Annotated in this window: 61 protein-coding genes and 2 pseudogenes (1 of these 63 running past the window's edge); 14 read left to right on the forward strand and 49 right to left on the reverse strand. The window is 33.6% G+C overall.

The window, feature by feature from the left end:
• Positions 1-55: 55 nt before the first annotated feature.
• The 3 genes and pseudogenes from AC1Q51_RS18120 to AC1Q51_RS18130 form a co-directional block, all read right to left on the reverse strand.
• Complete coding sequence (locus tag AC1Q51_RS18120) at positions 56-232, reverse strand: hypothetical protein (RefSeq protein WP_492331625.1); 177 nt, start codon at positions 230-232, stop codon at positions 56-58.
• A gap of 188 nt (positions 233-420) precedes the next feature.
• Positions 421-495: pseudogene (locus AC1Q51_RS18125) on the reverse strand (N-acetylmuramoyl-L-alanine amidase C-terminal domain-containing protein); the annotation flags it as partial.
• A gap of 209 nt (positions 496-704) precedes the next feature.
• A complete protein-coding gene (locus AC1Q51_RS18130; protein ID WP_000824876.1) occupies positions 705-1,154 on the reverse strand; it encodes a DUF6884 domain-containing protein in 450 nt (149 codons plus the stop codon).
• A 240-nt stretch (positions 1,155-1,394) separates the two neighbouring features.
• On the opposite strand from AC1Q51_RS18130, the gene AC1Q51_RS18135 reads away from it, so the two are divergent.
• Complete coding sequence (locus tag AC1Q51_RS18135; RefSeq protein ID WP_000789485.1) at positions 1,395-1,583, forward strand: DUF4017 family protein; 189 nt, start codon at positions 1,395-1,397, stop codon at positions 1,581-1,583.
• 28 nt (positions 1,584-1,611) lie between these two features.
• On the opposite strand, the gene AC1Q51_RS18140 is transcribed toward AC1Q51_RS18135, so the two are convergent.
• The 4 genes from AC1Q51_RS18140 to AC1Q51_RS18155 form a co-directional block, all read right to left on the reverse strand.
• Entirely contained in the window at positions 1,612-3,258 is a 1,647-nt protein-coding gene (locus tag AC1Q51_RS18140) for a M3 family oligoendopeptidase (RefSeq protein ID WP_000930874.1), read from the reverse strand.
• A 101-nt stretch (positions 3,259-3,359) separates the two neighbouring features.
• Positions 3,360-4,289 (reverse strand): manganese-dependent inorganic pyrophosphatase, encoded by a 930-nt coding sequence (gene ppaC / locus AC1Q51_RS18145; protein WP_000416871.1) that lies wholly within the window; start codon positions 4,287-4,289, stop codon positions 3,360-3,362.
• Positions 4,290-4,448: 159 nt separating this feature from the next.
• Positions 4,449-5,114: a lytic polysaccharide monooxygenase gene (locus tag AC1Q51_RS18150; RefSeq protein WP_086421820.1), complete on the reverse strand. Its 666-nt coding sequence runs from the start codon at positions 5,112-5,114 to the stop codon at positions 4,449-4,451.
• Positions 5,115-5,360: 246 nt separating this feature from the next.
• Entirely contained in the window at positions 5,361-5,864 is a 504-nt protein-coding gene (locus AC1Q51_RS18155; RefSeq protein WP_001245255.1) for a GNAT family N-acetyltransferase, read from the reverse strand.
• A gap of 105 nt (positions 5,865-5,969) precedes the next feature.
• Between AC1Q51_RS18155 and AC1Q51_RS18160 the strand changes: the two genes are divergently transcribed.
• Positions 5,970-6,611: an HD domain-containing protein gene (locus AC1Q51_RS18160; RefSeq protein WP_492331626.1), complete on the forward strand. Its 642-nt coding sequence runs from the start codon at positions 5,970-5,972 to the stop codon at positions 6,609-6,611.
• A gap of 113 nt (positions 6,612-6,724) precedes the next feature.
• Here AC1Q51_RS18160 and AC1Q51_RS18165 read toward each other — a convergent pair whose 3' ends face one another.
• The 7 genes from AC1Q51_RS18165 to AC1Q51_RS18195 form a co-directional block, all read right to left on the reverse strand.
• Positions 6,725-7,117 carry a carboxymuconolactone decarboxylase family protein gene (locus tag AC1Q51_RS18165; protein WP_001999958.1) on the reverse strand — a complete coding sequence of 131 codons (393 nt, stop codon included), beginning with the start codon at positions 7,115-7,117 and terminating at the stop codon, positions 6,725-6,727.
• Between the two features lie 72 nt (positions 7,118-7,189).
• Positions 7,190-8,680, reverse strand: coding sequence for an alanine/glycine:cation symporter family protein (locus AC1Q51_RS18170; protein ID WP_000429514.1), 1,491 nt, complete (start codon positions 8,678-8,680; stop codon positions 7,190-7,192).
• Positions 8,681-8,810: 130 nt separating this feature from the next.
• On the reverse strand, positions 8,811-10,295 hold the full coding sequence (locus AC1Q51_RS18175) for an aldehyde dehydrogenase family protein (RefSeq protein WP_492331627.1): 1,485 nt from the start codon (positions 10,293-10,295) through the stop codon (positions 8,811-8,813).
• A 17-nt stretch (positions 10,296-10,312) separates the two neighbouring features.
• Positions 10,313-11,209 carry a 4-hydroxy-tetrahydrodipicolinate synthase gene (dapA, locus tag AC1Q51_RS18180; protein WP_492331628.1) on the reverse strand — a complete coding sequence of 299 codons (897 nt, stop codon included), beginning with the start codon at positions 11,207-11,209 and terminating at the stop codon, positions 10,313-10,315.
• 22 nt (positions 11,210-11,231) lie between these two features.
• Entirely contained in the window at positions 11,232-12,173 is a 942-nt protein-coding gene (locus AC1Q51_RS18185) for a proline racemase family protein (protein ID WP_492331629.1), read from the reverse strand.
• Positions 12,170-13,207 (reverse strand): proline racemase family protein, encoded by a 1,038-nt coding sequence (locus tag AC1Q51_RS18190; RefSeq protein WP_492331630.1) that lies wholly within the window; start codon positions 13,205-13,207, stop codon positions 12,170-12,172. The genes AC1Q51_RS18185 and AC1Q51_RS18190 overlap by 4 nt, the downstream gene beginning before the upstream one ends.
• Complete coding sequence (locus tag AC1Q51_RS18195) at positions 13,204-14,379, reverse strand: NAD(P)/FAD-dependent oxidoreductase (protein WP_001215272.1); 1,176 nt, start codon at positions 14,377-14,379, stop codon at positions 13,204-13,206. The genes AC1Q51_RS18190 and AC1Q51_RS18195 overlap by 4 nt, the downstream gene beginning before the upstream one ends.
• 180 nt (positions 14,380-14,559) lie before the next feature.
• Between AC1Q51_RS18195 and AC1Q51_RS18200 the strand changes: the two genes are divergently transcribed.
• The 4 genes from AC1Q51_RS18200 to AC1Q51_RS18215 all read left to right on the forward strand — a co-directional run bounded on the left by AC1Q51_RS18200 (position 14,560) and on the right by AC1Q51_RS18215 (position 18,179).
• Positions 14,560-16,221, forward strand: coding sequence for a sigma-54 interaction domain-containing protein (locus tag AC1Q51_RS18200; protein ID WP_492331631.1), 1,662 nt, complete (start codon positions 14,560-14,562; stop codon positions 16,219-16,221).
• A 112-nt stretch (positions 16,222-16,333) separates the two neighbouring features.
• On the forward strand, positions 16,334-16,606 hold the full coding sequence (locus tag AC1Q51_RS18205; protein ID WP_000182619.1) for a (2Fe-2S)-binding protein: 273 nt from the start codon (positions 16,334-16,336) through the stop codon (positions 16,604-16,606).
• Positions 16,603-16,935 (forward strand): (2Fe-2S)-binding protein, encoded by a 333-nt coding sequence (locus AC1Q51_RS18210; RefSeq protein ID WP_492331632.1) that lies wholly within the window; start codon positions 16,603-16,605, stop codon positions 16,933-16,935. The genes AC1Q51_RS18205 and AC1Q51_RS18210 overlap by 4 nt, the downstream gene beginning before the upstream one ends.
• A complete protein-coding gene (locus tag AC1Q51_RS18215) occupies positions 16,932-18,179 on the forward strand; it encodes an NAD(P)/FAD-dependent oxidoreductase (RefSeq protein WP_097923885.1) in 1,248 nt (415 codons plus the stop codon). The genes AC1Q51_RS18210 and AC1Q51_RS18215 overlap by 4 nt, the downstream gene beginning before the upstream one ends.
• A gap of 54 nt (positions 18,180-18,233) precedes the next feature.
• Here the strand turns inward: AC1Q51_RS18215 and AC1Q51_RS18220 are convergent.
• From AC1Q51_RS18220 to AC1Q51_RS18230, 3 genes and pseudogenes are all read right to left on the reverse strand, one after another.
• Positions 18,234-18,955, reverse strand: a pseudogene (locus AC1Q51_RS18220) (hypothetical protein).
• A 156-nt stretch (positions 18,956-19,111) separates the two neighbouring features.
• The gene (locus tag AC1Q51_RS18225) at positions 19,112-19,420 is read right to left on the reverse strand and encodes a YxcD family protein (protein ID WP_492331633.1); all 309 of its coding nucleotides are present in this window, start codon (positions 19,418-19,420) and stop codon (positions 19,112-19,114) included.
• Entirely contained in the window at positions 19,408-19,857 is a 450-nt protein-coding gene (locus AC1Q51_RS18230; RefSeq protein ID WP_000914478.1) for a hypothetical protein, read from the reverse strand. The genes AC1Q51_RS18225 and AC1Q51_RS18230 overlap by 13 nt, the downstream gene beginning before the upstream one ends.
• 258 nt (positions 19,858-20,115) lie before the next feature.
• On the opposite strand from AC1Q51_RS18230, the gene AC1Q51_RS18235 reads away from it, so the two are divergent.
• The 3 genes from AC1Q51_RS18235 (at position 20,116) to AC1Q51_RS18245 (ending at position 22,114) form a co-directional block, all read left to right on the forward strand.
• Complete coding sequence (locus AC1Q51_RS18235; protein WP_000447231.1) at positions 20,116-20,880, forward strand: DUF1836 domain-containing protein; 765 nt, start codon at positions 20,116-20,118, stop codon at positions 20,878-20,880.
• A gap of 235 nt (positions 20,881-21,115) precedes the next feature.
• Positions 21,116-21,721, forward strand: coding sequence for an undecaprenyl phosphate transporter UptA (gene uptA / locus AC1Q51_RS18240; RefSeq protein WP_000952913.1), 606 nt, complete (start codon positions 21,116-21,118; stop codon positions 21,719-21,721).
• A gap of 168 nt (positions 21,722-21,889) precedes the next feature.
• Positions 21,890-22,114 carry a hypothetical protein gene (locus AC1Q51_RS18245; RefSeq protein WP_000558692.1) on the forward strand — a complete coding sequence of 75 codons (225 nt, stop codon included), beginning with the start codon at positions 21,890-21,892 and terminating at the stop codon, positions 22,112-22,114.
• A gap of 40 nt (positions 22,115-22,154) precedes the next feature.
• On the opposite strand, the gene dltD is transcribed toward AC1Q51_RS18245, so the two are convergent.
• From dltD to AC1Q51_RS18275, 6 genes are all read right to left on the reverse strand, one after another.
• On the reverse strand, positions 22,155-23,336 hold the full coding sequence (gene dltD / locus AC1Q51_RS18250) for a D-alanyl-lipoteichoic acid biosynthesis protein DltD (protein ID WP_098127586.1): 1,182 nt from the start codon (positions 23,334-23,336) through the stop codon (positions 22,155-22,157).
• Between the two features lie 335 nt (positions 23,337-23,671).
• Positions 23,672-25,294 (reverse strand): peptide ABC transporter substrate-binding protein, encoded by a 1,623-nt coding sequence (locus AC1Q51_RS18255; protein ID WP_000725187.1) that lies wholly within the window; start codon positions 25,292-25,294, stop codon positions 23,672-23,674.
• A gap of 19 nt (positions 25,295-25,313) precedes the next feature.
• A complete protein-coding gene (locus tag AC1Q51_RS18260; RefSeq protein ID WP_327641735.1) occupies positions 25,314-26,315 on the reverse strand; it encodes a C40 family peptidase in 1,002 nt (333 codons plus the stop codon).
• Between the two features lie 40 nt (positions 26,316-26,355).
• Positions 26,356-27,417 carry a dipeptide epimerase gene (locus tag AC1Q51_RS18265; RefSeq protein WP_001038451.1) on the reverse strand — a complete coding sequence of 354 codons (1,062 nt, stop codon included), beginning with the start codon at positions 27,415-27,417 and terminating at the stop codon, positions 26,356-26,358.
• Between the two features lie 174 nt (positions 27,418-27,591).
• The gene (locus AC1Q51_RS18270) at positions 27,592-27,918 is read right to left on the reverse strand and encodes a DUF3870 domain-containing protein (protein ID WP_000271322.1); all 327 of its coding nucleotides are present in this window, start codon (positions 27,916-27,918) and stop codon (positions 27,592-27,594) included.
• A gap of 258 nt (positions 27,919-28,176) precedes the next feature.
• Complete coding sequence (locus AC1Q51_RS18275; RefSeq protein ID WP_001228736.1) at positions 28,177-28,533, reverse strand: FtsB family cell division protein; 357 nt, start codon at positions 28,531-28,533, stop codon at positions 28,177-28,179.
• A gap of 284 nt (positions 28,534-28,817) precedes the next feature.
• Here AC1Q51_RS18275 and AC1Q51_RS18280 point away from each other — a divergent pair, with 284 nt between their 5' ends.
• Positions 28,818-29,744: an aldo/keto reductase gene (locus AC1Q51_RS18280; RefSeq protein WP_000559354.1), complete on the forward strand. Its 927-nt coding sequence runs from the start codon at positions 28,818-28,820 to the stop codon at positions 29,742-29,744.
• Between the two features lie 19 nt (positions 29,745-29,763).
• Here the strand turns inward: AC1Q51_RS18280 and AC1Q51_RS18285 are convergent, their stop codons facing one another.
• The 9 genes from AC1Q51_RS18285 to AC1Q51_RS18325 form a co-directional block, all read right to left on the reverse strand.
• Positions 29,764-30,360 (reverse strand): DJ-1/PfpI family protein, encoded by a 597-nt coding sequence (locus tag AC1Q51_RS18285; protein WP_090977814.1) that lies wholly within the window; start codon positions 30,358-30,360, stop codon positions 29,764-29,766.
• On the reverse strand, positions 30,357-30,848 hold the full coding sequence (locus tag AC1Q51_RS18290; protein ID WP_000400688.1) for an ankyrin repeat domain-containing protein: 492 nt from the start codon (positions 30,846-30,848) through the stop codon (positions 30,357-30,359). The genes AC1Q51_RS18285 and AC1Q51_RS18290 overlap by 4 nt, the downstream gene beginning before the upstream one ends.
• Positions 30,849-31,384: 536 nt before the next feature.
• Positions 31,385-31,615 carry a hypothetical protein gene (locus AC1Q51_RS18295; RefSeq protein WP_000789030.1) on the reverse strand — a complete coding sequence of 77 codons (231 nt, stop codon included), beginning with the start codon at positions 31,613-31,615 and terminating at the stop codon, positions 31,385-31,387.
• A gap of 268 nt (positions 31,616-31,883) precedes the next feature.
• Positions 31,884-32,147, reverse strand: coding sequence for a hypothetical protein (locus tag AC1Q51_RS18300; protein WP_016081250.1), 264 nt, complete (start codon positions 32,145-32,147; stop codon positions 31,884-31,886).
• 204 nt (positions 32,148-32,351) lie between these two features.
• Positions 32,352-33,116 (reverse strand): class I SAM-dependent methyltransferase, encoded by a 765-nt coding sequence (locus AC1Q51_RS18305; protein WP_327641739.1) that lies wholly within the window; start codon positions 33,114-33,116, stop codon positions 32,352-32,354.
• Between the two features lie 226 nt (positions 33,117-33,342).
• On the reverse strand, positions 33,343-35,082 hold the full coding sequence (locus AC1Q51_RS18310) for a Xaa-Pro dipeptidyl-peptidase (protein WP_090977808.1): 1,740 nt from the start codon (positions 35,080-35,082) through the stop codon (positions 33,343-33,345).
• A 320-nt stretch (positions 35,083-35,402) separates the two neighbouring features.
• Complete coding sequence (locus AC1Q51_RS18315; RefSeq protein WP_090977806.1) at positions 35,403-36,245, reverse strand: peptidylprolyl isomerase PrsA; 843 nt, start codon at positions 36,243-36,245, stop codon at positions 35,403-35,405.
• A 188-nt stretch (positions 36,246-36,433) separates the two neighbouring features.
• Positions 36,434-37,810: a sensor histidine kinase gene (locus tag AC1Q51_RS18320; RefSeq protein WP_090977804.1), complete on the reverse strand. Its 1,377-nt coding sequence runs from the start codon at positions 37,808-37,810 to the stop codon at positions 36,434-36,436.
• On the reverse strand, positions 37,803-38,450 hold the full coding sequence (locus tag AC1Q51_RS18325; protein ID WP_000865979.1) for a response regulator transcription factor: 648 nt from the start codon (positions 38,448-38,450) through the stop codon (positions 37,803-37,805). Before AC1Q51_RS18325 ends, AC1Q51_RS18320 begins: the two co-directional genes overlap by 8 nt.
• A gap of 121 nt (positions 38,451-38,571) precedes the next feature.
• Here AC1Q51_RS18325 and AC1Q51_RS18330 point away from each other — a divergent pair, with 121 nt between their 5' ends.
• Complete coding sequence (locus AC1Q51_RS18330) at positions 38,572-38,988, forward strand: hypothetical protein (protein WP_000591776.1); 417 nt, start codon at positions 38,572-38,574, stop codon at positions 38,986-38,988.
• 174 nt (positions 38,989-39,162) lie between these two features.
• Here the strand turns inward: AC1Q51_RS18330 and AC1Q51_RS18335 are convergent, their stop codons facing one another.
• The 10 genes from AC1Q51_RS18335 to AC1Q51_RS18380 form a co-directional block, all read right to left on the reverse strand.
• The gene (locus AC1Q51_RS18335; protein ID WP_139213297.1) at positions 39,163-39,678 is read right to left on the reverse strand and encodes a GNAT family N-acetyltransferase; all 516 of its coding nucleotides are present in this window, start codon (positions 39,676-39,678) and stop codon (positions 39,163-39,165) included.
• A 33-nt stretch (positions 39,679-39,711) separates the two neighbouring features.
• Positions 39,712-40,386 (reverse strand): HAD family hydrolase, encoded by a 675-nt coding sequence (locus AC1Q51_RS18340; RefSeq protein ID WP_090977798.1) that lies wholly within the window; start codon positions 40,384-40,386, stop codon positions 39,712-39,714.
• A 19-nt stretch (positions 40,387-40,405) separates the two neighbouring features.
• Positions 40,406-41,107, reverse strand: coding sequence for a 5'-methylthioadenosine/adenosylhomocysteine nucleosidase (locus AC1Q51_RS18345; protein WP_090977796.1), 702 nt, complete (start codon positions 41,105-41,107; stop codon positions 40,406-40,408).
• Positions 41,108-41,127: 20 nt separating this feature from the next.
• Positions 41,128-42,126, reverse strand: coding sequence for a phosphotransferase (locus AC1Q51_RS18350; RefSeq protein ID WP_090977794.1), 999 nt, complete (start codon positions 42,124-42,126; stop codon positions 41,128-41,130).
• A 15-nt stretch (positions 42,127-42,141) separates the two neighbouring features.
• Entirely contained in the window at positions 42,142-42,894 is a 753-nt protein-coding gene (locus tag AC1Q51_RS18355; protein ID WP_000372649.1) for a WecB/TagA/CpsF family glycosyltransferase, read from the reverse strand.
• A 12-nt stretch (positions 42,895-42,906) separates the two neighbouring features.
• Positions 42,907-44,490 carry a M3 family metallopeptidase gene (locus AC1Q51_RS18360; protein ID WP_492331634.1) on the reverse strand — a complete coding sequence of 528 codons (1,584 nt, stop codon included), beginning with the start codon at positions 44,488-44,490 and terminating at the stop codon, positions 42,907-42,909.
• Positions 44,491-44,780: 290 nt separating this feature from the next.
• Positions 44,781-45,641, reverse strand: coding sequence for a DegV family protein (locus AC1Q51_RS18365; RefSeq protein WP_000538280.1), 861 nt, complete (start codon positions 45,639-45,641; stop codon positions 44,781-44,783).
• A 474-nt stretch (positions 45,642-46,115) separates the two neighbouring features.
• On the reverse strand, positions 46,116-46,568 hold the full coding sequence (locus AC1Q51_RS18370) for a spore coat protein (RefSeq protein ID WP_000361677.1): 453 nt from the start codon (positions 46,566-46,568) through the stop codon (positions 46,116-46,118).
• A gap of 14 nt (positions 46,569-46,582) precedes the next feature.
• The gene (locus AC1Q51_RS18375; RefSeq protein ID WP_000342253.1) at positions 46,583-46,783 is read right to left on the reverse strand and encodes a spore coat protein W; all 201 of its coding nucleotides are present in this window, start codon (positions 46,781-46,783) and stop codon (positions 46,583-46,585) included.
• 367 nt (positions 46,784-47,150) lie between these two features.
• On the reverse strand, positions 47,151-47,699 hold the full coding sequence (locus AC1Q51_RS18380; protein ID WP_072938750.1) for a spore coat protein: 549 nt from the start codon (positions 47,697-47,699) through the stop codon (positions 47,151-47,153).
• An 849-nt stretch (positions 47,700-48,548) separates the two neighbouring features.
• Here AC1Q51_RS18380 and AC1Q51_RS18385 point away from each other — a divergent pair.
• Positions 48,549-48,980: a GNAT family N-acetyltransferase gene (locus AC1Q51_RS18385; protein ID WP_097821858.1), complete on the forward strand. Its 432-nt coding sequence runs from the start codon at positions 48,549-48,551 to the stop codon at positions 48,978-48,980.
• Between the two features lie 286 nt (positions 48,981-49,266).
• On the opposite strand, the gene AC1Q51_RS18390 is transcribed toward AC1Q51_RS18385, so the two are convergent.
• The gene (locus tag AC1Q51_RS18390; protein ID WP_492331635.1) at positions 49,267-50,037 is read right to left on the reverse strand and encodes a GNAT family N-acetyltransferase; all 771 of its coding nucleotides are present in this window, start codon (positions 50,035-50,037) and stop codon (positions 49,267-49,269) included.
• Positions 50,038-50,293: 256 nt separating this feature from the next.
• Positions 50,294-51,073, reverse strand: coding sequence for a BC_2878 family exosporium-associated protein (locus AC1Q51_RS18395; protein ID WP_071714224.1), 780 nt, complete (start codon positions 51,071-51,073; stop codon positions 50,294-50,296).
• 252 nt (positions 51,074-51,325) lie between these two features.
• On the opposite strand from AC1Q51_RS18395, the gene AC1Q51_RS18400 reads away from it, so the two are divergent.
• Positions 51,326-51,646: a hypothetical protein gene (locus AC1Q51_RS18400; RefSeq protein WP_001062742.1), complete on the forward strand. Its 321-nt coding sequence runs from the start codon at positions 51,326-51,328 to the stop codon at positions 51,644-51,646.
• 54 nt (positions 51,647-51,700) lie between these two features.
• On the opposite strand, the gene AC1Q51_RS18405 is transcribed toward AC1Q51_RS18400, so the two are convergent.
• The 5 genes from AC1Q51_RS18405 to AC1Q51_RS18425 form a co-directional block, all read right to left on the reverse strand.
• The gene (locus tag AC1Q51_RS18405) at positions 51,701-53,236 is read right to left on the reverse strand and encodes an MDR family MFS transporter (protein ID WP_097923896.1); all 1,536 of its coding nucleotides are present in this window, start codon (positions 53,234-53,236) and stop codon (positions 51,701-51,703) included.
• 23 nt (positions 53,237-53,259) lie between these two features.
• A complete protein-coding gene (locus tag AC1Q51_RS18410; RefSeq protein WP_000401031.1) occupies positions 53,260-53,967 on the reverse strand; it encodes a polymer-forming cytoskeletal protein in 708 nt (235 codons plus the stop codon).
• Positions 53,968-53,985: 18 nt separating this feature from the next.
• A complete protein-coding gene (locus AC1Q51_RS18415) occupies positions 53,986-54,696 on the reverse strand; it encodes a bactofilin family protein (RefSeq protein ID WP_001258371.1) in 711 nt (236 codons plus the stop codon).
• 13 nt (positions 54,697-54,709) lie between these two features.
• Positions 54,710-55,333 carry a YhbD family protein gene (locus AC1Q51_RS18420; protein ID WP_000102246.1) on the reverse strand — a complete coding sequence of 208 codons (624 nt, stop codon included), beginning with the start codon at positions 55,331-55,333 and terminating at the stop codon, positions 54,710-54,712.
• Between the two features lie 159 nt (positions 55,334-55,492).
• Positions 55,493-57,229, reverse strand: coding sequence for an ABC transporter substrate-binding protein (locus AC1Q51_RS18425; RefSeq protein ID WP_071732081.1), 1,737 nt, complete (start codon positions 57,227-57,229; stop codon positions 55,493-55,495).
• A 101-nt stretch (positions 57,230-57,330) separates the two neighbouring features.
• Here AC1Q51_RS18425 and AC1Q51_RS18430 point away from each other — a divergent pair, with 101 nt between their 5' ends.
• Positions 57,331-57,671, forward strand: the start of a protein-coding gene (locus tag AC1Q51_RS18430; protein ID WP_090977774.1) for an MDR family MFS transporter. The gene runs 874 nt beyond the window's last position; 341 of the gene's 1,215 nt are visible here — the first part of the coding sequence; its start codon is at positions 57,331-57,333; its stop codon lies off the right edge, out of view.

The following is a 57,671-nucleotide window of genomic DNA, read 5'->3' on the forward strand; positions in this document are numbered from 1 at the left end:
GCCCGGTACAATACCGGACTCACTTTTATCAAGCTGCCTAATGAAATAACCGTGTCTAACTTTTAGGGGTCACTTCAGTATCGTACTCTTTTTTATTATTAATCCCCTTCCTCTTCATCCCTATAATGGCATTTCGGTTTTGTTTTACAATGACATTTTTCACACTCACATTTCGGTTTCTCTTTGCAACAACATTCGTGAAAATCTCTGCATTTACATCTACATCTCCCAAACATTAAATCATCCCAAAATTTATTACAATTTCGGGAATGCCCACAATGACAAGTATTCCTCATGAATATACTTCCTCCTAAATAGAATTCATCATATTCTATTTAGGAGGAAGTATACAAAGGCTTGTATATTAGTCTATTTTCTCCATATCATAAGTAGAGTTAGAAGATTATATAATAATTAGTCTTATCTCACATACTCATAGTACCACTTACGTGAATCTAACCAAGCTGTAAATTTATCGATATTTCCAGACCAATACGTCATACATTTTCTAAAAGTGAAGGCAATTCGTTTTCGATTAAAAAAAGAGATGTCACTTCACAAATCGGATTCTTTATTCTCTAAATTGTATTAACTTGAATGGTAACACGAACAAAAAAGCATCACCTTTTTGGCGATGCTTAAAAACTCTATTTTACTTTTAGTTCCCTAAATAAAGTTTAAGATCATGGTGACCGAAACTATACCTATATTTCCGCCTCCTCCTTCACTGCCTCTTTTAACCTCTGCAACATATACCCAATTCCTTTACACCCCTCTAGCGGATATGTAATCATTTCTTCTGGATATAACTTTGTCACTACTTTTTTATGCTTCTTCCCTGCTAGTAAGACGATTTCGTCAAACTGTAGTAAACTTTTATCTACCATCTGTTTTTGTAATTTCTCTATACTTATTACCTCATCGCTTTTTGAATCAAATGCAAGATCATAGTTTTTTAATACAATATCATTTGGCCTTAAAAATCCATGTTTCGCTGATAATATAACCCAGTTTTCGAAAAACATGGATGCGTACGCCTGACATGCTTTTCCGAACGGACTAATATATACGTCTTTTGCTTCCATCGGTCCGTAGTTTGAATGCTTATCCCAAATTTTCTTTTTTCCACATGGAATTATACATAGCCTTTTCATATATATTTCTACTCCCTTAACTTCAATAAATAAAATCCATTATTTTGTACATTTTTCTCTCGAAATACTATATAATAATTCTGAAAGTTTTAATTACACATTTTACCATATAAGTACTAAGGATCACTCTCAATGCAAATATTATAATACCATAAAAATTTTTCTTTTTTTCTTCAAAATAATAAAAATAAATTGTAATATTATGATGTACGAATGAATTTAAAAAGGAGGTTCGTAAAAATGAAAAATATTATCCCTGCACTATTAGTCTATTTTATCGTTTGCGTTATTTCCGTTATCATCCCAGCATCTGAAGGCTACAATTATGTCGGCTGGAAGTTATTTGTTGGGCAAGTGTATGCGATACCTATTTTCTTCATTACTGCGATAATCACATTTTATATAAACAAGAAAAAATCTTACGAATAAACAATTGTAAGGATAGCTAACGCTATCCTTATTTTAATTCGTTAATCAAATCTAAAATAGCCCTTGCAGTACTTTGTATCCTTTCTTCCGAAAAGTCAAACGCAACACCTGTATTTATATATATTTCCTGTATAGATAAATTCCAATCTGAACTCGCTCCCTCTTTAAAGAAAGTAATCGCTTGTTCCGGATTCTCTCGATAAATTTGAAACAATTGAATCGCTCCTATTTGTGCAATTGCATATTCAATTTTATAAAAAGGAAACTGAACAAAGTGAAATGACTCGAACCAACTAGAACCAATTTCATTCTCTACTCCTGCAATATCAACTGATGAATATTGATACCTTTTACATAGTTCAATATATTTCTCATCTCGCTCTTCTGGTGAATGATTTGGATTTGTATAAAGCCAGTGCTGGAATACATCTCCTGAAACTGACGATATTAATAACGATAAAGTACGATATAATTGAACTCGCTGTACTTCTTTATAATCATCCTCTTGCGTATAAAAAATAGTAAGCTTATCCATTAATAATAACTCCAGGCTAAGGGAATAAAGTTCCGCCACCTCTTCACGAAGGTATCTTTCCTGCATACTACTTTCATTGTTAAATTGTTTATGAAAATGTAATGCATGCCCCAATTCATGTATTAATGCATGAATTGCATAAAATGAAGGACTAAAATTAGAATAAATAAAAACGTCTTTACTATGAGGTAAGGTAAAGCAAGCAGCTCCTGATGCTTTATTTTTCCGTTCTTGTACGTCAATTAATCCCGCTTCCCTTATATGAGTAAATTCCTCATGAAAACATGAATCTGTCTTCCGAAACATTTCTTCAACCCCATCCAATAAATCAATGTAATTTTCAAATGAAGATTTTTGCAAATTACAAGGAGCAAGATCCCAAGGACGATACGTTTTTACATCAAGATTCTTTTTAAAAAGACTTCCTAACTGTTTCCAAATTGGTACAACACACTTTTCTATCGACTCATGAAACTTATAACAATCTTCAATACTGTAATCTCTATTTTTTTGTTTAAAGGCATACTCACTATAATTATTAAACCCTGCATTTAAAGCCATCTGATTCCGCAATTGTACGAGTTCCTTCATAATACAATCTATTTCTATTTTTACTATACTTCTTGCTTCGCATAAAGCGTACCAAGCTTTTTCACGAATAGCTCTATTTGGGTTATCTATCCTTGCTTTTACGTATGCATACGTCTTTTGCTCGCCTTCCCAATTAATAGATATGTTAGACATTATTTCTCTATATTTCGTAATAAGTTCTTGCTCTTTAACGGAAAGCGCTATGTTCTTTTCATTAAACATTTCACTCTTCACAAATCTTGCTTTTTTCATAAATCCATATTTCTGCTCATCTAATAAATCAGAAAACGGACAATCTCTAAATTTCTGGTCAAATTTTGCATTGTATCTTTTTAAAAGTGGCTGAATTTCATTTTGGTTATACATATGTATATCACGTATATTACTATCTTTTGTATCTCTATACATAGCGATTAAATTAATCGTTAACTCTTCTTCTATTTCTGCGTTTAAACGCAGCTCCTCCGAAAGCCAGCTCTCTAATTCTGAAACCGACGTAATATTTCGCTCTAAAAGTGACTGTAATTTACTCTCCAAATCATTCAACATACACAATCCTCCCGTTTTTAATTTTCTGTTTTTTAGAGATAAAAAAGGACAAGTAGCCAATCTGACTACTTGTCCTTGCTGTTTATGTGTACTCAATAAAATTAAGCTTGGAATGCTTCTGTTAATACTGGTACGATTTGTTTTTTACGAGATACAACACCTTTTAAAGTAGCTGTGTTGTTTTCTAGTGATACGTTGTATGCTTTCTCAACAACGTTTGCTGCTTTACCGATCGCAAGACCGACAGAATCGTTAGTTAAGATATCAGTTACAACGAATAAGAATAGGTCTAAACCTTTCTCTTCTACTACTGCAGAGATTACTTTTTCAAGTTCCGCTTGGTGTACAAGAACGTCGTTTGTATCAACAGCGTTTACTTGTGCGATTTCAACTTTCGCATTACCCATTTGGAATTCTTTAGCGTCAAGAGAGATTAATTGCTCCATTGTTTTTCCGCTTAAGTCAGCACCAGCTTTTAACATTTCTAAGCCGTAGCTATCAGCATCTACACCAGCGATTTCCGCTAATTCACGAGCAGCTGCTACGTCTTGTTCTGTGCAAGTTGGAGATTTGAATAGTAAAGAATCTGAAATAATTGCAGATAACATTAAACCTGCAACTTCTTTACGAATTGTAACGCCATTTTCTTTGTACATTTTGTTTAAGATTGTAGCTGTACATCCAACTGGCTCACAACGATAGTATATAGGATCGCTTGTTTCAAAGTTAGCAATACGGTGATGGTCAATAACTTCTAACACACGAACTGATTCGATATCGTTAGCACTTTGTTGACGCTCGTTATGGTCAACTAAAATAACGTTGTCCACTTCGCTTGCTACTGTCTCAACAAAACGCGGTCCTTCTACTTTAAAATAATCTAACGCAAATTGAGTTTCACCGCTGATTTCGCCTAAACGTACAGGCTCAGCATTCATTCCTAATTCTTTTTTCAATTCTGCATAAGCAATTGCAGAACAAATTGCATCTGTATCTGGGTTTTTATGCCCGAAAACTAGTACTTTTTCCATGTTTTCCACCTCTTCATGAAAAGGATATCTTAAAGAAGCAAATATGACAATATTTAAAGCATATTTTTTTATAAATAATTGCACTTTCTTCTATATTTTTCATCATTTTCATAAAAAAATCATCTAAAATGAATTAGATGATCGAAATATATGTTTCAATTAAAATAGTGTAGGAGTTTGCACTACGTTGTTAAAAGCGAAATTTGAAGCTAAGCCATTATTCAAAAGGTTTACATCTATAACTTGATAAAACGCATTTCCAGTGTCTGCAATTTCCCAAACAGCTAAAATAAGATGGTATCCACTACGGTCAGTTGGTACATTTGCTTCGTGCGTTACTGTTGTCCCTGGTCTAGCTCCACCGTCATTTTTCACATAGAATGGCACTAAATCTAAATCTGATCGCGTTAAAGGTTTATTTGGATTCCAACCTTTTTTCGTAATATAATATTTCCACTCTTTTGTACTATGAGGAGCCGTAAGTTTCCACTTGAATGTATTCGTTCCGCCATTTAACGTAACTTTCTTCCACCTATCTACAGTTTGAACATCTAACGCAGGAAAATGACCAGCCCCTGCAATTTGTCCATCAGAAGGTCCTAGTTGCGGAAATCCACCTATCCCTTCTACACTTTGTGGTTCATATTGAATCGGTCCACAATTTACATTTACCCCTTGCTTACATAAATAAGATCGGCTCGCTGGTGATTCTACATATCCATGAGCTGAAGCCTTTTCTGAAAATCCAAATGTTAATAATCCCGTAAGTAATACGCCACCACTTAAAATAACTTTCTTCATCTTTTGTAAACTATTCGTTTTCATTCTTTCATCCCCTTCCAATAATAAAGCGAAAATAACTATAGTTGCCTAGTCATCTTCTCTACATTTATTATAAGACGAGAATCATTACTAAAAGAACCCTCTAAAAACTTTCTCAAATTCATTTAGTGCGTTAATTAGATTATAATTAACTATTTTAACACCGCCAGAAAAATATAGACTGTGTTAAAAATAGTCGTTTATTATTCACTTACTAATAATTAAGCACTCTCCCCGTTTGATTATACCTTAAATGTTTTTATAATAAATAACCGTAGCATCTAACTTTCCATTCGGAGAAATTGCATACCCTGGTATTGTTCCAACTTCTTGGTAGTCTAGTGATTTGTACAATTTATTGGAAGGATCTCCTTCTCTAGTATCTAATACTAAAAGAGACCTGTTTTCTTGCTTTGCTCGTTCCTCTGCTTTTTGCATAAGCGATCGTCCAATACCGTTACGTCTAAAGTTTGGATGAGTCATTAATTTACAAATCTCGGCTCTATGAATTCCGTTAGGCTTTGTAACTAATTGTAATTGAATACTCCCTGCTACTTCGTTGTTTATTTTAGCCACATACAATATCACTTCTGGCGCTAATACTGTTTGCCAATACTTTGTTGCGTCTTTTTGTTCCAGTGGAGGCAAAAAACCAATTGATGCCCCATCATTTACAACCATTTTCAAAAGTTTCGAAAGTTCTTCCATATCATTTTCTAGTTTCTTAATTTCTTCAATTACTAAATTTCGCATTACTTTTCCCCCTTTTGTTTCATTGTAACAATTTTTAAAGAAGGAATAATGAAATAATAAGATGAATTTATATTAAGATATGATTTTTTTTGAAAGGATAACGATATGAAATATATATTAGATAGAACGTACGCAAAAGAATTACTCGAATGGGCATATGAACAAAACCCGGGCCCTTGGTTTGAACATTCACTACATGTTGCTCATGCAACTGAAAACATAATTATAGAACTTATAAAAAAAGGGTACAAGCTAGATGCTGACATAGCATATAACGCTGCCCTTTTGCATGATATCGGAAGATACAAAGGTTTTACCAAATCGGTCATTCATTCCTATGATGGTTATATGTATATGAATGATTTAGGATATACAGGAAACGCCATTATTTGTGTGACACACTCATTTCCCTGTAAAAATGAACATATAGATATCGCAGCGGAATGGAGTCTCGTTCCTGACCATATGAAAAGCCAATTAGTTGCAATATTGAATGAACATAGTAACTACGACTTATATAATAAAGTAATTACTCTTTGTGACGCTCTTGCTGATGCGGATGGCTTTACTACGCTGGAAAGAAGATTAATTTCTGTTGGTTTGCGTCATGGTACAACATCTCATACATCTTTACATTGGAAAGGGTTTTATGCGATTAAGAAAGAATTAGAAGCTTTAATCGGTAAGAGTATATACACAGTTCTTCCTGATGTAGAAAAATCTATTTATGAAGATATAGAATATTAAATTGAATACAAATTGAAAACGATAAAAATTGAACCCATCCTAGATAATTTTTATACTCAAATTTAATTTCACATAAAAAACGTTTTAAACATAAAGTTTAAAACGTTTTTTATTCAATGCTTTTGATTTTTCAGTTCTGTTAAACACTCTTGCACTAAAGTTACCGCTTGACTCATCGCAGCTCCGCCAGCAAATGCTGCTGAAACACCACATGCTTCCAGAATCTCTTTATCCGAACATCCTTGATCAAGACAACCTTTTGTATGATAAATTGTACAATACTCATCTTGCGTTGCTAAACTAATTCCTAATGCAATAAGTTGTTTTTCTCTTTTTGTTAAAGCACCCTCTTGAAAACAAGCTTGCGTGAACGCATTATATGTCTCAGCGATTTCAGGAATTTGATTTGTAAAACTACCTATACCTTCTTTATAATGATGTAGAATATCATTTATCGAACTATGTTGCTCATGTTCCATCTTATTCCCTCCAGTCATATTATCCATACCTATTGTAGTATGCGATGAAATGGAGGCAATATACCTTCTTTTAAATTAAGAATTTTCAGTTAATTTACGTTATAATTTTAAATTATCATCTACAATAACTTTTCCTCTAGAACTTTTTCTTTCAACCTCTTTACTTCTTTCTTCCCAAAATGTTAATCCTTCAATCCCCACATTTTTAGGATTAAATACTGGATCTTTCCCTTCTTTTTTCTGCGTTTCATAGTCTTTTAACACTTTTAATGCGATTTTACTTAATAATAGAATCGCGATTAAGTTTAACCATGCCATACTACCGATTCCTAAATCTCCGAAATTCCATAAAAGCGACGCTGATTCAACACTACCGATGTAAACCATAATTAAAAATCCAAATTTTAAAACTGGTTTTAACCAGCCATACTTCAATTGACGATCTAAATAAGTAAGTGTCGTTTCAGCGATATAGTAATAAGCGAGTAACGTTGTAAATGCAAAAAAGAAAATTGCAATTGAAATAAATATTGGACCAAACCCTGTCATCACAGTTTCAACTGCTTGTTGCGTATAAATTGGACCTGCTTCCACATTTCCTATGTTTTTTACAATAGCGCTTTTCCCTTCAGGTATAACATTATACATACCTGTAATTAATATCATAAGAGCTGTCGCTGTACATACGACAATTGTATCGATATATACGGAAAACGCTTGAACTAATCCTTGTTTTGCAGGATGCGATACTTCAGCAGCAGCCGAACTATACGTCGCTTCTCCGACACCAGCAACGTTTGAAAATACAGCACGTTTTACACCCCATGCAATAGCTGCACCAACAATTCCACCAAACATTTCATTTACACCAAATGCGCTAGAGAAAATTAAAGCAAACATACTTGGAATCTCCGTTACATTCGCAATTAATATGATACATGTAACAATTACATAACCAATTGCCATAAATGGAACAAGCATTTGAGAAACGCCAGCAATTCTCTTTACACCACCAAAAATAATTGCCGCTAGTAACACGACTAAAAATATACCAGTTATATATTTGTTAATACCATTAGAGTTTTCGAATCCAACTGCGATACTACTAGATTGAATACCTGGTAATAACATGCCATATGAAAGTGTTACAACTACCGCTACAATGACTGCAAACCATTTCATTTTTAAACCTTTCTCAATGAAATATGGAGTACCGCCGCGATATTCATTCCCTACTTTACTTTTGTATACTTGAGATAATGTTGATTCAACAAACGCACTCGCTGCCCCTAACAAAGCCATTACCCACATCCAAAATACAGCTCCAGGCCCGCCGAAAGCGATCGCTGTCGCTACCCCTGCAATATTACCAATTCCAACTCTTCCTGATAAGGCTAAACAAAATGCCTGAAAAGATGATATTCCCGTCTCGGAACTCTTTCCTTCAAATAATAGTTTAATCATCTCTTTAAAATAACGAATTTGCAAAAAACGTGTTGCAATCGTGAAATATACGCCTGCCCCTAATGCAAAAACAACTAAACCGATACTCCACACTTGCCCTACTAACCATTCTACTAAATTCTCCATCCAAATCCCCCTTATCATTCTTTGGAAAAGCAATTTTGTATATAAGAAAACGGACAACTATTATCAAACTTTCTAGTTGTCCGCATCTTTCATTATTTCATCCCTCAATTTTTGTCAGTAAAACACCCTATTACTTTATATTTACCCAAACACTTTTCACTTCTGTATAATTATCAAGCGCATATGAACCTAATTCGCGGCCAATACCAGATTGTTTGTATCCACCAAATGGTGCAGCTGCATTTTCTAAGTTATAATCATTAATCCACACTGTTCCTGCTTTTAATTTATTTGCCACTTGATGACCCGTTTTGATATTTTGCGTCCATACACCCGCAGCAAGGCCATAAGAGGAGTTGTTCGCTCGTTCAATTACTTCTTCTGTCGAATCAAATGGAAGTACAACAACAACTGGTCCAAATATTTCTTCCTTAACGATTGTCATATCGTCTGTAACATCTGTGAATACAGTTGGTTTAACGAAATAACCTTTTTCAAGCGCACGTTCGCCACCAGCCACAACTGTAGCACCTTCTTTCTTCCCTTGCTCAATGTAATGTAACACACGCTCTTGTTGTTTCTTAGATACGAGTGGACCCATTTCCGTTCCTTTCTCCATACCTGCTCCAAGTTTTACGTTGTTCGCCATTTTCACAAGTGCATCTACTACAGTTTCATAATGTTTACGATGAACAAATACACGTGATCCTGCGCTACAATTTTGACCGTGATTATACATAATACCTTGGAATGCACCATTAATTGCTTCTTCCAAGTCCGCATCTTCGAAAATGATATTTGGTGATTTGCCGCCAAGCTCTAACGTTACATGCTTAATCATTTCTGCAGACTGACGCATAATATACTTTCCTGTAACAGTAGATCCTGTAAAAGCAACTTTATCAATGTCATGATGATTTACAATTGCTGCTCCTGCTTCAGGACCAAAGCCTGGTACAAAGTTTACAACACCGTTTGGAAATCCAGCCTCTTTAAAGAGTTTTGCTGTATATAGTAAGGATAAAGGTGTTTGCTCTGCTGGTTTTAATACGATCGTACAACCTGTCGCCAGTGCAGCTCCCATTTTCCAAGAAGACATAACGAGCGGAAAGTTCCACGGAATAATCTGACCTACAACACCTACAGGTTCATGTCTCGTGTAATTTAAGTAATCTTTTGAAATTGGGATTGTTTGCCCAATAATTTTTGTAGCCCATCCTGCGTAATAACGATAATTTTCTACAGTCGCTGAAATATCATCATCAAGTGCTACTTGATATGGCTTTCCATTATCTAAAGCTTCTAGTTGCGCTAATTCTTCTCTATGTTCTTCAATTAAATCTGCTAATTTATAAATAAGATGCGCTCTTTCAGCAGTAGTCATTTCTGCCCACGGACCAGATTTAAATGCAGATCTTGCTGCTTTTACTGCAGCATCAATATCCTCTTCTTGCGCTTCACATACGACTGCTAGAACATCTTCTGTTGCTGGATTGTATGTTTCAAACGTCTTTCCGCCAATAGCAGAAACAAATTCGCCATTAATAAACATTTTAATTTCTTCATTTAAAAACGCTTCCACTTTTGGTTTCAGCTCAATATTTGTCTTTAACATTATGTTCTCCTCCTTATTTAAACAGCTGCATGAGCTGCAATATTTGATAAAATCGTTTGAAGCTTTTGATCTTCGTCAACAGTTAATCCTAGTCTTGGATAGCGAGAAGGTCCTCCCGCTTGCCCATGTAATTCCATGGAACGTTTAACGATTTGAACATATTTCCCTGATCCTTCAAGAAACTCGCAAAGTGGTAAAATAGCATCGTTTATTTCCCACGCCTTTTCTAATTCACCATTTTGAAAATGCTCATACATTTTTGTAACGAGACCAGGAACGATATTTCCTGCTACTGAAACCCATCCCGAAGCACCAACTAAATATGATTCCATAACTAAATCTTCAGAACCACAGAAGACTTGGAAAGCCCCTTCACTTTGTCTTACTAAATCTCTCGCTTTTCGAATATCTCCGCTAGATTCTTTAATATGTGTAACATTTTCACACTCTTTTCCAATACGGAGCATTAGCTCTGTACTCATATCGACACCAGAAGTAAATGGGTTATTGTATAGCATAATTGGTATATTTACAGAGTTTGAGATTTCTTTAAAATGAAAATAAATCTCCTCTTCCTTCGGTTTACAATAGTAAGAGTTTATAATTAATGCACAGCCCGCTCCGTGCGCTTCTGCATGTTTCGTATATTCAATTGTTTCTTTTGTGGTCTCTGCTGCAGTTCCAACAATGACTGGAATACGGCCATCAATTTCTTTCAACACAGTTTCTACCATTTTAAATCGTTCTTCTTTTGATAAACTTACAAACTCTCCTGTACTTCCATTAATGATAATACCTGCAACCTTTTGTTCGATAAAGTAATTTACATTTTGTTTTACCCCATCCCAATTAATTTCCTGAAATTCATCCATCGGTGTTATTAATACTGGAAATGCCCCTTTAATTTTTTGCATATTTATCTCTCCCTATCACATTTTATTTTAATAAGAATCCTGCCGGAAACGGATCCGTAGGGTCTAATAGAAACGTCTGCATCCCTGTAATAAATCCTCTACTTTCAAAACGGAAAATGTATCCTAGTTCCTCCTTCTTCACTTTTTCCACAGTTATAAAACTATTAAATATACTTTCATTTTTAAAAGGTTTATCCGCCATATAATCATCTTTAAATAATGCATGAACATAGGAAACGATAGTAGAAACAAAACCTGGCGAACGTACGATAAAGTTATCTTCATGAAATGTAATCGACTTTATATGGTTCTTTTCTTTTTGCGAAGGATCTACTAAAATAAGCCTTTTTATTAGCGACTGTTTTTGTATAGCCTGCAGTGTAGCTTCTCCCCATCTTTTCAATTCTGAAATGTTTTCAACACGAATTTCTGGCGAATACGCACCTTTTTCTACAACTGCATATACTTTATCTGCTTGTATGAGAGAATAACTTACATTACCAACCTGTAAATTTTCCTCAATCAAATAGCAAAGTTTGCTTTCAAACGAAACAGATATAACTTCATCATTCTCTACATACGCATCAACTAAAAATATTCCAGATAACGTTTCAATTTTATATTGATTGGACTCTCTCTTTTTTAAATACCCACTTTCGAGTAACATCGTTATTACCGCAACAATGCCCCCATAATGAAGCGGAATCGAACCTTCATGATTAAAAAATAATACAGCTGCATCCACTTCATTATGGATAGATGGAACGACAATACACCCATTCAAACCGATAAAACCACGTGGTTCATTTAATAAAAGCTTCATCTCTTCTGCTAATTCACCTGAAAATTGTTCATTTAATTGCTCCAAACTGTAGTAGTATTTGCATGGTACGTCTTTCATTACACGAAATGCCTCGCCATTTACATGTACGTCTACTGCTGTATACATTTTTTGAATGTTCATTTTATATCCTCCGTTTCATGTTCCATCGGCGGAATTAGCAAAAATCCTTCTTTGAGTGGATCCATTTCATTGTAAAAAAATTTATGCATACCCATAAGCCAAGCTGATCCCGTAATTTTCGTTATGACAGCTTCAATATTTTCAACATGTGTCGTATTCACGACATATCCTTTAAATAAAGAACCAACGATACTCTCATGAATGAACTCTTCACCAATTTTGATTTCTTTCTGAGCGTATAATACAGCTAGCTTCGCAGATGTTCCTGTACCGCATGGGGATCGATCTATTCCGCCTGGTGGTACAACAACTGTATTTTTCACATGCGCACATTCATGAGTAGCATCTGTATAAAATTCAACATGTGTTAATCCTCTAATAAACGAATACTCTGGATGAATGATTTCAAATTTCTCATTAATTGTGTTTCTTATATGAATCGCCTTATCGATGATTGTAGATGCATTTTCTGGTACTAATTCTAGGCCTACTGACTTCGCATCAATAATGGCATAAAAATTCCCTCCATACGCTATATCAGCCTCTACAGTTCCAATGTCTTTGACGTGTACAGTAATATTTTTCAATAAAAAAGCTGGTATGTTACAGAAAGATACCTCTTTTGCTTTTCCATTTTGAACAGCAATATCTACTTCCACTAAGCCAGCCGGGGTATCTAGTTTTAAAGAAGTAATCGGTTCAACTACTGGAATTAAACCTGATTCAACTAACGCTGTACATACACCGATTGTATCGTGACCGCACATCGGTAAGTATCCACCTGTCTCTATGTATATAACACCTATATCAGCCTCAGGATGACATGGGTCTGTTAATAACGCCCCTGACATTACATCATGACCACGCGGTTCATTCATTAACAATTTTCGAATCCAATCATATTCCTTTTTCATATGTAACATCTTCTCTGCCATCGTCTCTCCAATCAACTTTGGAAGTCCACTAATTAATGTCCTCGTTGGATTCCCGCCCGTATGTGTATCAATAGTCGTAAAGACTCTTTGTGACCTCATCCGTTTAACACCCTTTCTGTAAAACGACTCAAACGAAGTGGTTCAATAGGAATAATTGTCTCTTTTTCATTTAATAACTCTTCAATTACTTTCCCAGTAACTGCTGCAAGACTAATCCCATCCCCTTCATGTCCAGCGGCAATGAAATAATTCGGAATATGTTCCACTCGTGAAATAATCGGCAAATGATCTTCTGTCCACGGACGTAAACCAGCGTAAGAACGAATTACCATCATATCTGCCATTTTCGGATAAAAGCGAATCGCTCTATTTGCGATACATTTAATGACTTCATTGTTTATTCTCGTATGAAAACCTACAAATTCACGACTACTTCCAATTAAGAAATTTTGACTTTCAGTAGGCTCAAATACGAGCGCAACCCCGTATTTTTCAGTTAAAGCATCTACTTTTCTTTTTCCGCCAAATTTAGAAATTAAATAACCGAATTCCATTACTTTACGGCATCCTACATGTTGTTGCCTTGATGCTACTATAATATGCCCTTTTCTCGGTTCAATTGGTATATTTACATTTAACATCTGACCAATCTTAGGAGCCCACACACCGGCTGCATTTACAACTTGTTTTGCTGTAAAAGTACCATTCGTAGTTTCTACAACAAATGAACCATTCGTCTCTATTTTCATACTCTTTACTTCGGTCTGCTTAAAGGCTTTTGCGCCAAACTTTTGTGCCTCTGACAGAAGCGAGAAAGCAAGGAGATATGGATTCACAGTTGAATCCGTCGCACATTCTAAACCGCCTAATAAATCATCAGCAAAAAAAGGCGACTCTTCTCTTATATCTTGCCTATCAAGCATTCGAAACGGTAATCCAGCTTCTTTTTGCCGATCTACCCATTGTTGCGCAGCTTCCATCTCTTCGTCTGACTCACATACGAGGATACTTCCTGGTGCCCTATATTCAAATGAATGCTCTAATTTTTCACTTAAATCAGTTACTAATTTTTGACTTACTAAAGACATTTGACTATCAAATCCCGGATCTTTATCAATGGCCAAAATATTCCCATCACACCGTGAAGACGTCCCGCTGACAAATTCTCCTTTTTCAATGATTGTTACGTCTCTTCCGTATTTTGAAGTGTAATAAGCGATAGAACACCCTATTATTCCACCACCTATAATTAAAACGTCGCAGTGCCTCACAATATACTCCTCCTTTCCCTAAACCTCTCACTTTCTTTTATGCAATTGACGTGCCAATTCTTCATATATACAATTTCCATAAACAATATTTTTATTTGTAAAAATAATTTAAATTTACAGTAAATAGGTGTATTATTTTTTTATCACTGTCAAAATTTTTATACATAACAGGAGGGCATTATGGCATTTTCATTTCCGACTATACAAGAGTTTTTGGAACGTGTTTTAATCGATCATACATGTAGCCTTAATCACATTAAGCAAGTAAACGAAAGGTTTTATTATCTCCCTTCTACTACAGATGAATATAATTGCGCCATTATTTATGTAGATGACTCATTCACTGCACTAATTGACGCTTTTTCTTATGAATTAGCTGTTATCATCCTTAACGAAAACGATGAGCCGATATGCTGTATAACTTCTCAGCAAATGATTCCATTTCTTTATAAGTCCTACAATGAACTACAGGTATTTTATGACACCGTAATACAAACAACTGACTCTTCTGTTACAGTCATTGATAGTAAAGAATGCGTTCGAACTTGGACAGATGGTGCTGAAAAAATATTTTCAGTCAACCATAATGAAATTATTGGGCAACCGATTACTCGTTTTTTTGATTATAAAGACTTGGAAATTTTACAATCTTTACATGATGGAAAAAGCATAGTCGCTCAGTTCCATCAGCCTCGTCCCGATTTATTCGTATTAATTAATTCAAATCCAGTTTATTGTAATGATGAAATTATAGGAGCAGTCGTTTCAGAAACAGATGTTACAAATCAAGTCGCTTTAAATGAAAAACTATTTAATATGTCACATGAAATGCACCGTTTAGAACAAGAAGTGGCAAAGTATAAAGATGAATCCGATCCATTCCTTGCGATGAATGGGAAAAGTCCTGTTATACAAAGAACGATACAATTAGCTAGAAAAGTTTGTTCGGTGAAATCAACTGTTTTAATACTTGGGGAAAGCGGAGTTGGAAAAGAAGTATTTGCGAAAGCAATTCATGAAGCAAGTGAGGCAGCGAAGGCGCCTTTCATTTCGATTAACTGCGGGGCAATTCCAGAAGCGTTATTTGAAAGTGAATTATTCGGTTACGAGCGTGGGGCGTTTTCTGGAGCAAATAGTAAAGGAAAAAAAGGTAAAATTGAACTCGCGCAAGGCGGTACTTTATTCCTCGATGAGATTGGCGAAATGCCGCTCGATATGCAAGTAAAACTGTTACGTGTACTACAAGAACGAAAGTATTACCGAGTTGGCGGAGAAAAAGAAATTAATATTGATTTCCGCATTATCGCTGCTACAAATCGGGATTTACAAGAAGAAATGAGAAAAGGAACTTTCCGAGAAGATTTATATTATCGTTTAAATGTAGTTAGCCTGCATATTCCACCGCTGCGTGAAAGACGAGAGGATATTATCGAACTCACATACTCATTCTTAAACGATTTTTCAATCAACTATAACAGACCAATTCGTGACTTACCTTCAAGCATTATGCATGAACTGCTTCATTACAATTGGCCAGGTAATATTCGCGAACTTCGAAACGTTGTTGAACGACTTGTGGTATTTGCGACAGACGGAATTATAAAACAAGAATATTTACCATTTCATACAACCGAAAATTTAGACAATCATACAGCTCATTCCCTATTACTCAGCAACAATAATACAATCCTTTCTTTACAAGAAGAGATGGATGAGCATGAGAAAAAAGTTATTGAAAGGGCTTTACGAATTTTAAATGGGAATAAATTAGAATGTGCAAAACAACTTGGCGTAACAAGGGCTACTTTATATAACCGTTTAAAAAAACTTGGACTTCATTAAAGAAGCAGTATGCACCGATTAGGCGTTTACAGGTAGCTCTCTCTCCTCCCTCTATATTGGTATGATTTTTGCATATATAATTTGTGCAAACCGAACTAGAGGAGGAATACACATGACCAATAAAAACAACTTAATCGTTTGTCGTTGTGAAGAGGTTACATACGGACAACTTCAATCGACAATTGCTGAATATAACTGCTCGGCAAGAGAATTAAAACTAAGAACACGTGCTGGCATGGGATTTTGCGGTGGTCGTACATGCAGAATAATGATAGATCGAATGATTGAAAATGCGAATCCTGACGTAACTCTTAATGAACTACCGTTAAAATATCAACCACCAATACGTGCAGTTACTTTTGGATCGGTAGGTGAAAGTAAATGAGTAGAATTACACATCACCCTATTTTAGGTACTTTACAAAGTAGTGAGCGTATTACTTTTCAATTTAACGGTCATCAATACGAAGCATATGAACATGAAACGATAGCTGCTGCCCTGTTAGCAAATGAAATACGGACATTAAGAGTTCATGAAGATAGCGGGACACCGCGAGGTATTTATTGTAATATTGGGCACTGTTCTGAATGCCGCGTGACAGTAAATAATCAAACAAATGTACGCGCATGCTTAACTGTTGTAAAAGAAAACATGGTTGTTGAAAGCGGGAAACAGCATCCGAATATCGTGAGAGAGATGGTGAAAAAACGATGAGTGATGTAATTATCATTGGTGCAGGACCAGCGGGATTATCTGCTTCTATCTCTTGTGCTCGTTTCGGACTAAAAGTGCTCGTTATTGATGAATTTATGAAGCCGGGTGGGAGATTGTTAGGGCAGTTGCATCAAGAGCCTACTGGAGAATGGTGGAACGGAATAGAAGAATCGAAGCGACTTCATGAAGAAGCAGAATCACTTTCAGTACATATCAGGTGCGGTGTTTCGGTCTATAATTTAGATAAAGATGAAAACAATTGGTTTGTACATACTAATATCGGTACGTTAGAAGCACCGTTCGTACTACTTGCTACTGGTGCTGCGGAATATTCTATTCCCCTTCCAGGCTGGACACTTCCAGGAGTGATGTCAATTGGAGCAGCTCAAGTTATGACAAATGTTCATCGCGTGCAAGTTGGAAAAAAAGGAATCATTATTGGTGCTAACATTTTGTCTTTCGCCATTTTAAGTGAATTGCAATTAGCGGGAATTAAAGTAGATCATATTGTACTCCCTGAAAAAAGCGAGTTAAGTCAAAAAGCTGGTGAACCTGAAGAAGTTTTAAACTCTCTTTTAAATGCAGCACATCTCGCTCCTTCTGCTATTTTACGAATAGGTAGCCACTTTATGAAATATGATTGGATTCGAAAAGCTGGATTAACATTCTATCCAAACAGCGGAATGAAAATAAACGGAACGCCACTTCACCTTCGGAAAGCAGCTCTTGAAATTATCGGAACAGATCAAGTTGAAGGTGTACGTATTGCTAATATTGACTCTAAAGGAAATGTTATTAATGGATCAGAGAAAATATATGAAGCAGATTTTGTTTGTATTGCTGGGGGATTATACCCACTTGCCGAACTTGCAGCTGTAGCTGGTTGTCCCTTCCATTACATTTCAGAATTAGGTGGACACGTTCCTCTCCATTCCGAAACAATGGAAACCCCTCTTCCTGGTTTATTTGTAGCTGGCAATATTACAGGCATTGAAAGCGGAAAAATTGCGATGGCGCAAGGAATAGTTGCAGGTCTATCAATTGCTAAATATGCAGGTGAAAAACATGATATAGTCGACCAACAATTATATCACGCCATGCAAAACGTTCACTCTGTTCGTCAGAAAGCTGCAATTCAGTTTAATCCGATGGTAGATATCGGTAGACGAAAGATGAATGATTTATGGCATAAATTCCAAACAAATGATAAAGATTTCTATAAACAACAAGAAATTCTTTTATAAGACTTATTTGTAAAAAAGCTCCTCTTATTAAAAATATAAGAGGAGCTTTTCAAATTATTTCACTTCAATTGTCCAATCACCATCAGCTTGAATAGTGAATATATGTATACCGTTTTCTTTTACAGGCATTTTTTTTGTAGTATCAGCGTTTCCGATTTCGTTAAATAAAGTGTTATCATTTAGATGAACGATAAAATTACTTTTCCCATTATTATGTACCCCATGAAATTCTTTTAAACCTTTTTCTAATTTTACAAATATAACATCACTACCATGCCCACTTGCTACCCCTGGAGTCGTCACTACTTTATCCATCGGAATAGATTGAGACATATTAGCATTCCAGTGTCCGTCTGCTAGTGCATCAATGAAATACTTTCCACTCTCTTTTATAACAACTAATTTTTTTGTTTACCATTTCCAATAAAGTTAGAAAGTGTTCCCGCATCATTTCCCTGTTCATCTTTCAAATGAAGGATTGCATTACTTTTCCCTGTATGTTCTACATCAGCAATTACAAAACCAGATTTCAACTCAAAGAAATCTGATGAATTTTTACCATCTCCTTCTATTGACACATTATGGTCTTGTGATAACTGTTCTACTGTACTTGCTGATTTTACTTCCTTAACTTTTTGATTTGCTGTGTCAGTTTTTTGTTCTACACTCTTCTCCGTTTTCTCTTTCGCCTTTACATTCTTTGTTTCTTCTGTTGAATTACAAGCAGTTAAAGATAAACATACCGCAGCAATTGTTGCTAATAATTTCTTTTTCATAATATCCTCCTATTAACATAAAACATTCTTAATAAGAATAACATATTTTTACCAATTCATCAGTTTATTAAAAATTGAATTTTATCCTAAAATAGGAAACATACTAAAAATAGAAATTAAAATAAAAAACTGCTAGAGCATAAAGCCCTAACAGTCTTATTGTTCATCACTATTAAATTTCGCTAATGCGTAAATACCTTCTTCATCATCTAATTCAAGTTGTAATCTCGCTGCGAATGAATTGACATTATATTCTCTGTCAAGCAATAAGCGTAATGCTTCGATTAAGTTTGCTTGAATTAAAATTTGCTGGCGACCATTTACCTCTACTTCCGCAGAGAAACCGTAGTCATCGTCATACATGAGTTCAACTAACACTTCTTCTGGACCCACTTTTCTTTTTTCAGCTATATATACGCAAAGCGCATTTATTAATTCTTGTTCAGAAATTTTTATTGTTTCCATGCTACTTCATCTGCCTTCTTTTTACGTTGGTCTTTGAAGTATTTAAATGCACGAACTGCTAACATTACGATACCAGCCATTACTAACATATTTACCATAAATGCTAATACAGAACCAAGAGCTCCCATATTTGCAAATAAGCTACCCATTAGTAAACCACCAAGACCACCTAGTAATAAACCTTTCATAAAGCTTCCTTTATTACTTTTTGGTGCTGTGTTTGTTGCTTTCGTTTTTGAATCTGGAGTCGTTTTTTGAGAATTTACATTTGAGTCTTTTTTGTTTAAATCAACTTTTGACTTTTGACCTGAACTTGGTGTAAATGATTTTTTACCAGATTTGTAACTTTTCGCTGCTGCATGATCTACGAACATAAAGCTGCTAGCCCCAAAGATAACCATAAATGCTGTCATTACTGCTACAAGTTTTTTCAACATATTATATCCATTCTCCTTTTATATAGATATATGTGAAATCTATCTTTCTAGTAAATTCAGAATGATAGATTTGTTTTTAAGAACATTTTAAAGGTTCTTATGAACTTATTATATGAACTTTTGTCGAAATATGCAAGTATTATTTACTTTCAACAGTTTGGTGACAAAGGAAAAATTAAGCAAAACAGAATTGACTTTAAATGAAACAAAACATATTATAAGTTCATAAGAACTTTTTATTATTTTGGAGGTGAAAAGATGGAAACATTTCATCTCACACGAAACGAAATGGCTACCCTTCTTCTATCACTAAGAGGATGGAATACGAAAAAGCCTCTCGGTATTTTACAAGAAGCTTGGGCAAAGTCACATAAAAAAGATATTGAAAGCGGACAAAGCGTTACAGCTTTTATTACTACCGCACTTTCACCTATTTTTGAAAAGCTGATTAAAATTGACGATACTGATGTCGGTTTTTCTTTAAATGAAATAGTTGCGCTTGGCAATCAGATTGAAAACACAAGTTTCTCTGTAACTGCTATGCAAAACTGGGTGAAACGAGATATAAAAGAAATGATTGGCTCTCCTCAAAAAGGGAAAAAATATTCAATTGAACAAGCAGCCTTACTATTTATTGTCGAAGATTTAAAAACAGCACTTGATTTTGAATCCATTCGTAAGCTATTACGCCTTATTGTAAATGACCCAGCCGATCGAAGTGATGATTTAATCAATCCTGTTCATTTATATGTAGCATACTCTTCTCTATTTGAAGAACTCAATCAAGGGAATTGCTTACAATTAAATGCAACAGATACCGTTCATACAATTGAAAACATCGTAAAAGAAAAAGCTGATAAAATCGCAAGCAAGTTCGATCAAATTAATAACGAACAACGCGAAGCAATTCGTAACGCTATTATTATTGCGACCCTTTCTGTACATACCGCATATGTACAAATGTTAGCAAAACGTTACGTAACAGCAACTTTATTTTTACAGAACTTAGATGTGAAGCCTTAAAAAAATAGGAGCAGAAATGCTTCTATTTTTTTATGAGAAATTTTTAATAACCTTTTCATTAACCCTTCATGAAAACGCGGCTTATATCCTTTACTATAATACTTATAAGAGACATAAAAGAATTGAAATAGCAATCCCCTATGTAAATAAGGTATAATCTACATATAGTGAACCTTTTATGTCATTAAATAAATGGTTCTTATACTCAAAAATTCATAAACTAGAAGGTGCAACAATGTTAAGTAGTTTTATTCATTCAGTATTAACGTTTTTTGAAGGATTAGGTTATTGGGGCATTATGCTTGGACTTATGATTGAGATTATCCCAAGTGAAATTGTCCTTGCTTATGCAGGATACTTAGTATTCAATGGAAGTATCTCATTTATAGGTGCTGTTGTATTCGGTACAATTGGCGGTGTTATTGCCCAAATCTTTATTTATTGGCTTGGACGATACGGCGGACGACCTATATTAGAACGTTATGGAAAATATATTTTCATACATAAAAAACAAATAGATGCTGCAGAAGATTGGTTTAATCGTTACGGAACTGGCGTCATTTTTACAGCACGCTTCATTCCAGTAGTGCGTCATGCGATTTCAATTCCTGCTGGTATTACAAAAATGCCTTTACTACGTTTCACTACATTAACAGCACTCGCAATCATCCCTTGGTCCATCATTTTCATTTATCTAGGTGAAAAACTAGGCGAAAACTGGGAGAATATAAACGATATTGCTGGTCCGTATGTGAAATCATTTGCAATTGGTGGCGTCGTACTTATACTTTTATACTTCGTTATAAAAAAATGGACAAAAAAGCGCAAAAATCTTGCTTAAGAATATAATAAAAACCGCTATAAATTCATTCGGAATTATAGCGGTTTTCTATTTATATATGAATTAATCTCCAGGAATTATATAACACCTTTCCATCTACATTTACATGGATAAGCAACCATTCGATCATTCCTTTCGTATATTATCTCAAAAAGGAGTGATTCCCCTATGCATTGGCAGCAAAAAATACCATACTTAATCGGACGCCCTATCGGTATTTCCTTCATAAATGGGCAAGGAACTTCAGGTGTATTATGTTCAGCGCATGATGGGCAATTATATGTGTATGAATACCTTTATCAAGCCCAGTTCGCAATGAAACATTATGATTATAGACAGGTTCAAGATATACATGCATTCCCAAATTGTCCTCACCAAAATCCTCTATACTAAAAAAATCGGAACGGCTCATAGCCATTCCGATTTCTATACTTTATTTCTCAGAATAAAATTTCTGCACTGCTTCATCAAAATAAATCCAACCTTTCCAGCCTAAATGAATCGTATCTTTTAAGAAATACTTATCATATTCATGACCAGAGAAATCAACTACTGGATATCCTGCTTTCTCAACCTGTTCTCGAACTTTATTATAATACACTTCACGGCGTTCTTTCGGGAAGCCAGTATAATCATACCAAGGCCCATTTACAGGTACAGAAATAAAGAGTGGTTTGACATTTTTCTCTTTAAATAAATCTAAAATAATTTGTAAATCATCATATTCTGGTGATTCATCATATGTTTCATTTGCTCTAAAGTTTTTTAAACCTTTTAGTTTTTTCTTCAGATTATTCTTATGATAATACGGATTTTCAATTCCGAATGTATTTGTAGTAGACTCAGCTTTCCCTTCTTGTTCTGCGTGTTTACGTGCGTCTTCCCAAGAAATTGAACGAAGCCCGCTATTGGTTTTCTCTTTCATCGGTTCGATTTTAAATAAAGAGTTAAATAAATCTCTATGATCTAAAATATTTCGATACATATAAGCAAGTGGTTTAACTAAACCTGCTTTTATGTTATGTTTCGTATCATTATATACAATACCTTCTAATGAATTTTTTAATATATCATCTTCTTGAACAACTTTATAATCTAATAGCCGTTTCGCGATTTGCTTCTTCATTTCTGGATTTATCTCATCATTAAAAATAAAATGATATGCTTGTTGTTTGGAGAAATTATTAGTGAAATCCCCTTGTGAAACACCAGTCTTTGTAAACCATTGTGGTGAAAGAACAAAGACTACTTTTTTACCTTCTAATTCATCCATAGTAGATGTCATATTTAAAATATGAGCTAAGCTTTGTGTACCGCCAGTTCCAATTAAAAACGGTGTAAAACCAGCTGGATTTACTTTGAAATAATTAGACGGATGATATGCATCCATTCGTAAAAATTCTGATGAACCGTACATCGGTAAATACTGTGAATTATCTAACATTTTTTGCTGTAAGAAAGCACTTTGTAATTTCTCTTTTTGTAAAGAAGTTGCCGCATCTTCTACCTTCTTATCACTAATAAGCGATACCAAACTTTTCGATGGGATTAGAATGATAATGAAAAACAGCACACACGCTAAAATTATAGGACCAAAAGCATGCTTCATTTTCATCTTCTGTCCCTCTTTCTATCGTTATTAACTTGTAACCCTTGTTTTTGACACGTCATCTTTTCTCTCCTTTTTCTCTATACATGTTCCATTCTATTTATCTATTATATACATGTATGTATTTCCTTCCTTGTTCTATTAAGCCCTATATAAATAGCGCCAGAAAATGTTTCCATAGAAACACGTTAATTATACAAGATTCTACATAAATTTCACACTGGAATTTTAGTAATAATTTTATTTTTAAGTCGTGAAAAAACATATGAAATGTCTATATTTCATTCGGAACTGTACAAAAAACAGACTATCACACACGTGAAGTCTGTTTCCCCATTCTTTTATTTTTGTACATCTGCCCATTTTAAACTTGTAGATGGACCAAATTGATGTACATATAAATCTTTCACATATGGTTTTTGTAAGTAAGATAATCCACGCTGGAATACCGGTGCAATTACTGCATCATCAAGTAGCATTTTTTCAGCATCTTGCATTGCTTTCCAGCGAGCCTTTTCATCATTACCTAATTCTGTTTTAATCTTCTTAATTAACGCATCATATTCTGGGTTTGCATATTCTGTATTATTAACACTGCTTCCAGAAAGGAATACTTCTAAGTAAGTCATTGGATCTGGATAATCCGGTAACCAGCGTGATAACGACATTTCATATTCTTTCTTCTTCTCAAGTGCTAATTTTTGCGTATGTGGCTGTAATTTCACATTCACTTTTAATCCAGGTAAATTTTTCTCAAGCTGCTCTTTAATGTACTCTCCGACTTTTTTAAAGTTTTCTAAGTCATAATTTAATAGTTCTAACGTCACTTCATTTGTACCTGTCTCTTGTTTTGCTTTCTCCCAATATTCCTTCGCCTGTTTTACATTCGTCTTATTAAACTCACCAGCCGTACTTCTAAAATCTTTCTTATCTGGGCCTTTTAAGAATCCTTTTGGTACGTAATAATTTGCAGCAACCGAACCATCATTTAAAAATGAATCTGCGAGTCCTTTCTTATCAAAAACTGTACTTAGCGCAAGCCTTGCATTTTTATTTTTAAGAATCGGTACATTTTCATTAAATCGGAAGAAGTACATAACTGGATCTGTGTATTGTTTTAGCTCTTTATTATTTTTATATTTATCTACGAATTCTGTAGAAATAACAGCTCTATCAACTTTATCTGTTTCATATAAATTTACCGCAGTTGAAATTTCTTTTACAATTTGATAGTTTACTTCATCTAACTTCACTTCTTTTTTATCCCAATACTTATCGTTTTTCTTCATTGTAAAGCTAGCTTCATGCTTCCACTCTGATAATGTAAATGGTCCATTATATACCGCTTTATTTGCTTCTAATCCGTATTTATCACCTTGCTCTTTCGCATATTTTTCGTTAATTGGATAGAAGGATGGTAAAATTAATAATTTCGTAAAATACGGTACAGGATGTTCTAGCTCTACGACGAATGTTTTATCATCCTTCGCTTTTACTCCTAATTCATCTAGACCTAGTTGTTTTTTATTTATCTTCTCAGCGTTTTTCACATCGTACGCAATGTATGCATATTGAGAAGCGGTATCTGGATTAATCAATTGCTTCCAAGCGTATACGTAATCATGAGCGGTTACTGGATCTCCGTTAGACCATTTCGCATCACGCAATTGGAATGTATATGTCTTTCCATCTTTACTCACTTCATATTTTTGTACGCCTGCCTCAATTACTTCATCATTTTTCGATAAACGGAATAGTCCTTCCATTACGTTATTTAAAACGTTAAACGAGACTGCATCTGTTACTTTTCCTGAATTTAACGACGGAATTTCACCTATTTCTAGTAACTGCAATACTTTCTTCTCATCTTTCGGCTTTGTTGCAGTTTTTTCTTTTGCGCAGCCAACTAAAAATGAAGAAGCTAATAGAGTACTAACTAATGAGTAACGAACAATTTTTTTCATTTGAAAACCCCCTCTATTTTTAAGGTAAGTAACGACGTGCACCAGCGTATTCTTCTATATATCCTGGTGTATTTAGCGGTATAATCTCTACCGACCTTTCAGCTCTTGGTGAGTGAATCATATTGCCATCACCAATATACATTGCAACGTGATGGACACTACCTTTCCCTTGATCATGTGCAAAGAAGATTAAATCTCCCTTTTGTAAGTTTTCTTTATCAACTGCAATTCCTGCTCTTGATTGCGGTCCAGAATCTCGCGGAATTGTAATGCCGTGCGATTTATAGATCGTATGCGTGAAGCCAGAGCAATCAAATCCAAAACCACTTGTACCAGCCCATATATACGGTAAACCTAAAAATATTTTCCCTGTGTTAATTAAATCATCAGCTGTCGGTTTTGGAATATCAGTTTGAGAACGGTAAACTGTTCCATCATTTTTTCGTAGCCATGCTTTCTGACCATTTGGCAACAATACACGGTATGAAATTGTGTCTTCACTTAATAGCGGCAGTCTTGTATTATAACTGACTTCAAGTGATTTATGTTTTTCAGAAGGATTTATATATAAAATCGCTGTTGGCTTTGTTATTAACACAAAAGGTTCATTTGTTTTATCTGCAAATTCTTGATTATATGTTAATTGCTTTTCAGGCATCCAGCCCGGATAACCTTCTTCATTTCGTGGTGTTGGCTGTCCATGCACTAATACCTTCACCCACTCGCCTTTCTTATCAATAACAGTTACTTCTTGACCGAGTAACGCTTGTGTTTCTAATTTATTTGCATTTGTTAACCATAGTTTCTCGTCAAGTGTCATTGATTTCGTCCATTTCCAAAGATCCACTGGATTTGTTGCACTCGGTGTATCGATTGACCTTAATGAATCAGGTGCTGTCCATAACGTTGCAGCAGATACATCTATAAATGCTTTATTATCCTTCTTTTCTTCAGCATTTGCCGATGTAAACGATGAAAATATAAATAAAGTTGTTAAAAATGCAGTTCCTACTTTTTTCATATATATCCCCCTTAAAAAAATAGTTTACTAGTCTCTTCTCCTAAGACTTACTATTCACTGTTGATTGAAGGTTTACCTTTGATCCAGAATAAGTCATTCCTTCTGGCTCTTCCATTAACCAAAGCGGTGCATCAAGATCAAAATAATGTATATTAGGATGTGCTGCCGCTAAATGTGCAACAGCGCTAACGGAAAGTGAAGATTCCATCATGCTTCCCACCATACACTTCACACCAGCCGTTTCTGCGATATCTGCAATACGCCATGCTTCACGTATGCCACCACATTTCATTAATTTAATATTAATTAAGTCTGCGTATCTTCCTTGAACGAGCTTTAATGCATCACTTGCTGAAAATATACTTTCATCGGCCATAATTGGCGTTTGCACACGATCTTTGACGTACTTTAACCCATCCCAATCTTTCGCGTGTACTGGTTGTTCAATAAATTCTATATTTAAATTACGATTTTCCATCTCTTGAATGATAGAGATCGCTTCTTTTGGACTCCAACCTTGATTCGCATCTAAACGTAATGTCGTATTTCTTGGTACCACATTTCGAATTGCCTCAATACGTTCCAAATCTAAATGCGCCTCTTTACCCACTTTAATCTTTAATGTTTGAAATCCTTTTTCTATATGTTTCTTCGCTTCTTTTGCCATTAATACAGGCTCATCCACACTCACTGTAATATCGGTATAAATTTCTTTCTTCCCGCCTAACAATGCATATAACGGCACATTTTGATATTGGCAATATACATCATATAAAGCGATATCTACCGCTGCTTTCGCACTTGAATTTCCAATACAACTCATTTGAATGCGCTGTAGTAACTGCTGAAACTGAATGATATCTTGACCAATTAAACATGAACGCATCGGTCCTAAAATCGCTTCTTCCATTCCACTGGTGAAATCACCCGTAATAACTGGCGTTGCGGCTGCAGCCCCCTTACCAATCACTCCTTCGTCTGTATGAATATAAACATCTATACTTTCAATTTCTGTTACAGTACGAAGTGCGGTTTTAAACGGTGTATGAAGTTTTATACGTCTACGATTTACTTTTACGTCTGTAATTTTCATTTTGTTCATCCTTTCGTTCTCCAATGAAGTGAAATCTTAATCCACCGGAAATTTATACCCACAGATTATTAGGTAAACCTATTGAGCATTTACTCTCCTATCTCTCTACTTTGCTTTTGATGTAGGACTTTAGTGGAATAAAAAAATCCAGCCATAAGAATGATTCTTACGGCTGGATTTTGTCTATGATTGAGTAGACAAAGCAGCAATCTGATTATATTTTTTCTGTGCATCTTTTAGCGCTACAAGTAACGCTTTTTGAGAAGAACCGAAATAACGGTTCTTCACTTCCATTACTAACGCTGGGTCATTTATATTTTTATGTAAAAATAAATATTTAACAAATTGAGATGTTAATGCAATTGTCGCTGAGCAATCTGCATCTACAATTTCCCCTGTATCCTTAACAAGAACAAATGCTACGAAATAGCTTTTAAACTTTTCAGTAATGGGATTATTTTGAGGTGCTTTCGCATCCCCTACGACATAAATTGTATTTGAAGCGTACACAGCTACCTTCCTTTCTTATACGAGGATAACGGGTTTCTTAATAGTCGTATGAGCGATGAACTCAACGTTGATTAAAAAATGTATCCGCTTATCTTGTATTATAATACAATTAACAGAATTTTAACAATATTTATTTCAGTGTATATTCCATAATTGTGAAAATATCTCAAACTCTTCATTTTTACAATATGTGATTGTTCCTTGTACCATGACATTTAAACATGAAAAAACAGTTAGCTATGGCTAACTGTTTTTTCATTACTTTGGCATCACAAATATAGTTTCATTTGACTTAGAAAATTGATACTCTTTTCTCGCAAACTTCAAAATTTCTTCTTCATCGTCTGTTAAATTTTCTATGTTAGTCTTTAAAGAACCTTTATCTTTCTTTAAAGATACTAATTGTTTCTTTTGATCCGTAATCATATCTTTCTTTTTATCAATTACTTCTTGTTGTTTCGTTAAAATATATTGAACGTACAGAGTAGTTGCCGCAATAAAAAGGACCATTAAAATAAGACGCCTTAACTTCTTTTTATTTATCTTACGCTTGTCACTAGGTTGTGATGATTGCTCTGGTATATTAGGAACATTTACTCGTTTGAGTTTCCTCATTCAAATCCCCCTAACCCATATTTTTCACTACCATCGGCACGTTTTCTTACTAAACTAAATTCTATTCTTATAAAATAAACTCCTTCACAAAAATATCCCATAAATTAACCAATTAAAGATAGCATTCGACGACATTTCCATATTTACATCGAAATTTTTTATGTATGCTGCTATAAAATAGTAGTTTCTGTAATTCTTTTTCTACTATTGTAGAAGAGTTTTTTCACACACAAAATTCTTACCTCACATATCCATGTTATAACATGCTTACAAGGAGGGGAAATATGCATTACCGCACATTAGGTAAAACTGGAATAACTGTTTCTGAAATAGGTTTTGGGGCATGGGCAATCGGTGGTGATGAATGGGGACCTGTTAACGATAAACAATCTATAACTGCTATAAAAAAAGCAATTGAGTGTGGTGTGAATTTTATTGATACTGCGGATGTGTATGGTTTAGGACATAGTGAAAAGTTGGTGGCTACCGCGATTAAAGGACATCGTAATGATATTATCCTATCAACGAAAGGTGGTTTAATCGGACACCACTACGACCCTAATGGAGTTCCTGTATATGATACTCCCGAAAAAATCATCGCCGTATTTGAAACAAGTTTACAACGTCTTCAAACAGATTATATTGATCTTTATTTTTGTCATATTTGGTGGCATAATCGTAGAGAAACAGAAGCATTTCTACGTGCATTTGACATATTAAAACGTGATGGAAAAGTAAGGGCAGTCGGTGTTTCGACTCATGATTTACAATACATTCATCATTTCAATAACAACAACGAAATTGATATCGTACAACTTGATTACAATATATTAAATCGAAAACCTGAAAAAGATATATTACCATTCTTACAAGAGAAAAATCTAGGAGCTATTATTCGTGGTCCATTAAAAATGGGCATTTTAACTGGAAAATTCACAAATAAAACAATTTTTCCAGATGGAGATTTACGCAAAGAATGGCCAAATGAAACTTGGTTTCAAGAAGACTTACAAACCGTAGAAAAACTTCGATTGCTCTCAAATAAAAATCAGACCCTAGGGCAACTTGCACTTCGCTATGTACTCTCTCATCCGGCAGTAAGTGTTGTAATTCCTGGTGCCAAAACCGGAATGCAAGCACAAGAAAATGCAAATGCATCTGTTCGCCCTATTTTGAGTGATGAAGAGCTTAACTATATTCATTCAATATAAAAAGCCCAATCCGGGCTTTTTAATTTGGCAAACTAATATCATACTCCATTCCCTTCGCTGTGTCCTCCGCAACATGCATGCCTAACAAGTTTTTCACAATATGAAATGCCATATTAATTCCAGCTGAAATTCCGGCAGATGTTATAATATGTCCTTCATCTACAAACTTTACATTTTCTATAACTTCAACATTTTGAAACTCATTTTTAAACTTTTCAATACTAGCCCAATGTGTTGTTGCTTTTAAACCTTCCAGTAAACCTGCTTTCGCCAGTAATACCGCTCCTGTACAAACTGAAGTCATCAGCTTTACTTCTTTCATTTGTTGGCGAATCCATTTTATTACTATTTCATTTTTTATTTCATATTCTCTAGCACCTAGCCCACCGGGAATTATTAAAATATCCACTGGTGGTAAATTTTCAATACTATAATCTGGCTGTACCTTCAATCCGTTCCTTGCTGTAATCATTTCCCCATTCTCGCTAACGGTATAAACAGTAAATGGTTTTTCTTCATTCACCTCAGTTACAGAAAAAACTTCAAATGGCCCTGCAAAGTCTAACACTTCTACTTCATTAAATAAAAATATACCAACACTCCATTTATTCATCATAAGTTCACTTCCTGTTTCAAATGATGTAATAGATGATCATATCCTTTTTCTAATGCAATATCATACGCTGTTTTCCCATCATATTTCTTTATCATCTTATTAGCTCCATTTTTAAGGAGTAACATAATTATTTCTTCATTTCCTAATAATGCCGCTTCGTGAAGTCCTGTCCAGCCACCACTTTGCATAATATTTACATCTGATCCTTTTTCAATTAAGAAAGCAACAAGTTCACTTTGCTTGTTCGCAATTGCTGCTTGCAAAGGCGTATTTTCATTTTCGTTTTTCGCTCTACTATGTATATCTGCACCGCTTTCTAAAAGAAAACTCGCTATTTCTTTCTGTCCAAAATAAGCTGCTAAATGAAGTGGTGTCCATCCATCTTCACTACATTCGTTAACAATACTTGGACTCGCCTTTATAAACTCCACTACTTTTTCCTTATGACCACTTAAAACAGCTTGTGCTATTGATTGTAAATGCTCCATAATAATCTCCTATCCTTCAAAATATTTAAGCATCCCCTTCTACATGTTCTATTAATTATTACATTTTCCTTTTAAAAACTTAAGTTTACATAATAATATTATAAATCACTTTTGTACTAAATGTTGAATAGCAATAATGTTAAAAATAATACCTTTAAACAATAAAGACTATGATTTCATTAGAGTTACTGAAAAAAGCAATTAAAAAAACTATACACATAGTTTTCATCATATTTGTTCAGTTGCATGAACTAAAACAGGTAATGTTTATTCTGCTATTCATGCTTTCAACATATCAAATAATATTATTCCAATAAAAAAAACAATCCATTTTTAAAATGGATTGTTTTTTTTATTTCTGTTTTATGCGGTTTATTTTATTTTAGTATTTTCAATGACGAAATAATTACACTTACAAAAATGAAATGCTACTATTTTAACCACTCTTATAGTAAGATTTTCGTTTGAAAACAAAAACACATTTTCGCCTTACGATTGAAAAAACATATGTAAAAGCTTCTAAAACAGCCGCCTTATCATATTAATCTATAGCAATTCTGTCTTCTTCCCTTACCTGTTTCCTTTAACACATACGATTTTAAAACTAGCGCCGTTAATGAATCTGTTAATGTTTTATATGATAAATTTGATAATGCCAATAGATCGTTCGTATATAACATTCTATGCTTCTCTAATAGTAATAGTACTAATCGTTCAGACGGTTTTAATGCCTCATCACTTTCTAGTATAAAGTCTATATTTTTCATTTCTCTAATTATTACTCCTTATATAAAAAAATACTTTAAGTGCTAATTTAATATAAAAATAATACACAACAAACTTTGAAATATATTAAAATAACATTACTTTAAGACACTATTATACTATAACATATAAAAAGCATTTGCCGAAATAGGAAATGCTTTTTATATTGCTTATATAATTCTTCAAAAACTACATTTAAAAACGGTTGGTCATTCTCTAAATATGAATGACTAACCGTTTTCCAGCTTCTTCTCAATTACATGTTTTACCTTAAATATTTCTTGCAATATGTGGCTTACTGTAATGACTTGTTCCACCGCCACCTACTACTACTTTACCGCCTTTTTCGAAAATTAATAATTTACTTGAACCATCTGCAAGAAGTACTATTACTTCAGCATTATTACTTGTTGCTACATAAATTACATAACCACTCTTTGATATACAAGTTTCCCAATTCGCATCAAATTCTGATCTTACTACACGATTTGAATACACTTGATTTTCAATTCTATCTTGTTCTATATTTTCCAAATTGATTCCTCCCACTTCACTAAAATAGCATTTATAGGAAAATAGCAGCCCTATATAAAATAGTAGCTGACTTTAACATAAATAGTATATGTAGTAAGTAGCAGAATGCTTGGACAATGAAAACCTAATAACATGTAAGCGATATACAATTAAAATAAGGCAATCGATATTATATCAATTGCCTTATTTTCATAGATAGTTCTTTTATTTCTCGTTTCGCACAGCTTCAAAAGTAATCATTTGATTTGCATTTGACGGTTCTTTTTCATAAACATATTCAGCAGAGCAAGTAATGTTAGAGAAACCTATACTTTCTAAAAGGAGTTTAAACTCTACTATTCCATACCAGCGCAGCGCAAAACGTTGTAACTCTGTTTGTACTAGCTGTCCTTTACTCCACTTTTCATATTTCAAATATGATACAGTAACTTGGTTCAGCCAATCTATTTCAATTGATTTATTTTCTAATGTGATTCCGTCTCCACTCGGCAAAGAAAAAGTCGATGTATGAATTTCCCCAGTCTTCCAGTCATGCGGAAGCATAATATCTACGATTAATCGTCCGCCTGGATTAAGATGTTCATAAAAACATTTCAATGCGTTTATAGAATCCACACGATTTTCAATTAAACAAAAAGATCCAGTAGGAATGATAATTGCCTCATATTTATGCGGAATTGAAAATTGTTGCAAGCTTCCTTCATACAAATTAGGATGTAAGCCTCTCTCTTTACACCGCTTACGGCAAGAATCAAGCATTTCAGGTGAATAATCTATCCCATCCACTTTAAAACCAGCCTCTAGAAGCGGAATGATGACACGCCCTGAACCTACTGCAGCTTCGAGAATTCTACCTCTACAATCTTTTAAACGTTCTTTGTAATACTCAATATCACCATTTAAAGAATAACCGACTGGTTTTGTGTAATCATACAGTTCCGTACAAAGTGTACTATAAAAACTAAACATTTATTTTCTCCTCCGTTTTTACGTACGGAAGATTCCAATTCAACTAATCTTCTCGTACCTCTAAATTTAATGCGCTTTCGAAAGAGCTGACTGTCATAATATATCACTCACTTTCCATAGAATATAATGATATTGTATTACATAACCTTCCAATTTGAAATATAAAATTAAAAATTCAGACTATAAAACAAAAAGCTTACTTTAGTAAGCTCTTTGGAAAAAATATTTATTTCACAATCGGCAATGTCACTTCACTTAATTTCACTGTAAGTTTCGTGCCCGCTTTCGGTCTAATTGTATAATCATAGTCGCTAGCAATTAAAACGACCCCTATTTGATGTCCAGCTTTAAAGACATAATCATCTGGCTGCATGTCCCATGTGAATGTATAATCTTTGCCCGGTTGAATCACTGTTGAATTTTCTATACTCTTTAAGTTTTGTGGATCCATCCAGCCTCGTGTTACGATTTCCGGCTTCGTTCCTCCATAGTCAACAAGTAATGCTGTTAAATTTGATACAGATCGATCAATATTTCCTGTAATTGAAATCTTTGGTGTACCACTTATGCGTGTATCTTTTTGCAGTACAGGCATTGTATATACTAATCGATTGGCTACTTCTAATTCTGGGTTTGCTACTAATTGATTTGATTTTATTTGTGCATCATCTACGAATGAGAAAACTTTATTAACCGATCCCATACTTAGTGGCAAATTGACTGATTTATTACTTAAATACATACGGATTTTTGAAGGTACAGCCGCTGGATCTGGCCAATTTTTTATCTTTTGCCACGATTTATTTTCTCTTTGCACATCAACCATTGGTTCATCCATAATTCCATTTTCAATTCCGTACAACCAATAATCTAACCATTTATTTTGTGTTTGCTGCCAGTTATTACTTGATGTCCCACCATGACCACCTTGGTGTAGCCACATTTTACGAGGAACATTATTTTCTCCGAGTGCATCCCACCATTGCGCGAACTGCTTCGTCTTAACATTCCAATCATTTAAACCATGAACAACAAATACGCTTGCTTTTACATTTTTAGCATCTTTTACATAATTGCGTTTATCCCAAAAATCATTATAATTACCTGTTTTTCGGTCTTGTCCAGCCGTTAACTCTTTTATAACTTGTCCGCAAACTTCAGGATTTTCCCTTGTCAGTACTGCTTCTGCCATATTATCTGTATCTTCTCCTTGATATCCGCCTGGCGCAATTACTGCACCATTTGCACGATAATAATCATACCAACTACTAATTGCTGCGATTGGAATAATTGTTTTTAAACCTTCAACTCCAGTAGTCGCAACAGCATTTGGTAGTGTACCATTATAAGAAACTCCAGTCATACCTACATTTCCTGTAGACCAATTTGCCTGAACTTCCTCACCCTGTTCTGTAAATGCTTTCGCGCGACCGTTTACCCAATCAATAACAGACTTTGTACCGAGTATTTCTTGTTCATCTCCAGTTGTAGGGCATCCATCTGATTTTCCAGTACCGATACTTTCGCCTAGAATAACTGCATAACCCCTTGGCACGTAATAGTTCCCATACGAACCAAGATTAACCGCTCCATACGGTTTTCCTTCATACGCATACAATTCTTCATCTACATTATATACAGGAACATCTTTTAATCCTGATCGATATGGACTCATTTCATAAATAACAGGAACCTTCACATTCGAATCTGTCTTTGGACGCATAACTTTTATCGATACTCTGTCTTTCTTACCGTCGCGATCACTATCAACTTCTGTCTCTACATATAAATTTTCGATAATGGCTTCATCGAGAGAATAAATCGGCTTTGTCATCCCATTTTCTAATTCAATTTTCGTATTTTTAGTCTCTTCTTTCTTCTCTGCATGCACATCCATAGTAAAGCTAGGTATAATTGTTGCAGATAGCATTGCTGACAGTGTAATTGCCATTTTCTTTTTACTCAAAATGTTCCCTCCCCTTATTCGTTCTCTTTTACTATATAACAAAATAACTGAAAATTCAGTTTTATTTTTATATAATAGTTGAGAAACTCAAAGATTTCTTATTAAGTAAAATTCAATACAGGTGTGAAAGTATTTTCCCACTCCCAGCTTCTATATAAAGTGAGCCCTCACCAATCGGGCGTTTACGGGCAGCGGGGCCCCACCTAACTTCTTTGCTTCCGCTGAATTTTGAGTTTTGGGGTCTTACTGCCCGGCAAATAGCCGGAAAAATAGAGAAAAAGACAACCGATATTTCTATCGATTGTCTTACATTCCATTTATTATTTTTCTAACTCTTTAAAGGTATCTTTCAAGTCTTTATCAGATACTTTTATATCTGCATTTTTAAGCAGATCTCTAGTAACTTGTTGATGGAATTGAGGATCTTGTATACGTTGCTGTTCTAATTCTTTACGAATATTCTCTTTCTCTTCCTCATATGGTTTAAGCTCTTTTTTATCCGTTAGCTTAATAATATGATATCCGAAAGAAGATTTAACAGGTTCACTCAATTGACCAACTTCTAGCTTATATGCAGCATCCTCAAATTCTTTCACCATCATACCTGGTCCAAATTCAGATAGTTCTCCACCTTTTTCTTTAGAACCTGGATCCTCTGAGTATTGTTTAGCCAATGCCGCGAAATCTTCGCCACTATTTAATTTTTCTTTAATTTCTTTTGCTGTCTTTTCATCTTTCACTAAAATATGGCTAACTTGAAGCTTTGGCTTATAGTAATCTTTAATATCTTTTTCCGTTACGGTTGCTTTAATAGCTTTTTCAAAAGCGAAAGTAAGCTTTAATTTCTCTTTCAACTGATCTTCATTTTTCACACCATTAGATTCCATATATGTATTAAAATTATCGCCCATCTTGTCTTTTAATTCTTTCAGTTGTTTCGTTACCTCTTCATCCGTAACTTTATATTTATCATTTAATACTTTCTCTACTACCATTTCAGATAAATTCTGTTTACCATAGTTTTCTTTTAATTTTTTGTTAAAATCACTTTCTGAAATGCTTCCTGATTTTGTAGTTACAATATTATCTGATGAACCACATGCAGATAAAGATAACGTCATCCCCATTAAAATGCTACCAATTACTAATTTCTTTCTTTTCAAATCCGAATACCTCACTTCATTAAATTCAAATGTAACTATGTAAATATAACGTTTCCCTGTGAACTTCACGTGAATTTAATGAAAGTAGAACATTTGCTAATTCTCCATTTAATACATCAATTTTGAAAATTATGTTGATTCATCCTGTATCGCTAACCTCTAAAGCTGCAAAAAGGACTAAATTTTCATTAGTCCTTTTTCACATTTATATAAAATTGAATTTCCCCATTTATAGAGGAAACTCCATATTCAAAACCATGTCTTTCTAAAATACTTTTCACTATCGCTAGTCCTAATCCTGTACCTGATTTTTCTTTACTACGAGAAGATTCTAGTACGTAAAAAGGCTCCCAAATTTTCTCGATATCTTTAATTTTATCCGTATGAATGCCATTTTTTATTTGAAAATATATACTTTTATTTCTATCTTCTAAAGTAATTATTATGCTTTGATTTGCTGTATATTTTATTGCATTAGAAATTAAATTTTGAAATACCATTCTCATTTTATTTAAATCTGCATAAACGCTTGTATCACCCGTATTACAGTTTACTTGTAAGTCAATTGCTTTCGAATCCAGGTCAATCTGATGCTTATCTAATATACTCTGGACCAGTGGTTCAATGGGGAATTCTTCTTTTTGTACAATATCTCTTTCTAGTTTAGAAAATCGTAATAGTTCTTCAATTAAGTTTGATATTTGATCTGTTTGTTTAATAATTGTATCTACGTAAGTCCCATCATCTAATCCATCTTTAATCCCCATAGAGTATGCTTTTACTAATGCAATCGGTGTCTTTAATTCATGCGTTACATCACCCATAAATCGTTTTAAATGTTCATTACGATCAGTTAAGTCTTGATGTGCTTCATGTAGTTTTTCACTCATGATATTAATACTATTGGCCAACTCTCCTATTTCATCATTCGTTTTCACTTTCGTTCTTTTAAACTGCAAATGTGAAATATCCTGAGCCACATCACTTAGCTCCTTCAGTGGCGTCGTTATTATTTTTGAAAGTATCCACACAAGTAAAATAATAAGAAGGAGCGAGAAACATACGATGTATAAGTAAAATGTATTTAACGTATTTATAATTTCATTTGAATTCGCAATGGAAGTCCCAATTAAAATTATCGTATCATCTTTCGCAATATATTTAGCAAAAAAACTCGCTTTTACCTTTCCTTGATCGTACAGTTTATTCGATTGCCCTTCCGTCTTCACTTTCATAACTTCGTCTTTCGTAATCCAAAGCTTATTTAAAGTTACTTTCTTTTTCGTAAGTTGCATGCGTAACGCTTCGTTCATAGCATCTTCTGACTGATTAATTGGCGTATACGCAATTGTAACGTTGTTTTCACTTTCAATTGTATGAATAACATCCTCTATATTTTCCACTGTTGTATTTTGTATTTGTGTTGTAAATTTATTTAAGTTTTCACGTGTTTTATAAATATTATAGTTCGGTAAGAGATTGTTAATGAATAATAATGAAATCATAAAGATGAGAATAACAGTTGCAGAAATACTTAAAAATAACTTTTTCCCAAGTTTATTCACTTTGTTCCTCCAAACTATAGCCCAACCCGCGATGCGTCTTAATAATATTTTCTCCAATTTTTTTACGCAGCCTTCTTACATGTGTATCAACCGTTCTCTCTTCTCCAAAATAGTCAAATCCCCATACAATATCTAGCAATTTTTTACGAGTTAAAATCGTTCCTTTATGATTTAAAAAGCATTTTATTAATTCGAGCTCTGTTTTTGTAATTTCTAACTCTATATCATTTTTATATACTTTATTTTTGGCGAAATTTATCTTTACATCTTGTACTTGAATAATATCATCATGCTGAATAAGTTTTTTCGCTCGCGTAATTAGTACTCCTGGATGAAATGGTTTTTTCACGTACTCATCTGCCCCGCTTTGAAGCGCAGCTAATTCATCTTCGCTTTCACTTTTCGCCGTAAGCATTAATACTTTTACGCTTGAATTCTTTTTTATTTCCTGACAGACAGTAATACCACTATGTTTTGGCATCATCCAATCCAAAATAGCTAAATCAATTTTTTCATCATAAAATATTTGAAGTGCTTCCTCTCCGTCTTTTGCTAATAAAACTTCGAAGCCTTCTTTTTCAAAATAAGCTTTTAAAATTCTTAACATATCTTGTTCGTCATCTGCAATTAAAACTTTCATATTTTTTCCTCCATTGCTTTTAAACAAAAACCAATTGTATCATACAACATCTTTGTTACATGAATGTGACAGAAAAATATTTAAAGCTTTTGAGGGGATAGTAATGGTGAGGTGTTGTATTATGATAAAAAAAATCGGGGTCATTTCTCTTCTTTTATTTCTATTATCAACAAATGCATTAGCAAATACAAATCAACAAATTGAAGTGTTTGATTGTCAAAAAGAAATGGTCATTCAAAAACAATCTTTAGATCCAATAGTCCAAAAAGAAGCAGTTCAATACGCTAAAGCAATTACTGGTCCATTTAAAAACTTAAATGTCGTTCCAAAAGATGGCTATATGATAAAAATCCCATTATCTAAGCCGGTTTCTATTACTAATCAATGGTTACACACTACAATAGACGAAGTACTTATACTGCTCCCACTAAATGAAAAGCCTTATATTATGCTTTATGATGATGAAAATAATCCGCATTTTTATTATGTAAAAGGTAAACCAGGATTATTATTGAAACAAATGAACGTTAAAACGTAATTGACTGAAAAGGAGTCACCTTATAAGCTAAATTTTAAAAGCTAAGGTGCTCTTTTTTATAATAACAATTTAGTAAATGAAATTATAAAAGTTGTTTTTTAATATAAGGATCGCAACTTCATATATCAGCGATTTTTAAGATATATCGATTTACCAACTAAAATACCTGTCCGTCTATTCTTTTGGTAGCCACCTCGATAATACTTTGTAGTGACTAGATCCCTTATATAATCCCTCTTTTACAAATCCATTTGCAGTATAAAACGCATCTCCTTGCTTCGTGTCAGCATATAATACAATCACTTCAAAATACTTTTCCGCATGACATAATAGTTGGTTTAATAATAAGTTCCCTAACCCTATACGCCGAAAATCCTTTGAAATATAAAATCTCCTTAACCGCCCAATCTTATTGTCTTTTGTGTACGGATCCTCATTTAAACCTCCAACTCCAATTAACATATCACCTCGGAAAACACCATATAAACATTCTCCAGTTTTATTGAATACATTTATTTTGTTTTTATATTCATTTATTATCCTTATAAGGAAATTAAAACCTTCTTCTTCACTCTCTTGAACGAGATGACTGAATTCATATTCCATTAAATTTTCTATTTGTTGAATATGTATATCTTTCAAGTCCATTCCCCCTAAGTACGAAAATATATAAAAATGCTCGAGAATCATTTATTCTGAGCATTTTTATGGTTGTTACTTTATTTAATTCATAGCGTGCGTATTCTTCACTTCAGATAATATTCCCTTCAACCCCATTAAATCATCTATTACTATATCAGCCTGAGCAAGTTCATCTTCTTGCGCAAAATCAAAACTGCACCCAATTGCCAGTAAACGGTTGTCTTTCGCTGCATTTATATCAGATAGCCGGTCACCAACTACGGCTGCCTCTTTTATATCATATTTGTTCATAATACTTTTAACTAAGTCACCTTTATTTAGCGATTGTATTTGTTCAATACTAAACGTTTCAGTCACCCACTTGTCTAAAGCATAATAAGTTACGATTGCTCGTAAATATTCTTTCAAACCATTACTAGCAATGTAAATGGAACAATTATTTTCTTTTATATATGTAAATATTTCTTTTACATTTGGATATAAAGCGCCTTTTCCGCTTTTTATGTTTTCAATAAGTCTATCTAAAAAATATGCATCTGTTTGTTCTCTTATTTCAATAGAATGGTCTGGTAATAAAGCTTCCCAAACTTTCGGTAACGGCACACCCATAATTTCTCTATATTTATCAATTGGTGTTACTGTATCCCATAATTGTAATGATCTTAAGTGATTAAAAGTATCATCTAAAGATAATTCTAAAATTTTATCTGTTTGAAATAACGTTCCGTCCATATCAAAAATTAATGCTTGTAACATCTCATTCTCTCCTTTTGAACTATAGTACAGTTTTACTCTTTATATTTTTAAGCATCTCAATAATAATTTCTGAGCAATAATTCGCAGCAGTTTGCGCGAAGTCATCATAAGAAATTTGAGCTTCATCATCTGCGCTGTCAGAAATACATCTTATAATGAGAAACGGTATATCATTTATATAGGCAACATGTCCAATTGCTGCCCCTTCCATTTCTGTACAATGAGGTGCGTATTCGTCTATTAATTTCGCCTTTAACTTTGAATCTTCAACAAAACATTCACCGCTGACAATTCTTCCTTCATGAACTGCAATCTGTAAACTACTACTAATACAAGCTTTACGTGCTAACTCTACCAATTCCTTACTTGCAATAAATTCCTCTTGGAACGGAAATAAGTTTTTCATTTGAGTTTTACTTACATCATGATGAGTAACATTCGTTGAAATAACTATATCGCCGACTTTTACATCTGAATGTAATCCGCCAGCAACGCCCGTATTAATGATAGAGTCTACATCAAATTTATGAATTAATGTTTGCGCGCATGCAGCTGCATTTACTTTCCCTACACCAGAACGTGTAATAATTACTTCTATTCCCATGAATTCTCCAATATAAAAAGGCATTCCCGCTATTGTCTGTTCCTCTTGTATAACTAGTTTTTCTAAAAGTAAATCTATTTCAATTTGCATTGCTCCAATAATGCCGATTCTGTTCATGTATGTAGTCTCCTCTTTATTTATAAGTCGGCCAATATATTATGTAATACACCATAATTTTCAGCTATCCAATTCATTTCATCTGCAAAGCGTGAAGGTGGTACACTATGCTGATCCATATTGGCATGGATCCACCAAGTACTCTCCATGTACCAAAGCATTTGAATTGCCTGAACAATATTCCCTACTGGAAAGTCTACTTCATTGCGGTACCCTTCTAAAAATGATGCAACAAGACTCTTATTTAATACTCCGTCACTTAATGCGCACGATATAACTACACGGCCAATATCTAACTCTACATAATCGTAATCCATGCGATCAAAATCAAGAATCGCTGATACTTTATCATTATGAAACAAGAAATTATCTACCCATAAATCACGGTGCACCCATCCCCGTTGGCTATTATGAAATTGTTCTGTATTTACCAATTGTGTTGCTTCTTGCTGTAATTTTATATAAGGGAGAATGTGCTCTTTTCCTAGCTTCTCTACTTCTCTCATTTTTTCTTCCCAATGTTTCAATCTCGCCTCTTTAGTAGGTGGAACAAATTTAGGATTTTCTCCTTTTATTAAAGAGCCATCATTTAACAAGTTATGCATATAACCTATCGTCTGACCAAGAGAGTGAATTTCCTTTTGATTCACTTTTCCTGGTGAAACTAAGCTACCTTCCTTATGTTCTAATACTATAAATCTTTCATCACTTTTTGATATATGCATTACATTATTTTTATAAATTAATACCCTTGGACAACTTACACCATTATTATGTAATCTTTGCTGTTGTTGTAATGCTTGTATTAAAAGGGCTGAGTTATACATTTTGTACCGTTCTTGATTATATTGCTTTAATACAAAATCCCCTGCATCCGTTTCGAGTTTCCACTTCAAATTTAGCCAACCACGGTGAATAGGTATTGCATTTCGAATTTTAAATTCAAATAAAGTTTCACATTCTACTTTCAGCTCTTGAAAAATCATTGTAGCTTTTTCATTAGATAACGGCTCTATCATCTTACTTATCCTTTCTTAGCTTGGCATTCCTTTCACTCTCTCTAACATAACCGACAATAAAAATTTCGGAAGTACAAGTTGCCTCTTCAATCTTTTCGGCTGTGAGAGTAACCTATACAGCCATTCAGTTCCAGTATCCCTCATCATTTTCGGTGCTCTTTTTACAGTACCAGATATTATATCAATCATGCCTCCGATGCCAATAGATAGCGGAACGTTTAATGTTTGTATGTTTTCATAGATGAACTCTTCTTGTTTTGGTGAACCTAGTCCTACGAGTAGTAAATGGGGCTTGAATTGCTTAATTTTTATTTTTATTTTTTCTATTTCTTCACCATTTACAAATCCATGCTGTCCTTTAAACTGTGCTCCTGGGAACTGCTCATTTAATTTTTCTAATGCCTTTTTATTACTTTCTGGAGCGGCTCCAAAAAGAAAGACACGATATTCATTGTCGTTACAATATTTTATTAAATCGTGAGTTAAATCCGCCCCAGTAACACGTTCTTTCAAAGTTCCTTTTAATATTTTCGAGCCAATTATGACACCAATCCCGTCCGCTGTTATTAAATCCGCAGATAGTAACATCTTTTTAAACTGCTTTGATTTTTCCGTATTTTCCTTTGCAGACATAACAATTTCAGGATTTGCAGTTACTACAAACCTTGGTTTCTCTTGTTGTTCATGTATCCAACCTTTTAATAAACTTATAGCTTTTGCATATTCTAAAGTTGAAAAAGGTATACCTTTTATAAACTGTTGATCCACTATACTCTCCCCTTACATAAGCTGCAAATATTCATCAATGTCTTTAGAAATTTGAATAAAAGCCTTATTCCAAAATTCATAATTTCTTATATCTATTTCAAAATATTTTTTCATAAGCTCCTCTACTGGAGCCTTTCCTGTTTCTCTTAAAAACTCTTTATATTTCGGATGAAAAGTACTTTTACTTTCTTGAGCTATTTCTAATAAACTAAAACTTACTAAATATCCAAATGTGTATGGATAATTGTAAAAAGGAACATCTGCTATATAAAATTGAATATATTTCATCCATACAAACGGCTGGTATTCACTTAAAGAATTTCCATATGCTTCTTTTTGTGCCATTATAGATAATTTCTCAATTTCATCAGCACTTAATGGACCCTCTTTACATTTTTCATAAAGTGTTTTTTCAAACTGATACGATGCTCGTATTGCCATTACATAATTAAAACTATTTCTTATTTTCCAGCTAAGCAATGCCTTTTTCATATCTTTACTATCAGTTGTTTCAATTAGATAATTTAAGAGTACCGTTTCAAAGAAAATAGATGCTGATTCAGCCGTACTCATCGGCAAATAATCATCTAAAAAAGATGTAGATTGTTCAAAACTCATATTATAAAAATGCCAAGCATGTCCTAATTCATGAGCGAGCACTCTTACACTATCTATACTCCCATCATAACGCATGGAGATTCTCGATTCTTTCTCACTGAAAAATGGAGCACAAAACCCACCTGGTAGTTTATTCTCTCTCGGTTCAGCATCTATCCATCCACTTTCTATCGCATTACGTGCAAATACTGCTAATTCTTCATCAATATTCTTACATGCATCATAAACGTTTTGTACTGCTACTGAAAAAGGAATAGTAACCTCATTACTTTCCTTTACTGTCATAAGTTCATGCCATGTAATCGAAGCTTTCCCTTTCTTATACACGTTTAAAGCACTTACTAATTTATCAAGGTTTTCTTCTGTCACATTCCACATTTGTAATAATACAGTTTCTGAAATGCCATTCGCATGAAAAGATTGTGCTAAAATCTCTCTATCTTCTATTTCATTACTCTTTATATTACGCAATCTCCCTATTTGATTTAATACGGTAGCAAAGATTTCTTTTTCCTTATGTAAAGTACTTGTAAGTAACTCGAATACTTCTAATCTTTCCTTTTCATTATCACTATTCATTGCAATGTTATTTGCTTGTCCAAATGATAATTGTTTGTTATTGTGCGCTATTTCTATCCTATCCCGTAATTGTATGTACATATTTTCCCACGCATTAAGTTCATCTTTTATTAACTTAGTATTATCTGAAGTTTCCACTTCATTATGTTTTATTACTTGCTGTACTTCACTTTTTAGTTCCTTCACTTTCACAGTCAATTTAGTAAGGTCAGATGAAACACTTTCTTCAACCGATTGACAGTACAAATAGTATTCTGCTTTTTCAATAACTTGTATAAGCTTTGAAAGAATCTCTACATCTTTTGTTACAAAATATTGCTCTTTCAACTCCAAAATCGGAAATAGAATATCCTCATTCAAATACAGTCGATTTAAATCCCATCTAGCAATTTCTTGCATTTTTATAGCCGCCTCCTATTTTTACAAATAGTTACAGATATTTCTCCCTACACAATTATATATGAAATGACAAAATTTCGATATCATTAAATATTCAGATTCCTATAAATACATTCTTATTTATACTCTTTTCTTCTACCATTAAGTATCATTCCACATATAAAAAATACTCCCTCTACAAGATTGCATTTGATATAGGAAAACTTCAAAGGTTTTATCTTCATCAATACCATAACGACCGATTATCACAGATTAAAAAATAAAAAAGGATTGATCAAAAGATCAATCCTTTACTCTACTTCATTTAAGAAAAATAACGTTATAACGCCAGGTCCTGTATGTGCTCCGATTGCTGCACCAATTGTATTTACGATAAATACTTCACAGCCAAATCTTTCCGTAATTAATGCTTTTAATGCTTCAGCTGTTTCTAAATCGTCACCGTGAGTCATACCGATTGTTTGACCTTTAAGGTCTTTACCACGCTCTTCCATAATATCAACAATACGGCTTAATACTTTCTTTTTTCCTCGTACCTTTTCAAGTGGTACAAGTTTTCCTTCTTCCACGTTTAAGATCGGCTTAATGTTTAGTAAACCACCGATAAAACCAGCTACTTTACTTAAACGTCCACCTCTAACAAGGTACTGTAAGTCAGCTACAGTGAAGATGTGCTCCATATGGTTCATTAGAAAAGCGACACGGTTTAAAATATCTTCTTTTGATGCGCCATCTTTTGCCATTTTAGCAGCTTCTAAAACGACAAGACCTTGACCAAGCGAAGCACATTTCGTATCAATAATTTCTAAATCTAAATCTACATATGTTTCTTTTACTTCCTCTTTAATGACAACTGATGATTGATATGTACCAGACAGTTCAGATGAAAAAGCTAAATATATACAAGGATTACCTTCTTTTGCATAAGAAACAAATTTTTCTTGGAAAGTTTCAAGTGAAGGCAATGACGTTCTATAAACAGCGCCTTCTCTCATTTTTTGCAATAATGTAACTGACTCTAATGTTACTCCATCTAAATACTCTGTTTCTGCTTCATCATATACACGGAGTGGAATTAAATCAATATCATATGCTTGCAGCAATTCTACTGGTAAATCCGCCGCACTATCCGTAATGATTTTAACACCCATTTTTAAACCTCTATTCTGTTATAAATATAAAATAATAAAATAAAAATAGTACTTTTAAATTATATACGTAAAACTTAAATGAAGAAAGGAAAACACTTTATATTGTATGCACTATTCTTCAAAACTTGAACTATTAATGAAAATGATTCTATTTTAAACACCTTTTTCTTATTATTTTTCTATAACACGAATAATTTTATAAGTATTTTGTATCATTATATTTTGATTCTTTATCTTAATATAATCTTTTCAAATTCATACTGTTTAAAATTTAAAAGCCAAATCCAATAAAGGAAATGGCTTTTAAATTTTCATAAAATAACCAAAATTTATTTTCCATCACATTGTTCTCATTATTATTTTGGCGATGTTAAATATTAGTCCAGTTATGATTAATATTTATAGCCTGTACTATAATTAAAACAGTGAATATTCACCTGTAAGAATCACTAGATAAAAAACAAGTTAAACATTTTATAAAATATTTAATTTTACTAGTAAAGCTAATAAAATTTGGAGAAGAATTTGAACATTTACTGCTATGTCTGTATCCGTAGTCGTAACTGTAACATTTCTAGAATTTCTAATAACAGTTTCTTGTTTATTAATTTGTTTAATAGATGATTTTTGAAACAATTCTTGTGCTACACGGTCAGCTTTTTCACTGTCTGCTATAGAAACACTTATTATAACCACAATAGCTGCTTGTAATGCTGCTTGAATAGATAAAGCAGCTTTTGTATCTGTAGTAGTAACTTCTACATCTGCTGAATCTACAATTGTAATAGATTCTTCAGAAATTTGGTACGTTTTACTTTCTTGCGCAGCTGCTTCTGAAACGCTAGCATTTTTAAAAGACGGATGAGGATTTGAGGAATCTAATGCACTCCACTTTTTATTTTCATCTGAATGACATGTTTTGTCCATACGTTCACCCCCTTTCAATCTAAATAATTATTAACTTGTGATTGTATTTCAGAAACAATACTTTTAATTTGCTGCTTTTTTTCTGGTGATAAATTTTTTAGTTTTTCTTCATTGATTCCATGCCTATTAAAAATATCTGAGAGTAAAAGGTCTATAATTATATTCTTTTGATCCTTATCAAACTTAAAGGAAGAAAATTTATTTAAATCATCCATTTACAATGTTCACTCCTATCAGTTTCCTATAAAAATTTCAAATAACTACCAGCATTATATGCATTTAAATAAAAATTGCTTGGACAAGTAACTTAATCTTCTATTTTCACTTCTTTTTACTAATAAAATCAAAAAGCTGTCTTCTAATAAGAAGACAGCCTTCCTTTACTTCACATATATAAGTTTTATTCAATGTTAAATTATAAGTTCACCTTTGTTATTGTGTAGTTTTCCACACTTAATTTCCCATTAATCTTGAATATTAATTCAGTCATAATGAGAAGTCCAAGCTTGTACCACATATTACAACAAAAAAATATTTACTTAGAGTGAACCCTTATAGCTAAATATAAATGGGATAGACACTTTATAAAATATTTAATTTAACTAGTAACGCTAATAAAATTTGAAGGAGAATTTGAATATTCACTGCAATATCTGTATCAGTAGTTGTTACGGTTACGTTTCTGGAATTTTTAATAAATGTTTTTTGTCTATTAATTTGTTTAATAGATGATTTTTGAAACAATTCTTGTGTTATTTTATCTGCCTTTTCACTATCTGCTATAGAAATACTTACCACAACCACAATAGCTGCTTGTAATGCAGCTTGGATAGATAGCGCAGCTTTTGTATCTGTAGTAGTAACTTGTACATCTGCTGAATCTACTATTTCAATATATTCCTCAGAAATTTGATCGATTTCATCTGTTTGTATAGCTTTTTCTAAAAAATTTGCATTTTTACTAAATGAATAATAATTTAATGATTCGCAATCTTCTTTTTTTGATTCACAGTCCTCTTTTTTTGGCTCACAATCCTCTTTTTTTGGCTCAGGAACTCGTTTTTTCGGCTCAAACTCCCGGTTTAATGGATCCCGATTTTTCTTTCGTCTACAAACTTCACATTCACACATAAAATCACCCCTTTTAGTCTTAAAAATTAGCAATATTAAAATATTGACTAACTAATAGCATTTTATGTATTTTTTTAAAATTTGTTTGGACAAGTAACTTAATCTTCTACTTCTTTTTCTAATAAAAAAAGCTGCCTTCTAATAAGAAGACAACTTTCTTTGTGACTACTCTAGAATAGATTTCATACAATATAATTGTTCCTTCCTTATAACCTGAGTTCGTCACTTTAGTTATAAAAATGTGGGTATATCCTATAACCTTTTTTAGGGATCATCCATAATTTATTTCATAAAAAGTGCTTTGTTTTACTGAAAGGTGGTTGCGGAAACAACCGCCTTTTTATTCGGAACAAAATAAAACTTTTATATAAAAGGCCCATAATTAAATACACTAAACTTCATATGATATATTGCATCCTTTCTTTTTAGAATGAGTAGTCATTACTGAAGGGCACTTTTCGAAGTGCTCTTATCTTTAATCTCCCTCTTTTTCAGGAAGAGTTTTTTACTAAATCCTAATATGATTTGTATCAATAAGGCTGGCGATTACCACATTTCCTTAATAGCTTCAATGAATACAGTAGCTACTAATTAAAATACCCCTATGATTTTCTCTACACTTAAACAATCGTGCGTTATCGAACACATGAACTATTTTTTATTTTGACTATGTAACACTAAATTCACAACATTATTATCCTATATTTGGTGAAGCCTACATTTCAATGCCAGCAATCCCACACTTTTAACTAATAACTTAAACAAATGTGCTATCTCAAGGTTCTTTTGATATAGTATGTTATGTTCTATATAATGAAGAGAGCGCTAGTATTTCCAAGGAGGATGTATATGAGTATTCAATTGGCCACATCTAACGATTTAGAATGGGTTAATAATCAATATGACTCAATAGGATTTGTACGAAGTGATTTAAAGAGAGATAAAGTTGCAATTATTACATATAACAATGAGGATGCAGGTGTTGGACGATTAGTCCAAATAGATGCAGATACTTTAGAAATGGGTGGAATTTTTATTCTGCCTCAATTTAGAGGGCTACAATTAGCTGGTGAGCTTGTTTCATTTTTAGTAGAAACTGCGAGAAAATCACAAATACAAGATGTATATTGTCTTCCTTTTGAGGAATTAGAAAACTTTTATAAGAAATATGGCTATACTGAAGTCGATACTACGAAAGAAGCAGTTCATCCAATTATTCTAAAAAAATATAATTGGTGTTTGGAGAACTACGAAAAACACGTTCTACTATTTAAATTGTAAATGTAATAAAGTGAAACTTTAATCAGTGGGGCTTTGATTAAAACTCTATGTTCCGTCAATACTATAGATAACATGATTGTATTTCTCCATTCTCCCTTGGAGAGGAGCAGTTAGCTTTTGCTAGCTGCTCTTTTATTTTTTCAAAAAGTCACATAAATATCTTTAATTCCAAACATTCAAAAGATGAAATGTGATAAGATTGTTATGAAGATATTTACCAACTAATAAATGCGCCCTAGACTTACGTACTAGGGCGCATTTATTTTTTAGTATGTAATTCCTTCACTCATCTATTATCCACAAAATAAGTATCATACGCTTTATCAAAAACATATCCTAACTTTTCTGCTAGGTTAGCAGATGTAGTATTCGCTGCGTCCCAGTTTGGATACTTTCCATTTTCTAAGCAATCCAATATAAGAGCTGCACTAACTACAGTTGCCAAACCTTTTCTTCTATGATTGTGATCAGTCGCAACTTCAATTTCAATTCCATCATTATAAATACTATACGAGGATGCACCGCATATAACTTCTCCGTTATATAAAATGCTATAACCTATACCACGGTTTATATAATCTTCTACCGACTGAAATTGACTTGTAAAATCTTCGGAGATCTTATGTAATGTAGGGCTATTTGCGATATGCTCATCTATTCTTTTTAGCTCATATCCTTTTGGAAGGGTTGATATAAAAGATTGTAATTTTGAACGATTAAAAACTTCTGGATTTCGTTTGAATTTATAACGTAAAAACTTATCTATTTTTCTTTCATGGAATGTTTCTAGGCGTTGTTTCCACTCTTCACTATTTACGATAACTAAAATTCTTTCTGGAATATTACGTAATAACTCTTCTGTTTCTTGCACATTTGGGTCTCCAGCGTAAAATGTGAAAATTCCTACCGTAACTTGTGCTACTGTTGGATTTTCAAGATCATTTACCCAAGCAGTACCCATATGTCCTTGTAAATAAGAAAGTAAAACAACGTTATTGAAATCATCAAACATAGAAACTAGTTTTTTTCTTGTACGTATATTCGCTTCATATATCATTTACATTCCCGCCTTCTTTAAAATCAATCGTATTCTAAATATTTAAGATTCAATATATATAATTTTTCAATAAACCACTTACCATATAAGCAAACACCTATTAAACTAAAATTTTATATAATTATAAATTATTCACAAATATAAAATTATTATAACATCTAATAAAAAAAGAGTATCTCACTTTTTAAACTTTAGAATATACATCGTGTATGTATAAACCCTCAACATAATGTATGAGGATTTATCAAAAAATGCGTTATAACTCCTTCTTAGAAATAAAAGATTCCGTCTCACCATTCTTATATACCTTAGTCAATTTAACAACCGATTTGTACGTGTTATCGTCATCCTTTATCATTTTTTTCAGCTCTTCTATTTCGATATTACCAGTTCCACTCTCTACTTTTAAACAATTTGAAATGTTTAAGTATCCACTAGATGCGAAAAGAATAATGAATGTAATATCAGGAAAATTAATGAATAGTATTCCAAACTTCAAAGGGTTCGCAGCAGTATCCGATAAAACTAATCGAAAATCTAACAGTTCAGGTACTTGAACAAAATCCTTAGAAACAATTGCTTCACCTACGATTGCAACTTGCTTTACTATATTCCCAAGTTCATCTGTAAATTCAGTACATATAGGTGCATCAATTGTTTTCGCTTGTAAAGATAAATTTAATTCTGGATCATGAAAATCGAAAAAGATTGTGCTCCCCTCTGTTAAACATTGCGGGCACACATTTCCTAGCAAGCTAAAGTCCTCTTCAATATATTTAACTTTCGATTTGCAACTACAAACTTTTCCTATTCGGATTGCATCAATTTTTGAGCAATCTACAAATATAACCTCACTGTCTTCTTGTACAAATGATACAATCCCTTTCATCACATTAAACGAAAGAAAATAGGATACAACGATTTCGTTTCCTGCTATTACAATACTTTCAACTTTAGTATACGGTTCTAGACTTTGTAAAAATTCACATATACTATTTTGGCAACATCCACAATCACGTTTCGGCTCACAATCCACTTACACTCCATCCCTTCTTTAGATAGAATAGCTAATACATATATATGAAAGGAAAACAAAAAAGCTTGGACAATATAACTTTAACGTAGGAATATCGTTACCTATTCATAATATTAGTAAGGGAATTACACCAATAATGAGTAATAACACATAATTTTTACTATAAATACATATAACAATTTCATCTTTCATGAAAAAAACGTTATAATGAAGTGTAGCCTCTACGATTACGTTATAAAGGAGATTAAAACAATGGCTAAAATTAAAGTATACCAAGTAAAAGAAGAAAATATGGAAGCAGTAAAAAACATCATTGATGTTGAGGAACAAAACCCAACTGCTGAAAACTTACAAAATCTATACGCATGTGTATTAGAAACTGAAGATATGGCATTGCCTGAATCATACATTGAAGAAGATATCTTAATTGATTCTATGGAAGTTATGGTTAACGCTTCTCAAAGCAAAGTAAGAGACTTAGGCGCATACGATGTAATCGAAGTTCAAAACAAAGGTAAGAAAACACAAATTTTATTACTTGCAGACGAAGAATACGAAATTATCGAAGGCTAATCTAACACCATACATATGAAAAAGCTCCTTTCCAATTGGAAAGGAGCTTTTTCATTACGCTTTTGATGTTTCGCTCTTTTTATTCTTTTGTTGTTTCTTAATTACCATGCGCTCATTTCCCATAAAGAAAATGAATATGAATGCTAATCCAGCTGGTACCAATGCCCACATGAACGTTTGAACAATTGAACTAGAAAGAGCATCAATAATCTTATCTAATATTTGCGGAGGGATTTGAGATCTTGCCGATTCTGATAAAATGGCTCTTGAATCCCCTAATGTGTTTGTATTCATTCCCCCGCTCATACCTTTAAATGCTTCTTCTAATTGATCTTGGAAACCTGTTCTTTGGATCATTCCGAAGATTGTAATACCAAGTGTCATACCTAATGAACGAATGAAATTACTCGTTGAAGTTGCAGATCCACGCTGTTCCATACCGAAGTTATGAATTGAAGCCATACTTAGTACAGAGAATGAGAAACCTACTCCAAATCCGATAATAATCATATAAACCGTTAATAATGCACGACTTGTTTCTGGCGTTAATGTACTTAATAAGAATAATCCGATTAACATAATAACAGCAGAAATAATCATAATGTTTCGGTAGCTCAGCTTAGTCGTTAAAAATCCACCTAACTGCGCTGTTACGACTGATCCTAGCATCATAGGTAAAAGTAATAATCCTGAGTTTGTTGCAGTCCCGCCGTATACACCTTGAATGAATAACGGAATGTAAACAGTTGCTGACATAAATGCAGCACCGTAACATAATGCAATAATTGTACTCATTCCGAATAAGCGCTGCTTAAACATCTCAAATGAAATAATTGGTTCTTCTACTTTTCGTTCAATAAAAATGAATGCGATGATTAAAATAGCGAATCCACCAAATAAACTTAAAATAAAGCTAGAATCCCAATCATATTTTTGTCCGCCTAGTTCAAGCGCAAACATTAAAGAAACTACTGCACCAACTAAAGTAATTGCGCCAAACCAATCAATTTTTTGCTTTCTATGAACGCGTGATTCTTTATAAAAGAATGTAATAAAAATAAGTGCTAAAATGCCAAGTGGTAAGTTAATATAAAATACCCAGTGCCAGCTTATGTAATCTGTAATATACGCACCAAGCAACGGACCAAAAATACTCGATAAACCAAATACTGCTCCGAATAAACCACCCATTTTCCCGCGCTTTTCAGGAGGGAAAATATCAAAAACGATAGTAAACGCGATCGGCACTAATGCCCCGCCGCCAATACCTTGAATGGCACGATAAATCCCTAACTGTGTAATATTTTCAGCAGTACCACAAAGCGCCGAACCAATCATAAAGACGATTAAACCGAAAATAAAGAACCTCTTTCTACCATACATATCTGATAGTTTTCCGAATATCGGCATACCTGCCATTTCTGCGACCATATAGGCAGAAACGACCCATACAAAGTTTTCAAGGCCTCCTAAATCACCAACGATTGTTCCCATCGCTGTTACGACAATGGTATTATCCATTGATGCCATTAAAATACCTAGCAATAAGCCCGCTACAACAAAGCCGAGCTTATTATTCTTTTCAACCATAACCTTGCTCTCCCTCGTACTACTTATATTTGTTTATGTTCCTTTACGACTGCATTACCTTTTTGATTAAAACTAGTATGATATTCTACAACACTAATTTCACATCCGGGACCAATTGTAACATTATTTCCTCTTACTACTTCAGCAATCGTATGCTCTAAATAAATCTCATCTCCTTCAATGATAGACGTTTGGAGGCTTCCAGCATGATTTGTAAATGGAATAAATCTCGCTTTTTTACGAACGGTAATCTTCTTACCGCCAATTTCTCTTACTTTGCTACCTTCATAACGAAGTGAAATTTCAATATTTTCAGCATTAAGTAATCCATCACTTTCAAGGCCACCAGTTAGTGACAGTTCTTCAACTTCAATATCTCCTTTTACATTTAAAGCGCCTTTCACATCTACGAAATCACCAGTTAATTTCCCCTTAACTTCTATCATACCTCTTACTTTTATTTTTTCAATATGAGCATCACTATGCATTTGTGTATTTCCGTATACTTTTACATATTCCGCATCTACATTTCCTTGTACTTCACTATCTCCATACACGACATAACTTTTCACTTTCATATTACCGCACACTTCACTCGTGCCGTACGTTTTAAATTCATTACAGCTCATGTCATTAGAAATCGTTCCTTCACCGCGAATCTTCACTTTATTATAATCTCCGCCTGCTGAACTACCAGAACCATTAACAGTAAGACTATGTTGATGTTCCATATCATTTTCTCCCTTCCATTAAATCTGCTTCATTTCTTTTACATTTGCGCTTTTATCAACAGTAAGAACACCCGTATATTCGATCAGTTCAATCTCACAGTTCGGTCCTACCGTAACATTATTTCCTCTTACCGTTCTTATGTGAGCATAATCAATATCGATATTGTCACCTTCTAATAGTTCAGCCTCTAATTGCATACCAAATACTGATTTAAACAGCCTACTAAAAGTACTTAGTCTATGTTTTACTTTAATCGTTTGACCACCAATTTCTTTCGCTCGACATGTACCGTGAATATTAATATTTATTTCATCAGCGCTCAGTAATCCACCAATTGTAAATTGTCCTTCTGAAGAAAACGTATCCACTTCACAATTACCATCAATTGTCGCTTGACCATTGACTTTAAATTCTTCACCAGTGACATTTCCACCTACCGTACCTTTTCCTGCAATTTTCAAACTGTTTGCCTTCACATCTTGCGTAATTGTTGCTTTTCCATCAATTCGCATCGTTTCAGCATGAACTGTACCGTCGATTTTACCTGATCCACTAATTCTTGCATTGCTACTTTTCAAATTTCCAGTAACGGCACCGTAACCGTTACATTCAAATTGGTCACATTCAACATTTCCATTCACAGTACCTTTTCCGTTTAATTGCACTTTATGAAACTCGCCACCATTCGATGAACCGTAACCATTTATAATCAAATTATCTGTACGCATACTTTCTCCTCCACTACAACAATTTCGTTTTTAATGCTTCGGTATATTTCATAATCGCTTCGCGTAAAACGATTTTAGTGCCTTTTTCAAAAATTAAATCTTCCACGTTTGAAACTAATAAACATGTAGAAATCCCTAACTTTCGTACAATGATTAAATCACAAGTTTTATGTTTAATTGCTTCATAATTTTCACGTAAAACTTGCAAGACCATTTTTCCTTCTTCTAAACTAATATCTCCCGATTGTAATAATTCTTCTAACATGTACACATAAAGAATATCTACAAATTGAAACTCTGCTGTTTTATTCGTTTGTTCTATGAAAAATTGTAAAACTGGTTCTGATGCAATCCCCTTACGTAAAATGTCTTCCTTTGTTAAAAGAATTTCTCTCACACTCGGTGAAAACATATTCGCTAGTTCATCAAGTGATAAATCCTCTTTCATCGTTTGGATTTTATCAATACGCTCTAATATCTTTTCTTTCGGAAAAAATGTCTCTTGACCCGTGAATGTTGACTTTCGTACAAACCAATCTTCCGGTATTAAATTTTTTCTTTTCCACCTATATAACTGTCCGTATGAAATGCCAGTTAGTTCTAATAAATCTTTTTTTGAAATCAAATCTGTACTCAACTGTATAACACTCCTTCCTGATAACAATGTAACATAACACTGTTACGCTGTAAATAGACTTTTATCACAAGTAGCGTAACAATGTGTAAAACAAACCTATTCCTACATACAAAAAAGGCTCTTACACATCTTATGAAAATGCGCAAAAGCCCTTATATATCAAGATTTAAACCAAATATTATAAAAATCAATCCAACCTTGTGAATTAATCATTATATTTTGGACTTTTTCATGTGTACTTACCTCTTGTTTATTACGATACAAAGGAATAATATGAATTTGACGTAACAAAGTATCCTCAATATCGCGTAACAATGTAACTCTTTTCTCTAATTCTTCTTGTTTAAAATAAATAGACAACTTTTCATAAAAGTCCATGTTGCTTTGTCCATGAATAAAACTATTTTTTGTAAGAAACATATATAATAGACTATCTTCTATTCGTTCGCTTATTGTGGCACTATCATGCATCATATCAGCCTTTTGTATCGTACTTACTTCCAATAGCTCTTCTATATCAAGAAAATTATTTTCTACACGAATCCCGTACTTCGCACACTCTTTTTGTATCCATTGTGCATCTTCAACATGATCTCGTCCTGTAAATGTGTAGAGCTGTAGCACTTCATTATGATAAGTACTCCTTTTAATTAAACTTTCTACATCTTCCTCAATCTCTACAATGCTTTCACCTGCTAATATTAGTTTCTTTGCCACTTCTCCACGTTCTCCGCCGAGTTCTTGAACGATTGTATAACCATGAATGATTTTATATAACGCTTTCCGAAATAACTCATCTTGCATTGGTCCTTCTTTCGTAAGATTACATGTTATATATGTCACGTTCGACTCAAGCCGAGACAATTCTTTATTATGTTTTTCTTTATCTTTATACTGCGCCTTTACTAAAACATCGTATGTACTTACACCTTGTTCTACATTCCACAACTCAACACGATCTAAAAAAGGTCTTTCACGAAAATATAAAGGATGACCTTCTAAAATGAACAGATTTTCATTACTTTTATATAATTGAAAAGACCCTGTTCCAATTAGCTCTCCTGCTTCATCTTCATTCACGATAGAACACTGTTCTGCACTTATCATATGTAAAAACATTTTATTTTCCGTTTGTAATTGAATTTCGACAACGTAGTCATCCACTGAACGGATACTTTCAACGTGTTGTAACATCCATGCGTGTGCATTATTTTCCAGCTTCATAAATCGATTCAATGAGTATATAACATCATGTGCAGTAAGTTGTTTTCCATTATGAAAGTGAACTCCTTTTCGTAAATAAAACGTCCATATTTTTTCAGCGTCATTATATTCCCAGTGAAATGCAAGTCTTGGCTCTATAATGTTTGTATTACCGTCTACATACACGAGTGTGTCGAATATATGTTTTACCATATGACATTCTGAACGCATTGTAGCGTATACAGGATCTAATGTGATATCTAAATTCATTTGTACTTGCAACCGGAGTACATCTCTTCTCCCTTCAGATGTCATTTCAATCTTATGACCAAATATTGAATCTACCCAGCAGTGATATTCTCCCTTTACTGACGGAAAATGTGAGCTATAGCGTTCCACAAATATGCTTCCGCTTTTCACATCCCCTTTTTTCGTTATTTCTTTTCCTCTATCTAAAATTAAAGACATCGGGTGCTTTTGAAATATTAACTTAGAACGATTTCCCCTGCCGCGACCTGGAAACCACTTGATCCAATTTAACTCATCTAATTTTTTTATAATTAATTTACTATTACGCTCTGTACAAAATAATGTTTCAGATATATTTTGCACTGTTACTTCCAATCGTTCTCCCTCTTTTTTCCCTTTTCCATAAGCAATCCATAGTTCAATATATTGATCTAAAATAAACATCATAATCCCCCTAAAAGGTGAAAAATACTCCCTATTGTTTCTACCCTTTTTCCAATTCTTCTTTCATCTTATCATTTCAATATAGAAAGGAGGAATTAATATTGAATTATCTCTTACTTCGTTACAATAAACCTATTTTTATTAGACTGTGTGGTGAATTATTAACCCGAACGACTGAATCTATGCTAGCTATCATTATGATTATTTACGTTAATAAAATGTTAAACGGCAATGTAATAATAACTATGCTAATTTTCGGATTACAGCCACTTTCAGACATTTTATTTACACTTATTGCTGGAGGAATTACTGATAAATATGGCCGGAAAAAGATTATGTTACTCGGCTTATTGCTACAAAGTGTTGCAATCGGTAGTTTCGTTTTCGCTCAATCCGTTTTTATATTTGCACTGTTATATGTCATTAATGGCATTGGCCGTTC

Source organism: Bacillus sp. MT94 (genome assembly GCF_058792475.1).

What these genes read in the sequence shown, in the direction of transcription:
- AC1Q51_RS18230 (WP_000914478.1), bottom strand. Translation starts at nt 19,857, where the DNA reads ATGTTGAAAAAACTTGTAGCAGTAATGACAGCATTTATGGTTATCTTT.
- AC1Q51_RS18325 (WP_000865979.1), bottom strand. Translation starts at nt 38,450, where the DNA reads ATGAAAGTTTTAATTGCAGATGACGAACAAGATATGTTAAGAATTTTA.
- AC1Q51_RS18225 (WP_492331633.1), bottom strand. Translation starts at nt 19,420, where the DNA reads ATGGAAACAATAAAAATTTCTGAACAAGAATTAATAAATGCGCTTTGC.
- AC1Q51_RS18410 (WP_000401031.1), bottom strand. Translation starts at nt 53,967, where the DNA reads ATGGAACATCAACATAGTCTTACTGTTAATGGTTCTGGTAGTTCAGCA.
- AC1Q51_RS18245 (WP_000558692.1), top strand. Translation starts at nt 21,890, where the DNA reads ATGCATTGGCAGCAAAAAATACCATACTTAATCGGACGCCCTATCGGT.
- AC1Q51_RS18400 (WP_001062742.1), top strand. Translation starts at nt 51,326, where the DNA reads ATGGCTAAAATTAAAGTATACCAAGTAAAAGAAGAAAATATGGAAGCA.
- AC1Q51_RS18135 (WP_000789485.1), top strand. Translation starts at nt 1,395, where the DNA reads ATGAAAAATATTATCCCTGCACTATTAGTCTATTTTATCGTTTGCGTT.
- AC1Q51_RS18170 (WP_000429514.1), bottom strand. Translation starts at nt 8,680, where the DNA reads ATGGAGAATTTAGTAGAATGGTTAGTAGGGCAAGTGTGGAGTATCGGT.
- AC1Q51_RS18190 (WP_492331630.1), bottom strand. Translation starts at nt 13,207, where the DNA reads ATGAGGTCACAAAGAGTCTTTACGACTATTGATACACATACGGGCGGG.
- ppaC (WP_000416871.1), bottom strand. Translation starts at nt 4,289, where the DNA reads ATGGAAAAAGTACTAGTTTTCGGGCATAAAAACCCAGATACAGATGCA.
- AC1Q51_RS18305 (WP_327641739.1), bottom strand. Translation starts at nt 33,116, where the DNA reads ATGTTTAGTTTTTATAGTACACTTTGTACGGAACTGTATGATTACACA.
- AC1Q51_RS18235 (WP_000447231.1), top strand. Translation starts at nt 20,116, where the DNA reads ATGGAAACATTTCATCTCACACGAAACGAAATGGCTACCCTTCTTCTA.
- AC1Q51_RS18210 (WP_492331632.1), top strand. Translation starts at nt 16,603, where the DNA reads ATGAGTAGAATTACACATCACCCTATTTTAGGTACTTTACAAAGTAGT.
- AC1Q51_RS18295 (WP_000789030.1), bottom strand. Translation starts at nt 31,615, where the DNA reads ATGAAAAATATAGACTTTATACTAGAAAGTGATGAGGCATTAAAACCG.
- AC1Q51_RS18200 (WP_492331631.1), top strand. Translation starts at nt 14,560, where the DNA reads ATGGCATTTTCATTTCCGACTATACAAGAGTTTTTGGAACGTGTTTTA.
- AC1Q51_RS18140 (WP_000930874.1), bottom strand. Translation starts at nt 3,258, where the DNA reads ATGTTGAATGATTTGGAGAGTAAATTACAGTCACTTTTAGAGCGAAAT.
- AC1Q51_RS18415 (WP_001258371.1), bottom strand. Translation starts at nt 54,696, where the DNA reads ATGCGTACAGATAATTTGATTATAAATGGTTACGGTTCATCGAATGGT.
- dltD (WP_098127586.1), bottom strand. Translation starts at nt 23,336, where the DNA reads ATGAAAATGAAGCATGCTTTTGGTCCTATAATTTTAGCGTGTGTGCTG.
- AC1Q51_RS18375 (WP_000342253.1), bottom strand. Translation starts at nt 46,783, where the DNA reads ATGGATGATTTAAATAAATTTTCTTCCTTTAAGTTTGATAAGGATCAA.
- AC1Q51_RS18175 (WP_492331627.1), bottom strand. Translation starts at nt 10,295, where the DNA reads ATGTTAAAGACAAATATTGAGCTGAAACCAAAAGTGGAAGCGTTTTTA.
- AC1Q51_RS18390 (WP_492331635.1), bottom strand. Translation starts at nt 50,037, where the DNA reads ATGATATATGAAGCGAATATACGTACAAGAAAAAAACTAGTTTCTATG.
- AC1Q51_RS18290 (WP_000400688.1), bottom strand. Translation starts at nt 30,848, where the DNA reads ATGGAGCATTTACAATCAATAGCACAAGCTGTTTTAAGTGGTCATAAG.
- dapA (WP_492331628.1), bottom strand. Translation starts at nt 11,209, where the DNA reads ATGCAAAAAATTAAAGGGGCATTTCCAGTATTAATAACACCGATGGAT.
- AC1Q51_RS18280 (WP_000559354.1), top strand. Translation starts at nt 28,818, where the DNA reads ATGCATTACCGCACATTAGGTAAAACTGGAATAACTGTTTCTGAAATA.
- AC1Q51_RS18335 (WP_139213297.1), bottom strand. Translation starts at nt 39,678, where the DNA reads ATGATTCTCGAGCATTTTTATATATTTTCGTACTTAGGGGGAATGGAC.
- AC1Q51_RS18350 (WP_090977794.1), bottom strand. Translation starts at nt 42,126, where the DNA reads ATGATAGAGCCGTTATCTAATGAAAAAGCTACAATGATTTTTCAAGAG.
- AC1Q51_RS18255 (WP_000725187.1), bottom strand. Translation starts at nt 25,294, where the DNA reads ATGAAAAAAATTGTTCGTTACTCATTAGTTAGTACTCTATTAGCTTCT.
- AC1Q51_RS18150 (WP_086421820.1), bottom strand. Translation starts at nt 5,114, where the DNA reads ATGAAAACGAATAGTTTACAAAAGATGAAGAAAGTTATTTTAAGTGGT.
- AC1Q51_RS18285 (WP_090977814.1), bottom strand. Translation starts at nt 30,360, where the DNA reads ATGATGAATAAATGGAGTGTTGGTATATTTTTATTTAATGAAGTAGAA.
- AC1Q51_RS18345 (WP_090977796.1), bottom strand. Translation starts at nt 41,107, where the DNA reads ATGAACAGAATCGGCATTATTGGAGCAATGCAAATTGAAATAGATTTA.
- AC1Q51_RS18160 (WP_492331626.1), top strand. Translation starts at nt 5,970, where the DNA reads ATGAAATATATATTAGATAGAACGTACGCAAAAGAATTACTCGAATGG.
- AC1Q51_RS18155 (WP_001245255.1), bottom strand. Translation starts at nt 5,864, where the DNA reads ATGCGAAATTTAGTAATTGAAGAAATTAAGAAACTAGAAAATGATATG.
- AC1Q51_RS18130 (WP_000824876.1), bottom strand. Translation starts at nt 1,154, where the DNA reads ATGAAAAGGCTATGTATAATTCCATGTGGAAAAAAGAAAATTTGGGAT.
- AC1Q51_RS18405 (WP_097923896.1), bottom strand. Translation starts at nt 53,236, where the DNA reads ATGGTTGAAAAGAATAATAAGCTCGGCTTTGTTGTAGCGGGCTTATTG.
- AC1Q51_RS18340 (WP_090977798.1), bottom strand. Translation starts at nt 40,386, where the DNA reads ATGTTACAAGCATTAATTTTTGATATGGACGGAACGTTATTTCAAACA.
- AC1Q51_RS18215 (WP_097923885.1), top strand. Translation starts at nt 16,932, where the DNA reads ATGAGTGATGTAATTATCATTGGTGCAGGACCAGCGGGATTATCTGCT.
- AC1Q51_RS18330 (WP_000591776.1), top strand. Translation starts at nt 38,572, where the DNA reads ATGATAAAAAAAATCGGGGTCATTTCTCTTCTTTTATTTCTATTATCA.
- AC1Q51_RS18370 (WP_000361677.1), bottom strand. Translation starts at nt 46,568, where the DNA reads ATGGACAAAACATGTCATTCAGATGAAAATAAAAAGTGGAGTGCATTA.
- AC1Q51_RS18385 (WP_097821858.1), top strand. Translation starts at nt 48,549, where the DNA reads ATGAGTATTCAATTGGCCACATCTAACGATTTAGAATGGGTTAATAAT.
- AC1Q51_RS18165 (WP_001999958.1), bottom strand. Translation starts at nt 7,117, where the DNA reads ATGGATAATATGACTGGAGGGAATAAGATGGAACATGAGCAACATAGT.
- AC1Q51_RS18275 (WP_001228736.1), bottom strand. Translation starts at nt 28,533, where the DNA reads ATGAGGAAACTCAAACGAGTAAATGTTCCTAATATACCAGAGCAATCA.
- AC1Q51_RS18380 (WP_072938750.1), bottom strand. Translation starts at nt 47,699, where the DNA reads ATGTGTGAATGTGAAGTTTGTAGACGAAAGAAAAATCGGGATCCATTA.
- uptA (WP_000952913.1), top strand. Translation starts at nt 21,116, where the DNA reads ATGTTAAGTAGTTTTATTCATTCAGTATTAACGTTTTTTGAAGGATTA.
- AC1Q51_RS18185 (WP_492331629.1), bottom strand. Translation starts at nt 12,173, where the DNA reads ATGAACATTCAAAAAATGTATACAGCAGTAGACGTACATGTAAATGGC.
- AC1Q51_RS18205 (WP_000182619.1), top strand. Translation starts at nt 16,334, where the DNA reads ATGACCAATAAAAACAACTTAATCGTTTGTCGTTGTGAAGAGGTTACA.
- AC1Q51_RS18265 (WP_001038451.1), bottom strand. Translation starts at nt 27,417, where the DNA reads ATGAACAAAATGAAAATTACAGACGTAAAAGTAAATCGTAGACGTATA.
- AC1Q51_RS18360 (WP_492331634.1), bottom strand. Translation starts at nt 44,490, where the DNA reads ATGCAAGAAATTGCTAGATGGGATTTAAATCGACTGTATTTGAATGAG.
- AC1Q51_RS18425 (WP_071732081.1), bottom strand. Translation starts at nt 57,229, where the DNA reads ATGTTTATTTTAGATCAATATATTGAACTATGGATTGCTTATGGAAAA.
- AC1Q51_RS18365 (WP_000538280.1), bottom strand. Translation starts at nt 45,641, where the DNA reads ATGGGTGTTAAAATCATTACGGATAGTGCGGCGGATTTACCAGTAGAA.
- AC1Q51_RS18260 (WP_327641735.1), bottom strand. Translation starts at nt 26,315, where the DNA reads ATGAAAAAAGTAGGAACTGCATTTTTAACAACTTTATTTATATTTTCA.